This is a genomic window from Acinetobacter sp. CIP 102129, from assembly GCF_000368305.1.
Lineage (GTDB): Bacteria > Pseudomonadota > Gammaproteobacteria > Pseudomonadales > Moraxellaceae > Acinetobacter > Acinetobacter parvus.
Window position 1 is genome coordinate 72,666 of sequence record NZ_KB849339.1, and the last position, 57,671, is coordinate 130,336.

The 57,671-nt window shown below is 41.4% G+C and carries 55 protein-coding genes, 2 tRNA genes and 5 pseudogenes (2 of these 62 cut by a window edge); 34 read left to right on the plus strand and 28 right to left on the minus strand.

Annotated elements, in window-relative coordinates; translation table 11 throughout:
• On the plus strand, nt 1-326 hold the end of the coding sequence (locus F973_RS01805; protein WP_004759648.1) for a DUF817 domain-containing protein. 469 nt of this gene lie to the left of the window's left edge; 326 of the gene's 795 nt are visible here — the last part of the coding sequence; its start codon lies beyond the left edge, outside the window; its stop codon occupies nt 324-326.
• A gap of 113 nt (nt 327-439) precedes the next feature.
• On the opposite strand, the gene F973_RS01810 is transcribed toward F973_RS01805, so the two are convergent.
• From F973_RS01810 to F973_RS01820, 3 genes are all read right to left on the minus strand, one after another.
• Nucleotides 440-802: a cupin domain-containing protein gene (locus tag F973_RS01810; RefSeq protein WP_004759650.1), complete on the minus strand. Its 363-nt coding sequence runs from the start codon at nt 800-802 to the stop codon at nt 440-442.
• 14 nt (nt 803-816) lie between these two features.
• Nucleotides 817-1,365: a GTP cyclohydrolase I FolE gene (gene folE, locus F973_RS01815; RefSeq protein ID WP_171055691.1), complete on the minus strand. Its 549-nt coding sequence runs from the start codon at nt 1,363-1,365 to the stop codon at nt 817-819.
• A gap of 90 nt (nt 1,366-1,455) precedes the next feature.
• A complete protein-coding gene (locus F973_RS01820) occupies nt 1,456-2,142 on the minus strand; it encodes a Smr/MutS family protein (RefSeq protein WP_034431054.1) in 687 nt (228 codons plus the stop codon).
• Between the two features lie 109 nt (nt 2,143-2,251).
• Between F973_RS01820 and F973_RS01825 the strand changes: the two genes are divergently transcribed.
• A complete protein-coding gene (locus F973_RS01825) occupies nt 2,252-3,763 on the plus strand; it encodes an HNH endonuclease domain-containing protein (protein WP_004759653.1) in 1,512 nt (503 codons plus the stop codon).
• A gap of 57 nt (nt 3,764-3,820) precedes the next feature.
• On the opposite strand, the gene trpC is transcribed toward F973_RS01825, so the two are convergent.
• Genes trpC through F973_RS01840 form a run of 3 tightly spaced genes read right to left on the minus strand, consistent with a single transcriptional unit; the run spans nt 3,821 to nt 6,271 of the window.
• Nucleotides 3,821-4,627, minus strand: coding sequence for an indole-3-glycerol phosphate synthase TrpC (trpC, locus tag F973_RS01830; protein ID WP_004759654.1), 807 nt, complete (start codon nt 4,625-4,627; stop codon nt 3,821-3,823).
• Between the two features lie 9 nt (nt 4,628-4,636).
• Nucleotides 4,637-5,686 (minus strand): anthranilate phosphoribosyltransferase, encoded by a 1,050-nt coding sequence (trpD, locus tag F973_RS01835; RefSeq protein ID WP_004759655.1) that lies wholly within the window; start codon nt 5,684-5,686, stop codon nt 4,637-4,639.
• Entirely contained in the window at nt 5,687-6,271 is a 585-nt protein-coding gene (locus F973_RS01840; protein WP_004759656.1) for an anthranilate synthase component II, read from the minus strand. It abuts the gene before it with no gap.
• A gap of 620 nt (nt 6,272-6,891) precedes the next feature.
• On the opposite strand from F973_RS01840, the gene glnA reads away from it, so the two are divergent.
• The 4 genes from glnA (at nt 6,892) to F973_RS01860 (ending at nt 10,187) form a co-directional block, all read left to right on the plus strand.
• A complete protein-coding gene (gene glnA / locus F973_RS01845) occupies nt 6,892-8,307 on the plus strand; it encodes a type I glutamate--ammonia ligase (protein ID WP_171062288.1) in 1,416 nt (471 codons plus the stop codon).
• 125 nt (nt 8,308-8,432) lie between these two features.
• On the plus strand, nt 8,433-8,924 hold the full coding sequence (locus F973_RS01850) for a chorismate--pyruvate lyase family protein (RefSeq protein ID WP_004678044.1): 492 nt from the start codon (nt 8,433-8,435) through the stop codon (nt 8,922-8,924).
• Between the two features lie 15 nt (nt 8,925-8,939).
• Nucleotides 8,940-9,821, plus strand: coding sequence for a 4-hydroxybenzoate octaprenyltransferase (gene ubiA, locus F973_RS01855; protein WP_004759658.1), 882 nt, complete (start codon nt 8,940-8,942; stop codon nt 9,819-9,821).
• A gap of 156 nt (nt 9,822-9,977) precedes the next feature.
• A complete protein-coding gene (locus F973_RS01860; RefSeq protein ID WP_004759659.1) occupies nt 9,978-10,187 on the plus strand; it encodes a hypothetical protein in 210 nt (69 codons plus the stop codon).
• Nucleotides 10,188-10,204: 17 nt separating this feature from the next.
• Here F973_RS01860 and F973_RS01865 read toward each other — a convergent pair whose 3' ends face one another.
• The 3 genes from F973_RS01865 to F973_RS01875 form a co-directional block, all read right to left on the minus strand.
• Complete coding sequence (locus F973_RS01865) at nt 10,205-10,645, minus strand: DUF2726 domain-containing protein (RefSeq protein ID WP_004759660.1); 441 nt, start codon at nt 10,643-10,645, stop codon at nt 10,205-10,207.
• Nucleotides 10,646-10,705: 60 nt separating this feature from the next.
• A tRNA-Asn gene (locus F973_RS01870) sits at nt 10,706-10,781 on the minus strand.
• A 525-nt stretch (nt 10,782-11,306) separates the two neighbouring features.
• A complete protein-coding gene (locus F973_RS01875; RefSeq protein WP_004759661.1) occupies nt 11,307-12,542 on the minus strand; it encodes a pyridoxal phosphate-dependent aminotransferase in 1,236 nt (411 codons plus the stop codon).
• Nucleotides 12,543-12,755: 213 nt separating this feature from the next.
• On the opposite strand from F973_RS01875, the gene F973_RS01880 reads away from it, so the two are divergent.
• Nucleotides 12,756-12,935: a hypothetical protein gene (locus F973_RS01880; protein ID WP_004678032.1), complete on the plus strand. Its 180-nt coding sequence runs from the start codon at nt 12,756-12,758 to the stop codon at nt 12,933-12,935.
• A gap of 35 nt (nt 12,936-12,970) precedes the next feature.
• Here the strand turns inward: F973_RS01880 and F973_RS01885 are convergent, their stop codons facing one another.
• Nucleotides 12,971-13,771: an A1S_2505 family phage non-structural protein gene (locus F973_RS01885; protein ID WP_004759662.1), complete on the minus strand. Its 801-nt coding sequence runs from the start codon at nt 13,769-13,771 to the stop codon at nt 12,971-12,973.
• Nucleotides 13,772-13,887: 116 nt separating this feature from the next.
• Between F973_RS01885 and F973_RS01890 the strand changes: the two genes are divergently transcribed.
• From F973_RS01890 to proB, 7 genes and pseudogenes are all read left to right on the plus strand, one after another.
• The gene (locus F973_RS01890) at nt 13,888-14,895 is read left to right on the plus strand and encodes a tetratricopeptide repeat protein (RefSeq protein WP_004759663.1); all 1,008 of its coding nucleotides are present in this window, start codon (nt 13,888-13,890) and stop codon (nt 14,893-14,895) included.
• 56 nt (nt 14,896-14,951) lie between these two features.
• On the plus strand, nt 14,952-16,976 hold the full coding sequence (uvrB, locus tag F973_RS01895) for an excinuclease ABC subunit UvrB (RefSeq protein ID WP_004759664.1): 2,025 nt from the start codon (nt 14,952-14,954) through the stop codon (nt 16,974-16,976).
• A 115-nt stretch (nt 16,977-17,091) separates the two neighbouring features.
• Nucleotides 17,092-17,676, plus strand: a complete 585-nt coding sequence (locus F973_RS01900; protein ID WP_004759665.1) for a lipocalin family protein — start codon at nt 17,092-17,094, stop codon at nt 17,674-17,676.
• 246 nt (nt 17,677-17,922) lie between these two features.
• Entirely contained in the window at nt 17,923-19,380 is a 1,458-nt protein-coding gene (locus F973_RS01905; RefSeq protein ID WP_004759667.1) for a glyceraldehyde-3-phosphate dehydrogenase, read from the plus strand.
• A 177-nt stretch (nt 19,381-19,557) separates the two neighbouring features.
• Nucleotides 19,558-19,641, plus strand: a pseudogene (locus F973_RS14950) (MFS transporter); the annotation flags it as partial.
• Nucleotides 19,642-19,765: 124 nt separating this feature from the next.
• Nucleotides 19,766-20,986: an Obg family GTPase CgtA gene (gene cgtA, locus F973_RS01910; RefSeq protein WP_004759669.1), complete on the plus strand. Its 1,221-nt coding sequence runs from the start codon at nt 19,766-19,768 to the stop codon at nt 20,984-20,986.
• Between the two features lie 15 nt (nt 20,987-21,001).
• Nucleotides 21,002-22,135 (plus strand): glutamate 5-kinase, encoded by a 1,134-nt coding sequence (proB, locus tag F973_RS01915; protein ID WP_004759670.1) that lies wholly within the window; start codon nt 21,002-21,004, stop codon nt 22,133-22,135.
• A gap of 37 nt (nt 22,136-22,172) precedes the next feature.
• Here the strand turns inward: proB and F973_RS01920 are convergent, their stop codons facing one another.
• Both F973_RS01920 and F973_RS01925 read right to left on the minus strand, forming a co-directional pair.
• Entirely contained in the window at nt 22,173-22,847 is a 675-nt protein-coding gene (locus F973_RS01920; RefSeq protein ID WP_004759672.1) for an HAD-IB family hydrolase, read from the minus strand.
• Nucleotides 22,814-24,022 (minus strand): DUF1615 domain-containing protein, encoded by a 1,209-nt coding sequence (locus F973_RS01925; protein ID WP_004759674.1) that lies wholly within the window; start codon nt 24,020-24,022, stop codon nt 22,814-22,816. The genes F973_RS01920 and F973_RS01925 overlap by 34 nt, the downstream gene beginning before the upstream one ends.
• Before the next feature lie 82 nt (nt 24,023-24,104).
• Between F973_RS01925 and dusB the strand changes: the two genes are divergently transcribed.
• Nucleotides 24,105-25,130 (plus strand): tRNA dihydrouridine synthase DusB, encoded by a 1,026-nt coding sequence (dusB, locus tag F973_RS01930; RefSeq protein WP_004759675.1) that lies wholly within the window; start codon nt 24,105-24,107, stop codon nt 25,128-25,130.
• A gap of 29 nt (nt 25,131-25,159) precedes the next feature.
• On the opposite strand, the gene oxyR is transcribed toward dusB, so the two are convergent.
• The 4 genes from oxyR to rubA all read right to left on the minus strand — a co-directional run bounded on the left by oxyR (nt 25,160) and on the right by rubA (nt 28,537).
• Nucleotides 25,160-26,065, minus strand: coding sequence for a LysR family transcriptional regulator OxyR (gene oxyR, locus F973_RS01935; protein WP_004759676.1), 906 nt, complete (start codon nt 26,063-26,065; stop codon nt 25,160-25,162).
• Nucleotides 26,066-26,071: 6 nt separating this feature from the next.
• Nucleotides 26,072-27,019, minus strand: a complete 948-nt coding sequence (locus tag F973_RS01940) for an alpha/beta fold hydrolase (protein ID WP_004681149.1) — start codon at nt 27,017-27,019, stop codon at nt 26,072-26,074.
• An 89-nt stretch (nt 27,020-27,108) separates the two neighbouring features.
• The gene (rubB, locus tag F973_RS01945; RefSeq protein WP_004759678.1) at nt 27,109-28,290 is read right to left on the minus strand and encodes a rubredoxin reductase RubB; all 1,182 of its coding nucleotides are present in this window, start codon (nt 28,288-28,290) and stop codon (nt 27,109-27,111) included.
• An 82-nt stretch (nt 28,291-28,372) separates the two neighbouring features.
• Nucleotides 28,373-28,537 (minus strand): rubredoxin RubA, encoded by a 165-nt coding sequence (rubA, locus tag F973_RS01950; RefSeq protein WP_004678010.1) that lies wholly within the window; start codon nt 28,535-28,537, stop codon nt 28,373-28,375.
• A 255-nt stretch (nt 28,538-28,792) separates the two neighbouring features.
• Here rubA and F973_RS15325 point away from each other — a divergent pair.
• The 7 genes and pseudogenes from F973_RS15325 to F973_RS01975 form a co-directional block, all read left to right on the plus strand.
• A pseudogene (locus tag F973_RS15325) lies at nt 28,793-28,870 on the plus strand (SRPBCC domain-containing protein); the annotation flags it as partial.
• A 157-nt stretch (nt 28,871-29,027) separates the two neighbouring features.
• Complete coding sequence (gene lysS / locus F973_RS01955) at nt 29,028-30,554, plus strand: lysine--tRNA ligase (RefSeq protein WP_004681145.1); 1,527 nt, start codon at nt 29,028-29,030, stop codon at nt 30,552-30,554.
• Nucleotides 30,555-30,709: 155 nt separating this feature from the next.
• On the plus strand, nt 30,710-32,152 hold the full coding sequence (locus F973_RS01960) for a capsule assembly Wzi family protein (protein ID WP_004759679.1): 1,443 nt from the start codon (nt 30,710-30,712) through the stop codon (nt 32,150-32,152).
• A gap of 230 nt (nt 32,153-32,382) precedes the next feature.
• A complete protein-coding gene (locus tag F973_RS14955) occupies nt 32,383-32,481 on the plus strand; it encodes a hypothetical protein (RefSeq protein ID WP_004677999.1) in 99 nt (32 codons plus the stop codon).
• Nucleotides 32,474-33,382 (plus strand): sulfate adenylyltransferase subunit CysD, encoded by a 909-nt coding sequence (gene cysD / locus F973_RS01965; RefSeq protein WP_004759681.1) that lies wholly within the window; start codon nt 32,474-32,476, stop codon nt 33,380-33,382. Before F973_RS14955 ends, cysD begins: the two co-directional genes overlap by 8 nt.
• Before the next feature lie 83 nt (nt 33,383-33,465).
• Nucleotides 33,466-35,079, plus strand: coding sequence for a sulfate adenylyltransferase subunit CysN (gene cysN / locus F973_RS01970; protein ID WP_004759683.1), 1,614 nt, complete (start codon nt 33,466-33,468; stop codon nt 35,077-35,079).
• A 199-nt stretch (nt 35,080-35,278) separates the two neighbouring features.
• Nucleotides 35,279-35,794, plus strand: coding sequence for a hypothetical protein (locus tag F973_RS01975; protein ID WP_004759684.1), 516 nt, complete (start codon nt 35,279-35,281; stop codon nt 35,792-35,794).
• A 114-nt stretch (nt 35,795-35,908) separates the two neighbouring features.
• Here the strand turns inward: F973_RS01975 and F973_RS01980 are convergent, their stop codons facing one another.
• Together F973_RS01980 and F973_RS01985 are read right to left on the minus strand one after the other, a co-directional pair.
• Nucleotides 35,909-37,234, minus strand: coding sequence for a polyamine export protein PaeA (locus tag F973_RS01980; RefSeq protein WP_004759685.1), 1,326 nt, complete (start codon nt 37,232-37,234; stop codon nt 35,909-35,911).
• A gap of 140 nt (nt 37,235-37,374) precedes the next feature.
• Nucleotides 37,375-38,364 carry a LysR family transcriptional regulator gene (locus F973_RS01985; RefSeq protein WP_004677989.1) on the minus strand — a complete coding sequence of 330 codons (990 nt, stop codon included), beginning with the start codon at nt 38,362-38,364 and terminating at the stop codon, nt 37,375-37,377.
• A 503-nt stretch (nt 38,365-38,867) separates the two neighbouring features.
• Here F973_RS01985 and F973_RS01990 point away from each other — a divergent pair.
• Nucleotides 38,868-40,472: an isocitrate lyase gene (locus F973_RS01990; RefSeq protein ID WP_004759687.1), complete on the plus strand. Its 1,605-nt coding sequence runs from the start codon at nt 38,868-38,870 to the stop codon at nt 40,470-40,472.
• An 81-nt stretch (nt 40,473-40,553) separates the two neighbouring features.
• On the opposite strand, the gene F973_RS01995 is transcribed toward F973_RS01990, so the two are convergent.
• The 4 genes from F973_RS01995 to cysS all read right to left on the minus strand — a co-directional run bounded on the left by F973_RS01995 (nt 40,554) and on the right by cysS (nt 43,189).
• Entirely contained in the window at nt 40,554-41,027 is a 474-nt protein-coding gene (locus F973_RS01995) for a copper resistance protein NlpE (RefSeq protein WP_004759688.1), read from the minus strand.
• 109 nt (nt 41,028-41,136) lie between these two features.
• Nucleotides 41,137-41,262, minus strand: a complete 126-nt coding sequence (gene ykgO / locus F973_RS14350; protein ID WP_081399890.1) for a type B 50S ribosomal protein L36 — start codon at nt 41,260-41,262, stop codon at nt 41,137-41,139.
• Nucleotides 41,263-41,629: 367 nt separating this feature from the next.
• A tRNA-Gly gene (locus F973_RS02000) sits at nt 41,630-41,705 on the minus strand.
• 62 nt (nt 41,706-41,767) lie between these two features.
• Entirely contained in the window at nt 41,768-43,189 is a 1,422-nt protein-coding gene (cysS, locus tag F973_RS02005; RefSeq protein ID WP_004759689.1) for a cysteine--tRNA ligase, read from the minus strand.
• 337 nt (nt 43,190-43,526) lie between these two features.
• Between cysS and F973_RS02010 the strand changes: the two genes are divergently transcribed.
• The 8 genes from F973_RS02010 (at nt 43,527) to F973_RS02045 (ending at nt 49,234) form a co-directional block, all read left to right on the plus strand.
• Entirely contained in the window at nt 43,527-44,504 is a 978-nt protein-coding gene (locus tag F973_RS02010) for a KpsF/GutQ family sugar-phosphate isomerase (RefSeq protein ID WP_004759690.1), read from the plus strand.
• 3 nt (nt 44,505-44,507) lie between these two features.
• Entirely contained in the window at nt 44,508-45,047 is a 540-nt protein-coding gene (locus F973_RS02015; RefSeq protein WP_004759691.1) for a KdsC family phosphatase, read from the plus strand.
• Nucleotides 45,048-45,087: 40 nt separating this feature from the next.
• Entirely contained in the window at nt 45,088-45,636 is a 549-nt protein-coding gene (lptC, locus tag F973_RS02020; RefSeq protein ID WP_004759692.1) for an LPS export ABC transporter periplasmic protein LptC, read from the plus strand.
• On the plus strand, nt 45,620-46,168 hold the full coding sequence (lptA, locus tag F973_RS02025) for a lipopolysaccharide transport periplasmic protein LptA (protein ID WP_004759693.1): 549 nt from the start codon (nt 45,620-45,622) through the stop codon (nt 46,166-46,168). Before lptC ends, lptA begins: the two co-directional genes overlap by 17 nt.
• The gene (gene lptB / locus F973_RS02030) at nt 46,168-46,914 is read left to right on the plus strand and encodes an LPS export ABC transporter ATP-binding protein (RefSeq protein WP_004759694.1); all 747 of its coding nucleotides are present in this window, start codon (nt 46,168-46,170) and stop codon (nt 46,912-46,914) included. The genes lptA and lptB overlap by 1 nt, the downstream gene beginning before the upstream one ends.
• Nucleotides 46,915-47,067: 153 nt before the next feature.
• Nucleotides 47,068-47,667, plus strand: a complete 600-nt coding sequence (locus tag F973_RS02035) for an IMPACT family protein (protein WP_004759695.1) — start codon at nt 47,068-47,070, stop codon at nt 47,665-47,667.
• The gene (locus tag F973_RS02040; protein WP_004759696.1) at nt 47,660-48,271 is read left to right on the plus strand and encodes an acyltransferase; all 612 of its coding nucleotides are present in this window, start codon (nt 47,660-47,662) and stop codon (nt 48,269-48,271) included. The genes F973_RS02035 and F973_RS02040 overlap by 8 nt, the downstream gene beginning before the upstream one ends.
• 120 nt (nt 48,272-48,391) lie before the next feature.
• Nucleotides 48,392-49,234, plus strand: a complete 843-nt coding sequence (locus F973_RS02045) for a universal stress protein (protein ID WP_004759697.1) — start codon at nt 48,392-48,394, stop codon at nt 49,232-49,234.
• Nucleotides 49,235-49,622: 388 nt separating this feature from the next.
• Here the strand turns inward: F973_RS02045 and F973_RS02050 are convergent, their stop codons facing one another.
• From F973_RS02050 to mutS, 5 genes and pseudogenes are all read right to left on the minus strand, one after another.
• Entirely contained in the window at nt 49,623-50,291 is a 669-nt protein-coding gene (locus tag F973_RS02050) for an O-methyltransferase (RefSeq protein WP_004681058.1), read from the minus strand.
• A gap of 268 nt (nt 50,292-50,559) precedes the next feature.
• Nucleotides 50,560-51,279 (minus strand): M15 family metallopeptidase domain-containing protein, encoded by a 720-nt coding sequence (locus F973_RS02055; RefSeq protein ID WP_004759698.1) that lies wholly within the window; start codon nt 51,277-51,279, stop codon nt 50,560-50,562.
• Nucleotides 51,280-51,409: 130 nt separating this feature from the next.
• Nucleotides 51,410-51,739, minus strand: coding sequence for a ferredoxin FdxA (fdxA, locus tag F973_RS02060; protein WP_004639922.1), 330 nt, complete (start codon nt 51,737-51,739; stop codon nt 51,410-51,412).
• Between the two features lie 168 nt (nt 51,740-51,907).
• Nucleotides 51,908-52,072: pseudogene (locus F973_RS15645) on the minus strand (hypothetical protein).
• 9 nt (nt 52,073-52,081) lie between these two features.
• The gene (mutS, locus tag F973_RS02065) at nt 52,082-54,754 is read right to left on the minus strand and encodes a DNA mismatch repair protein MutS (protein WP_004759700.1); all 2,673 of its coding nucleotides are present in this window, start codon (nt 54,752-54,754) and stop codon (nt 52,082-52,084) included.
• A gap of 224 nt (nt 54,755-54,978) precedes the next feature.
• On the opposite strand from mutS, the gene F973_RS02070 reads away from it, so the two are divergent.
• From F973_RS02070 to F973_RS02075, 3 genes and pseudogenes are all read left to right on the plus strand, one after another.
• On the plus strand, nt 54,979-56,346 hold the full coding sequence (locus tag F973_RS02070; RefSeq protein WP_004759701.1) for a tyrosine-type recombinase/integrase: 1,368 nt from the start codon (nt 54,979-54,981) through the stop codon (nt 56,344-56,346).
• A gap of 26 nt (nt 56,347-56,372) precedes the next feature.
• Nucleotides 56,373-56,444, plus strand: a pseudogene (locus F973_RS14960) (IS1595 family transposase); the annotation flags it as partial.
• A gap of 123 nt (nt 56,445-56,567) precedes the next feature.
• Nucleotides 56,568-56,937 (plus strand): annotated as a pseudogene (locus tag F973_RS02075) (IS30 family transposase); the annotation flags it as partial.
• A gap of 36 nt (nt 56,938-56,973) precedes the next feature.
• On the opposite strand, the gene F973_RS02080 reads toward F973_RS02075, so the two are convergent.
• A protein-coding gene (locus F973_RS02080) for a M48 family metallopeptidase (protein ID WP_004759706.1) crosses the window boundary here: on the minus strand, nt 56,974-57,671 show its 3' portion. It continues 79 nt past the right edge of the window; the window shows 698 of its 777 coding nt (coding positions 80-777); its start codon lies off the right edge, out of view; its stop codon occupies nt 56,974-56,976.

The following is a 57,671-nucleotide window of genomic DNA, read 5'->3' on the forward strand; positions in this document are numbered from 1 at the left end:
AATTCTTTATTCCTGATATTCGTATGGGATTATTTATCTGGAGTGTGGTGATTTTCTGGAAAACAAAACTGTATTTTCAACTCGCCCAACATCGTTTCAAGGTTCCGATGCTGCCGATTTTGCTGATACTCGCATTCCTGATCTGGATTGCTGAAAATATCAGTACTTTCTATAAAATCTGGCTTTATCCAAGTCAGGTTGATGCATGGCATATGGTGGGCTGGGGGAAACTGGGTTCCTGGTATTTACTGTTATTACTGAGTCTGGTTCTGGTGCTCAAGATATTGGGGAAACGTGATCAAGATGGGACTTGGCGATTGCATTAGTCAACAATGCTTTATGTATTCTTGAGGATTTTGAAACTATCGCACCTCATGTTTGAATTCGCCCTGGTTTTTCTAAGACTTGAAAAGCATTTGATCAAGGCATGCAGAATTGATCAAACATCCACAATCACATAATACTTTTTAACCGCTTCAACCACTTCAAATGTGCCAATAAATGCAGGTGGAATAATCCCTGCATTTCCAGCAGCCACTTCAATAAACGTATTGGTCTGTGCATCATGGATACGTACAACACCTTCAATCACCTGAAAAAATTCCTGTTTATTGTCAGCAAACACAATATTCCATGCACCCACTTCACATTGCCAAATTCCACAACTCATATGAGGATGTTCATATAAGCTATAGGTCAGGCGTTCTGGGTTGCCTTTAACCAAGCGATCAGGACGAGGGTGGTCAATACTGGCTTCACCCTGAGTAAGCTGTCCCTGACCAGCGAGATAAATGGATGACATGGTAAATACTCAGATCAATAACTTTCAGGAACCGCACTTAAAAACTCACGGCGAGTTTCCTTGTCCGTCTTAAAATCACCAATAAACGAAACAGTACGGGTGGTGGATTCCTGCTTGCCAACACCACGCATCATCATGCACATATGCGCTGAATCAATCACCACAGCAACACCACGTGCCTGAGTCACTTCAGCAACCGCTTCTGCGATTTGCTGGGTCAAGTTTTCCTGAATCTGTAAACGACGGGCAAACATTTCTGTAATGCGGGCAAACTTGGATAAACCGAGCACCTGACCTTCAGGTAAATACGCAATGTGCACACGGCCATAGAAAGGCAGCAGATGGTGTTCACACAATGAATAAAACTCGATATTTTTGACCAATACCATTTCATGGTTATCGGATGGGAAAACCGCACTATTGGTCACTTCCTCAAGCGTTTTGCTATAGCCAGAAGTTAAAAAAGAAAAAGCTTTAGCCGCACGCATGGGTGTATCTTTTAGGCCTGGGCGATTTAAATCTTCACCAACGGCAGTTAAGATATTTGCGTACGATTGCTGCATAGACATAACAATGTTCACTTAGGTGGATTGAACAAAACGGCAATTGTATCAGAAAACGATTAAAAAACTTAGTTTTGATGCAATTGCCGATTACTGATTGTACTTTGGATTTTTTTCAGCACGTTTCAGCAGCACCAAAACTGCACCTGTACCACCCTGATTTTCAGGTGCGCTGACAAAAGCCAGCACGTCACGGTGTTGTCTCAGCCAACCATTGACATAGGTTTTTAAAATCGCTTCTGGACCTTTGCCATGTACAATTTTAATGACATTCTGATTTTCATCTTTTGCAATCTGGATAATTTGCAAAACGGCTGACCGTGCCTGCTCAACGGTACAGCCATGCAAATCGACTGCCTCAAACCAGCGCATTTTGCCTGCTTTTAAATCCTCAAAAACTTTATGCTGCAAGGTTGCAATCCGATAGCTTAAAGAAGCTTGGCTTGAAACAGGATTCAGGATGGCCTGGGTATCTGAAATCTCAGTATGTTCCTGTTCGGCAGAACCCTCAGCCGCGGCCCGTTTTGCCAATGTCTGGGCATCCACTTTTTTGCTGCGGGTGGTTTTGGTATTGGCAATATTATCATTGGCGATAGGTTTTACACCGACCAGTGCTTTTTTAAAAAGCTCGGTATCTTCCAGCTCTTCAACAGCAACCTGAGTTTTTTTTGACTCAGCCTGTTTGGCAACCGCGCTGGATTGAGGGTTGGAAATTTGCTTTTTAAATTGTTTTAACAATTGTTGCTGTGACTTGGAGAGGGAAGAATCGTTACTCATAGGTCTCGAAAAATCTAAATTTGTCTGCGTCATTATATTGCATTCAATGTAATTTTACTTGTAATTATAGTAACATACGAACAAAAGATGAGTTTTAAATAGGTCAATGATGAAAAGACAATTATCAGATTCTGAAAAATTACAAGTTCAAAAGCAACAAAGTGATCAAAATGGAATATTAAGATGTTTTATCTCGGGTGAAATTATTACATTAAATATTGATGATATTGAATATGATCATATATTACCCTATGCAAAACAAGGCGAAACTGATTTATCAAACATTCGAATTGTGAAAAAATATTATAATCGGAGGAAATCTGATCAAACATTGTATGAAGTTCGAGATAACTTAAAACTTGAGCAATTGTTTAATGCCAAGAAAAATAAAATTAAGTTACAAGATATATTTGAACTTAAAGATATTTCACACAAAAATATTTGCTTTTCTAAAAAAGACAATCAGATTGTAGTAGATGATGGAACTGATGAAAGGACATTTACTTTACTTTTTGATGAAATTTTAAAAGTTGGGTATTTTTATGGGCGCATTCCAATAAAATGGCTCGAAAATGATGATCAAGAAGGGTTGCAACCTAGGGTAATTGATTATAAAAGATTAATTTCTTTACGTAATCATTTGAAAGATCATCCACAGTTAGCTCCTTCTATTGCAAGGTTAATTGATCATAAGTTTAAGTTATTTGATGGACAGCATAAGCTTGCAGGACAAGTATTAAATAATATGAGTGAAGTTGATATTAAAGTTTATGTATCACCAGATGATCCTTTAAAAGCAAAAAAACTTTTTGATGACCTGATGATGACTAATCTTGAGGCTCATTCTAAACATAAGCAAATACCATTCTATACTTCAACTTTATTAGATCGTTTATCTGTCATTTATAAAGAAATGTTAGATGAATTTACAGAGATGAAAGCAGTAGGGCAGCATTCTGAGGAAAATTTCATTAAGTTTCTGGTTGCCGAAAAACAACAGAGTAAAACTGATGCTAAACAAATGCTAAAAAGTGCTATTATGGATAATGCTATTGAACTTTCCGCATTAAAGCCATTTATTGCTGAAGCATCAAAAGATGCTGCATATGCCTTGTCAATTGATCTACTTAAAAAAACAATTTTTTCAAATACATTATTTTTAGAACCATCTTCAGCAAACTTTAAATCTATTACTGATTATCGTGATTCAGAACTTGAAAACTTTAAGGAGCTAGCTTCTTTATTAGTAGATTGTGGTTATCTAAATCATTGGGTGCATAATATTCGTGGAAAAGATTTAACAAATGTAGAATTAAAGGCTCGTAGAATTTGGCATAAAGGTTCTGTATCAACTTGGTCTCCTTATTTGGAAAGTATTCTAGGTATGGCTTTTAACTTTATAACACATGATGAACGTAAGAAATTACTATATCGGGAAGTTATGAGTAATGATCAAAAAGAAAGGATTAAGGGATGTTTAGATAGATTATTTAATCATCCATTATGGGATGAACCTAAAGGCGATATTGATAATCTATTAGTATCATCAACAAAGCAAACAGATTTATTTGATAGAAAGGGTTTAACTGAATTTTATGTTTTAACTGGTCAGAGTAAATAATAAAAGAACTGAGTTAATATTAGTTATATTAACTCAGTTTTCTCAATATATAGTGATTTAAATCTGCTCAGGTTTTCCAAACAATTCACCAAACGCTAAATCAGGACGAGGCTGTTTCATAAAACTTTCACCAACAAGGAAAGTGTGAATATCATTGGCCTGCATCATTTCCACATCAGCAGGTGTGGCAATACCGCTTTCAGTGACCAACACACGAGAAGCTGGTAGCAATTTCTTTAAACGCAATGAAGTATTTAAATCCACATCAAAGGTTTTTAAATTACGGTTATTTACACCCAAAATGCATTGTTCAGACAGCCTTAAGGCACGTTCCAGTTCATCTTCGTCATGCACCTCAACTAATACATCCAGTTGATGTTCAAATGCTGTTTTAGACATTTCTTCTAGCTGTTGATCAGACAAACACGCCACGATCAATAAAATACAATCTGCATGTAAGGCTCGTGCCTCAACCACATTATAAGGATCAATCAAAAAATCCTTGCGTAAAGCGGGCAGGGCACAATGGTTACGGGCGATCACAATATTTTCATCGGCACCCTGAAAGAAATCCACATCAGTTAAAACAGATAAACATGCTGCTTCAGCTTGTTCATACTGCTGTGCAATTTCAGCAGGATTAAAGTCTGCACGAATCACACCTTTGGATGGTGACGCTTTCTTAATTTCAGCAATCACAGCAGGACGCTTATGCTGTAATGCATTGGCAAAACCACGAACTGGTGTTGCTTCTTTCGCCCACTGTTCAACATCTTGCAAGCTACGTTGTTTTAAGCGTGCTGCCAGTTCCTCATGTTTGCGGTCAACAATTTTACCTAAAATGGTATTTTGAATATTGATCATGAGAAATCCTTAGTCTGCCTGATATTGTTTCAATGTTTTGGTAAATTCACCCAGAATACTCATTTTTTCCAGGGCCTGTCCGCCATAGAGAATATCCTGCGCCAGCGCAACGGCTTGTTTATAGGTCTTGGTCATGCCTGCCACATAAATACCTGCACCTGCATTCAGTGCAATCATGTTGGCTGCTTTTTCACCGATTTCTGATTTGTTACGGCCCAAAGCATCCTTAATCAACTGCAAGCTTTCTTGTGAACTGTTCACAACCAAACCCGTCAGTGTCTGTGATGGAATCCCAACTTCATCAGGCGTCAGTGTCCATTCAGTAATTTCACCATCTTTGAGTTCAGCGACTGTGGTAGGTGCAGCCAGACTGATTTCATCCAGACCGTCTCTGGAATGCACCACCATGACGTGTACCGCACCCAACTGTTTTAAGACCTCAGCGATTGGAAGACACAGTTCATCTGAAAACACGCCAATGACAAAACGATTGACACCAGCAGGATTGGTTAAAGGACCCAATAAATTAAAGATACTACGAATACCCAGTTCACGACGTGGTGCAACTGCATAACGCATGGCTTTGTGATGATTTGGAGCAAACAGAAAACCCACACCCATTTCGCGAATGCAGCGTTCAGTCTGTTGCATATCCAGATCAAGTTGAATACCCATCTGTTCAAGTACATCCGATGAACCCGATTTACTGGACACACCTCGATTGCCGTGTTTGGCGATGGTCGCACCAGCCGCCGCAATCACGAAACTTGAGGCAGTGGAGACATTAAACAGGTTTTGGCCATCACCACCTGTTCCCACAATATCAACCAAATGGGGAATATCGCTGACATCAATCTTGATGGCAAACTCACGCATAATCCGTGCCGCCGCCGTGATTTCATCAATACTTTCGCCTTTCATGCGCAAACCCATCATCAACGCGCCAATCTGGGCGTCGGTGGCTTCACCCTGCATAATGCTACGCATGACATCTTCCATTTGCGGCTGGGTCAAATGAATGTTTTTGGTAATATGATTCAATGCCTGTTGAATGTTCATTTATGCATAAATCTCTAAAAAATTCTTAAAAATCTGGTGTCCATGCTGGCTCAGGATCGATTCAGGATGAAACTGAACTCCCTCAACAGCAAGCGTTTTATGTTTTACCCCCATAATTTCTTCAATCGTGCCATCTGGTTGATTGGTCCAGCAGGTCACTTCAAGACAATCTGGCAGTGTTTCCTGTTCAATCACTAATGAATGGTAACGTGTCGCAGCAAAAGGCGAGGGTAAATTGCTAAAAATACCCTTATTGCTATGGTGCATATCTGATAAACGACCATGCATCACGGTTTTGGCACGGATAATATTGCCACCAAAAGCCTGACCAATCGCCTGATGTCCTAGACAAACGCCCAGCAAGGGAATTTTTCCTGCAAAATGATTGATGGCTGGAATGGAAATTCCTGCTTCAGTTGGGGAGCATGGGCCAGGACCAATCACCAGATATTTAGGCTGCCATCGTTCGATATCCTCTAATGTGACTTGATCATTACGAACAACTTTTACTTCCTGTTTCAACTCGCCAAAATACTGAACGATGTTGTAGGTAAAAGAATCGTAGTTGTCGATCATCAGAAGCATGACTTTAACCTTTTGAAAAATGTACACTTTATTGTGTTGTGATCTTAAATAAATCTATCAGCTTGTCTTATTTTTTAATCGCTATAACGAATAAAAATATTCACTCATGATAGAGGAAAATAATCATAGCAAAAAACAAATGGGCAATGCTGAATATTTCGAGTAATGATGATTTGGATGAGGATAAAAACGTGTAAACAAAAGACAGAAAAATGCAGAATAAACTTTTTTAATTTAAGGGTTTAGTAAAAAATGGGATACCTAAATTGAAAGTCGAATTGAATTGATTGGAATCAAACTGAAAAGAATGATATAAAAAGCCAATTTATACCATCCAAAGATGGCGTAATTGGCACTACATTGGTTCTTTGTTATATGTTTTGCGCTGTTTTGGTTCATTGTGTCTGTTTTGGAGACGAGCTGAGGTGGAAATGTATAAATATGGTGCATTTGTGAAAGCAAACATTATAGTAGACATGGGACATGGAGCTTAAAGCATTTTTTCTGCAAAGAATTTCAATGTTTTAGGTATGCTTTAAAATTGTTGGTATGGTAATTGCTAATTATATATCAACAACTAACACGCACTTAACAGGTGCACAAAAATTTCATTGGAGCAAATGAGCATGGCGAACAAGGTCCTTCAACTCATCAAAGAAAGTGGCGCAAAATGGGTCGATTTTCGCTTTACTGATACTAAGGGTAAAGAGCAGCATGTAACTTACCCAGCTGACACCATTGATGAAGATACCTTTGAAGACGGTAAAATGTTTGATGGTTCTTCAATCGCTGGTTGGAAAGGCATTGAAGCGTCTGACATGATCTTACGTCCAGATGCTGAAACAGGTTTTCTTGACCCGTTCTTTGCTGAGCCAACAGTTGTTGTAACTTGTGACGTAATCGAGCCATCTACTGGCCAAGGTTACGAGCGTGATCCACGTTCGATTGCTCGTCGTGCTGAAGAATATTTAAAATCTACTGGTATCGGTGATACTGCATTCTTTGGTCCAGAACCAGAATTCTTCGTTTTTGACGAAGTGAAGTGGGATATCGACATGTCTGGCGCTCGCCACACATTGATCGCTGAAGAAGCTGCATGGTCGACTGGTAAAGATTATGAAGCTGGTAACTCTGGTCACCGTCCACGTGTGAAAGGCGGTTACTTCCCAGTTCCTCCAGTTGATTCTCATCAAGACATGCGTGCTGAAATGTGTGCACGTATCGAAGACATCATGGGGCCAGGTCGTGTAGAAGTACATCACCACGAAGTTGCTTCTTGCCAATTAGAAATTGGTGTGAGCTTCAATACATTAGTTCGTAAAGCGGACGAAGTTCAACAATTCAAATATGCAGTTTGGAACGTTGCGCATCAATATGGTAAAACTGCTACATTCATGCCTAAGCCAATGGTAGGTGATAACGGTTCTGGTATGCACGTTCATATGTCTATCTCTAAAGATGGCAAGAACCTGTTTGCTGGTGATGAATATGCTGGTTTATCAGAAATGGCATTGTTCTTCATTGGTGGTATCATCAAACACGCGCGTGCATTGAATGCAATTACCAACCCTGGTACAAACTCGTACAAGCGTTTAGTTCCACATTACGAAGCTCCGATTATGCTTGCTTACTCAGCACGTAACCGTTCTGCTTCTATCCGTATTCCTTACGTTTCTAGCCCTAAAGGCAAGCGTATCGAAGCACGTTTCCCAGATCCATTAATGAACCCATACTTAGGTTTTGCGGCATTGTTGATGGCTGGTCTTGATGGTATCCAAAACAAGATCCATCCAGGTGAAGCTGCTGACAAGAACTTGTATGACCTTCCTCCTGAAGAAGAAGCAAAAATCCCAACAGTTGCTCACAACTTGGAAATGGCGATTGCTGCGCTTGAAGCGGATCATGAGTTCCTGTTAAAAGGTGGTGTGTTCACTAAAGAAATGTTAGATGCTTACATCGAACTTAAAACTGAAGATGTACGTCGTCTTAATACGACGACTCACCCAGTTGAATTTGATATGTACTACAGCCTGTAATACATCCAAAATCAGAAAAGTCCGCTTCGGCGGACTTTTTTTATGTTTCTGTTTCAATTTGAATTTCATACATTTTTAATAAAAAATTCAGGTAAACTAATCCCGATGTTTTTAGTGAGCCAAGCATGCGAAATTTACGACCAAACAGAACAAGGGAACAACAGCTTCCTGCTGAATTAAAAAAATGGTTGTATGCCTCAGGTTCACTCACTCAACAACTGACAGATTTGGCAGGTGGTGAGTTTCATGTTGAACGCATTAAAGAACAGTACCAACGTTTAACACTTGCGGATAGTCGATGGATGAAGATGCCATACCATCACCTTGCATGGGTACGAGAAACCAATTTATATGGTTGTGAAGAACAGGCATGGGTAAAAGCTAAAAGTATATTTCCAATTCTAAGTCTGCAAAAAAAAGCCCGTTTGTTTCAACATATTGGTAATAAGCCGATTGGCTGGTTTTTATTTCAAAGAACCAATCCAGCTTGTGAAAGACGTGTGATTCATCTGGAAGAGGGCTGGACACGACAAAGTTGCTATACTTGGCATGGCTGCAAATTTATTGTGCAGGAAACATTTCTGCCAGCGTTTGAACAGTTTATTCGTCAGCATTGACTCTAAGGAATCAGCATGGAAACAGTGCAACACACCACATGGCGACAACGTCTGCAAGCCTATTATTATCTCTGCCGTTTTGATAAGCCGATTGGTACGGAACTGGTATTTTGGCCCACCATGTGGGCGTTGTGGATTGCATCCAAAGGTATTCCTGATTTAAAAATCCTGCTGGTAATGACGCTGGGCGTGATTTTTATGCGTGCAGCAGGCTGTGCCATTAATGACTTTGCCGACCGTAAAGTCGATGCTCATGTAGAACGCACCAAAACCCGTCCTTTAGCCACAGGGATTATTCGTGCCCGTGAGGCAGTTTTTGTATTTTTGGGATTGGTTGTGGCCAGTGCCTGTCTGTTGTTGTTCTTGCCTTTAGAGACTTTTTATTGGTCATTTGGTGCATTGTTTTTGGCGTTTATGTATCCTTTTATGAAGCGCTATACCCATTTACCTCAGGTATTTCTGGGTGCTGCATTCTCATGGTCAATTCCCATGGCCTATACCGCAGTAGGGCAAACACCTGATTTAACCTGCTGGTTTTTATATTTTGGCAATTTGGCGTGGACAGTGGCTTATGATACACAATATGCGATGACTGATCGTGAATATGACCTGAAAATTGGGGTGAAATCGACGGCCATTCTGTTTGGCCGTCACGATATCCAGATTATTGCTTTGTTACAGGCAATTAGTCTTGGATTGATTGGTACGGCATTCTATCTGGAAAATATTCTAATTCCTTTTGGGCTGATTGCATTGCTTGTGGTTGCGGCAGATTTTATTTATCAGGCGTTCAAAACAAAAGATCGGAACCCTCAAATCTGTTTTTGGGCATTCCGTCACAATCGTTGGGTTGGAATGATTATTTTTATCGGAATTTTTTTAGAATTCATAAGCTGAAATAATGAATGAATAGAAAAGTGTCCTATGCAGGGCACTTTTTTATATGCCAGCTCAATAAGCCAATCAACTATAGAAAAAGAGTCTCTTTATAGAGGCTCTTTTTTGTTATATTGTTGCACTCCTTGAAGCTTGCAACTTAAGTTGGAATAATCCATGGGTCAAAAAACTGTTGAAAAAAAGTCGATACCTTGGTTGTTGATGGGTTTGGGTTTGGCAATTCCAATTTTTATTGTAGGTATGGCATTTCTTGCTGCAAAGAGTGATGCGGAAACAAAGAAAAAATATGACCAGCAACATGCTGAAATTGCCAAGAAATTCGAAGAGCAGAAAAAGGCCGAGCAAGCTGCAAAAACAGAGCAGTAATGTTACGCATCATTAAATCAGCGAATATCCATCTGTAACTGTTTAATGGATGGAATTTGCGTATAACGTTGTACCCGATAGCCTGCCTCTTTCAGCATACGGTCACGTTTTTGGTCTTCCAGTTCCTTTCCAATATGGCTTGGATCATCAAGTTCAACCACCGCAATAACCCGCATTTCCTGATCTAAAATAACGAAGTCTGTGACCTTGCGATTGAACTTGCTGCGGATATTGTAATGCTCGCTTGTAATCAACGCACTAAAGGCAACCTGAGCCAATACGTGGTAATGGGGAAATGCCTGTTTTAGCCGTAGGAACATTTGTGATTCAAATGCGGTAATGACAGGGCGGGGAAAGAATTGTCGTTTGGGTAAAAAAGAACGTATACAACTGATGAGAAGTAGTGCTGTGCTGATACAGCCAATCAGTACAAAAATGAATTGATTCGATGCAAACATATTCTGATTAAATTACTCGCAAGAAAAAACCCACTCAAAAAGAGTGGGTTTTTAAAATCTTGGCTCTCCCACCTGGGCTCGAACCAGGGACCTGCGGATTAACAGTCCGTCGCTCTACCGACTGAGCTATGGGAGAATCTGAGTGCCATTATAGGTGGCTTTTAAAATCGGTCAAGTTAAAAATGTCATGTTTCTTTCATTTTTATATCGTATGCTTTTTATTTGCACAATTAAGGTGAAATGGCATAAATAACTTGAACTTTAATCAAGTGATTGCTAGAGTCAAGATAGAAAGAATGTTTGGATATTGATCTAAACAGTGTGGATTTAACCCAACTTGCCAGCACTAAAATGGCTAAATCGGAGATCAAAATGACGACTCATTGTATTCAATCTATTTTTTCAAATTTTTTCTTTTATCAACAAAATTATCTCTAGATTATTCAGAATCCTGAAAAATATTACACAGTAGTTGAAATTGCTTAATTGTCTGTTTTCACACATTTACCTAAGACGGTCTAATTCTATAATATGGCCAGAATGAGATGATCTTTGATCAATATTTTATGGTTTTATAAGATGATGAACTTGCTAAATACACAGCAGGATAGACATAAAAAAGAAGCTTCATTAAGAAGCTTCTTTTTAATTTACAGTATGATTATTTCACTGCTTTTTCAGCTTCAATTGATGCGATCGCCGCATCTACACCATCAATTGAGTCAGCTGCTTTCTTGATACGTGCTAAAGCATCCACTAGAACTTCATCAGCAGTTGCGTAAGAGATACGCATAAAGCCACCTAAGCCAAATGCATCACCAGGAACAACTGCAACGCCAGTTTCTTCAAGTAACCACTCAGAGAATTCTGTGCAAGACTTCATGCCTTTTGCACGAATCAATGGACGGATGTTTGCATAGGCATAGAACGCGCCATCAGCAGGGAGACAAGAAATACCGTTGATTTCATTTAAGCCATTTACCACCAAGTCATGACGGCGTTTAAACGCTTCAATCATTGGTTGAAGAACGTCTTGTGGACCATTCAATGCTGCTTCTGCCGCAACCTGTGAAATTGAGGTTGGGTTAGATGTAGACTGAGACTGGATGTTCTTCATTGCGCCAATCAATTTTGCAGGACCAGCCGCATAGCCAATACGCCAGCCTGTCATTGCATACGCTTTTGACACACCGTTAAGCACAATGGTACGGTCATATAAGTCTGGAGCAATTGTTGCAATGTTGTAGAACTCATCTTCCCAACGGATTGGTTCGTACATGTCGTCAGAAGCAATCAATACTTGTGGATGGCGACGAAGCACATCAGCCAAAGCTTCTAGTTCAGCCTTGGTGTAGATCATGCCTGTTGGGTTTGATGGACTGTTAAGTACCAATAAACGTGTATTTGTTGTGATTGCAGCTTCCAATTGTTCAGGTGTGATTTTGAAGCGTTGTTCTTCACCACATTTTACGATGACTGGCGTACCCTCAGCAATGATCACCATGTCTGGATAGCTTACCCAGAATGGCGCAGGGATGATCACTTCATCACCTTTGTTTAACAAGGCTAGTGCCAGGTTAAAGAAGCTTTGCTTACCACCACAAGACACCAAAATCTGGTTTGCTTGATAATCTAAATTATTGTCACGTTTTAATTTTGCAATAATTGCTTTCTTTAAGCTCGGAGTACCGTCTACTGCTGTATATTTTGTAAAGCCTTTGTTAATCGCTTCAATTGCAGCATCTTTGATGTGTTGAGGGGTATCAAAGTCTGGTTCGCCTGCACCTAAACCAATCACGTTTTTACCAGCAGCTTTAAGCTCGGCGGCCTTGTTTGTTACTGCAAGTGTAGGGGACGGTTTGATGGCATTGACACGATCAGAGAGACGTACGTCCACGGCATTATTCCTTCTTATGGGATTGAAAAATAAAAAGCAGGTTATCTTAGCTTAAATCAAGGTTATTGTGGTCAAAACTTGCCTTAATCGCATAAAAAGTTACCAAAATATAAGTTGTATGAAAGCTTTGGTTTTTTACATATTTTATTTTTATAAAACTGACAAAAATCCATTACAATAGCGACTAGAAATTTAGATTTCGAGAGAATTTCAATGAGTACGCAACAACCAAAAGCCAAAAAAGCTTTGGTGAAATTACCATTCCCGATGCCATCTGCTCAAGATGATTCTGAGGACGTGGCGCATAATCAGGTTCGCCCAAAGCCTGAACAATATGCAGACCGAACCTGGATGCCACCACGCGGTACACGCCGTTCGATGGGGAAACGCTAAAAGAAAGCCAATCAGTTGATGATTGGCTTTTTATCTTAATGGCGTTTGCGGTTTACTGGATGCTGTATTTCCAGTTCACCACGCCAGAGTTTCATGAAATCATATTCATCAATATCATACAGTTCCATTAAGGCGATAATCACGCCAACAAAAATCATCGCACCTTCGGAATTACTTTGGAAATTAAAAATCTTCCCATTCAGTTTGCTTAAAATATCAGTGATTTCATGTTCACGGCCACGCCCATAGCGATCACGTGGATAAAGCTCTTCATTTAAAATAACGAGTGCAATTGCTTTTTCCGCAGCAGATAAATGGGTTTTATCTAAAGCCTCTTCAAAGGATTCATAGCCGTGATTGAAGTAAAAAATGACTTCGTCATTAATAAAGGCATGCACTGTTTCGGCTGTTAAATTGGGAAATTGAGAAACAGCATCTTCTTCAATATAAGGACGAAATGATTCAGGAAAAATCACATTGGAATGAATCCCTTTAAATAAAGGGGCAATTTCAGAGACTTTATAACCTGCAATACCACAACCCAATGCTGTTAAAAAGTATTTCATTTTTGGATGGTTTTTGGCATAGATTTTAAAATCATCTACGTAATGCTCAATTTGTGATAGTGGCATTTGCTGTAAATGTTCATTGAGTGTTGGAATCGCAAAACTTTGTCCAGCCCAGCCACGTCCCACACCTTTGACTGCGGCAAAATGTTGTGCTGCCACACGAGCTGCACCACTGTCGTGTGTGCCAGCTAAGTTACTGCCAAATACAAAAACAGTATCTTCGGGCAGTTCGGTGACAATGCTTTCATCATGGTATTGGTAAGACATATTGTTATCATTGAAATAGAGTATACATTCATGTTGCAGTTGATTAGGCTGATGGTCAAGTGCTAAATGTAAAAGTTTTATGTTATTGTTGAAAGATAACAAAAACAGTGTGATAGATGAAAATGAATCAATCCAAAGCAGGGAATCTACTTTATACCAATGGGCGTATTGTACAAAAAGGGGATTTTGCCTTAATGAGTTGTCGAGGTTTGGATGCCTATTCACCTTTACATTTTAAATATGGTTTTATTCCTATTCAAATTGCTAATTTGGAATATGATAAAACAGGTAAAAAAATAAAAAGAATCCCTTTTATTTCTGAACAAGGTGAAGAAAGGTCTTATGGATATGCCATAGATGATTTCAAGGCAAAAGGAACAAAGACTTTACATTATATTGACCATAGCACAAACAATATGCAGGATTATGTGGTTTATTATCTTGCTGAATTGGAAAAATGGCTGAAAAATGATAGGGATATGGACGCTGCATTGGCTCTGGCAATGTATTATTCAAACCATGAACCAAAAGATCAGGATGAACAATATGTTTTAAAGATCAGAAAGAAAGCAAGACAATATTTTGAATTGGCTAGCCAAAATGGTCATGCCATTGCCAGTGAATATCTAGCTCGTGAACATGGTTACTATATTCTCTTTCAGCCGAGAGATCGTGTTGAAAATAAGGTGTATTTAGAATCTGAAAAAAATTTATTTTTTGATTATCTGATTAAAAGTGGGGAACAAGGATTTGCTGAGGCACAATTTAAACTTGGCATTAATTATGAATATGGAAGAGAGGGTTTTCCTCAGGATTATAAGAAATCAGTCTACTGGTATCATGAGGCTGCTCGACAAGGCTACCCGAGGGCGACTAATAATTTAGCTGATAAATATGAGCATGGATTGGGTGTTGCACAGGATTATAAAAAAGCGATTGAACTTTATTTATACGCTGCACAATATAGGATTCCTGAAGCCATGTTTAGTTTGGGAAATCTTTATTTGCAAGGTAAAGGGGTATTGTGTGATGTCATTCAGGCTCAATTATATTTTCAACAATCAGCACGTTTGGGCTATGCCCCAGCAAAAAGAAGTCTTAAAGCACTAGATATTGAACGTTGAAAATTGTTAATTCGACCTTATTAATAAAAGTCAACTGATCAGAAAAGAGTAAGCCTGTGAGCGAAAACCAACCTTTTGAGTTAGTCACCAACTACCAGCCAGCAGGTGATCAACCTCAGGCGATTGAGAAGCTTGTAAGTGGGATTGAACAGGGTTTTCGTAATCAATTGCTACTTGGGGTTACAGGGTCGGGCAAGACCTATACTATGGCCAATGTGATTGCCCAAACCCAGCGTCCCACCATTGTGATGGCGCATAACAAAACGCTTGCGGCACAGCTTTATGGTGAGTTCAAGGCATTTTTCCCAAACAATGCGGTCGAGTATTTCGTCAGTTACTACGATTACTATCAGCCAGAAGCCTATGTGCCCTCATCAGATACCTTTATCGAAAAAGATTCCGCCATTAATGACCACATTGACCAGATGCGGCTCTCCGCAACCCGTGCTTTGCTGGAACGCCGTGATGCCATCATTGTGGCATCGGTGTCTGCCATTTATGGTTTGGGTGATCCAAATGCCTACATGCAAATGTTGTTGCACATTGTACAGGGCGATCGGATCAGCCGTGATGACATTATTCGTCGTTTGGTCGAAATGCAATATACTCGTAACGAACTTGAATTTTTACGTGGTACCTACCGTATTCGCGGTGAAATTATTGATATTTTCCCAGCTGAATCAGATCAGGATGCGATTCGGGTGGAGCTGTTCGATGATGAGGTGGATTCAATCCGCTGGTTTGATCCGCTGACTGGAAAACTGGTGCGTAAAGTGCCGCGTGTGACCATTTATCCAAAGAGCCACTATGTTACGCCGAAAGACCATTTAACCCGTGCCATTGATACCATTAAAGATGAGTTAAAAGACCAGCTTAAATTCTTCAAGGATCATGACAAGTTACTGGAGGCACAACGTATTGAACAGCGTACCCGTTATGATCTCGAGATGATGCAGCAGTTGGGCTATACCAATGGGATCGAAAACTATTCACGCCACCTTTCAGGTCGTACGGCAGGCGAAGCACCACCGACCTTGTTTGACTATATTCCTGAAGATGCCTTGCTGATCATTGATGAATCGCATGTGACTGTTCCACAAATTGGTGCGATGTATAAAGGCGACCGTTCCCGTAAAGAAAATCTGGTGAATTATGGTTTCCGTTTGCCAAGTGCTTTGGATAACCGCCCAATGAAATTTGAGGAATGGGAACGTATTGTACCGACTACTGTGTTTGTCAGCGCGACACCAGCACATTATGAACTGGAAAAATCAGAACAAATTGTCGAACAGGTAGTCCGTCCAACGGGATTGATTGATCCTGAGATCGAGGTTCGCCCTGTGTTGACACAGGTCGATGATGTATTGTCTGAAATCAATATTCGTAAACAGTTGAATGAGCGTGTGCTGGTCACAACACTGACCAAACGTATGGCAGAGGACCTAACTTCATATCTGAAGGAATATGGTATCAAGGTGGCTTACCTGCATTCAGATATTGATACCGTTGAACGGGTTAAGATTATCCATGAATTGCGGACAGGTGTGCATGATGTACTGGTCGGCATTAACCTGCTGCGTGAGGGGCTGGATATGCCAGAAGTGTCGTTGGTGGCAATTCTGGATGCGGACAAAGAGGGCTTTCTACGTTCTGAGCGTTCCCTGATCCAGACCATTGGACGTGCTGCCCGTAATGTGAAAGGTAAAGCAATTTTATATGCGGACCGCATCACTGACTCCATGCGTAAGGCAATGGATGAAACAGAACGCCGTCGTAATAAACAGATCGAGTTTAATGAATTACATGGAATTACCCCACGCAGTGCTGTTCGTCAGGTGATCAAGGAAATTGATACAGGTGAAGTTTTAAGTGATGATCAGATTGATGAAAAAATTGTTGATCAACACAAGGCCATCAGTGCTGATGAACAGCATCTTTTATCTGATCCAAAACTGTTTGCGAAGCACATTGGCAAACTGGAAAAGGAAATGTTAAAGGCATCCAAGGAGCTACAGTTTGAGCAGGCTGCAAGACTCCGTGATGAGATTGTTCGTTTAAAGGCACACATGCTGCAATCTTGATTTTTAAGAGAAATCCTCAAAGGCGATACATATCGCAACAGAATTTGTTTATAAATTGGGCTATGTTACAGGACAAATGACCATTTATAACAAATTTCTGTTTTGAGGATTTCTCATGCCATTTATTAAAAGTTTCCCAAAGGCAAGTTGGCGTTTAGCAAAGATAGCGATGGGCGGTGTGGTTTTAACGGGGTTGGCTGTAGGAACAATTGCCTATGCTCAGGCAAAACCTTTACCCACTGTTGAGAAAGTGGAACTCGATAAGTATTTGGGGGTTTGGTATGAGGTGGCCCGAAAGCCAATGTTTTTTGAGCGTAAATGCGCATTTAACGTCACGGCAACCTATACGCTGAATGAAAATGGCAACATCGTGGTTGACAATAAATGCGCTGACCAGGATGGTGATTTACAACGGTCCCTAGGTGAAGCCTTTGTGGTGAATGCGCCATTTAACAGTAAATTAAAAGTCAGTTTTTTACCTGAGGGTGTGCGCTGGATTCCTGTCGGTCGTGGGGATTACTGGATTTTAAAACTGGATGAGGATTATCAGACGGTATTGGTGGGTGAACCACGCCGTAAGTATTTATGGGTGCTTTCCCGTATTCCGAATCCGAAAAAAGAAATTATCCATGAATATTTAAATTATGCGAAATCATGGGGCTATGATATTCATGATGTGATTTACCCTGAACATCGCTAAATTAAGATATACTGATTTCGTTTAAACCATGCTTGCATGGTTTTTTTATTTTTATATATATGATGATTGAAAAAGAATTTTACCTAAAATCAAAAAAATAATTATAGGTATTTTATGAATTTATAGTCAATCAGGACAAAATCTTAGCTCAAATAGCAGCTTTTGATTCAATATTGATGATAATTCTATTACAATTATTGCGTTTTAAAATTCACGCCCAGTATATATAAATTAGAGGACGTCACTGTGAGCAAAGACACTATCGTTGCCCTACACGCAGAACACCAAGGTCGTTGGAAAAACCGTGAAGAAATCGCGGAACGTATGATTACTTTAATTGGTCAATTATACCGTGAGAAAAATATTGTTGTTTCTGTTTACGGCCGTTCTTTAATTAACCGCTCAGTGATTCAGATTTTAAAAACACACCGCCGTACACGTATGGTTGATGTTGAGCTTTCAGTTGTCAACACGTTCCCAATTCTCGAAGCATTGATGAAAGTTGAAAACATCGGTTCTGCCGAAGTTGATATCGGTAAGCTTGCTGTTGAATACCAAAATCAGGGCGGTGATGTAGACGCTTTTGTTGCCAATGCTGTTGCATCAATTCAGGGTAATGCAACTTCTGAACAGCCTAAAGATGTTGTTCTTTACGGTTTTGGCCGTATTGGTCGTATTCTGGCGCGTTTAATCATCAGTCAATCAGGCCTGGGTCGTGGTTTAAGCCTTAAGGCAATTGTCGTGCGTAAATCATCTGATGGTGACTTGGCCAAACGTGCCTCTTTGTTACGTCGTGACTCTATTCACGGTACGTTTGACGGTACGATCTCTGTTGATGAAGAAAATGAAGCCATCATTGCAAATGGTAACTTCATTAAAGTTATTTATGCTTCAAGCCCAAGCGAAGTGGATTACACCGCTTATGGTATTGAAAATGCGCTTCTTATCGACAATACAGGTAAATGGCGTGATGCAGAAGGTCTGAGCCAACACTTGAAATGTGCAGGTATTGCACGTGTAGTTTTGACTGCACCAAGTAAAGGCGAGATGAAGAACGTTGTATACGGCGTAAACAATACAGATATCTTAGATGAAGATAAAATCATCTCTGCTGCAAGCTGTACAACCAACGCAATTACACCTGTATTGAAAGTTTTAGATGACAAATACAAAGTATTAAATGGTCATGTTGAAACAGTTCACTCGTTCACAAACGACCAAAACCTGATTGATAACTACCACAAGGCTGACCGCCGTGGTCGTGCTGCAACATTGAACATGGTAATCACTGAAACTGGTGCTGCGAAAGCGGTTGCCAAGGCATTACCAGGCCTTAAAGGCAAGTTGACGGGTAACTCGGTACGTGTTCCTACACCAAACGTTTCACTTGCAATATTGAACTTAAACCTAGAGAAAGAAGTTGATCGTGAAGAAGTGAACGAATACATTCGTCAAATCTCAATCAACTCTAGCCTACAAGGTCAAATCGGTTATACCAACTCGACTGAGGTTGTATCAAGTGACTTTATCGGTTCGCGTACTGCTGGTGTGTTTGATGCACAGGCAACAATCACTTCTGGTACACGTTTAACTGCCTATGTTTGGTACGATAACGAAGTGGGTTATAGCTGTCAGGTATTGCGTATTGCTGAACAAATGTGCGGCGTAAGCTATGCAAAAATTCCTGCTCAAACAGATGCATAATATTCGTTAGCAAAGTTATACAATACAAGCCCAGTTTCGACTGGGCTTTTTTATAGACTGCACCGAACCTATGCTGATAGAAACATTAAAATAAAAGAAAATAGCGACAAGGGAAGATGATTGGTTAGGAATACTTCATTGTAGCAGTTCAGACGTTTATTCACGGTATTTGCCTTAATTGTGGTGGCCAACTTGTGTGGTGTATATGTTGCGATGTGGGTGCTTAAGCATTTTAATATTTATATTCCATTGAAGAATAGGCATCCATAACACAATGAAATAACACTTTTTTAAAGCTAGAAACGTATTTGCTGATTTTTCTATTCGAGAAATTTATTAAAATGTGGCAGAATAGTCCGCTTTTAAGATTTTAGAGGATTGGCACATGCGCTTTGTTGATGAAGCAGTCATAACCGTAGAGGCTGGCGACGGTGGCAATGGCGTAGCCAGTTTTCGCCGTGAAAAATTTGTCCCTTTTGGTGGTCCTGATGGCGGTGATGGGGGGCGTGGTGGAAGTATCTATATCCAGGCCGATGATGATACTGGTACGCTGGTTGATTACCGTTATACCCGTCGATTCCGTGCGGAACGTGGTAAGAATGGCGCTGGTGCGAACTGTTCAGGTCGTGGCGGTGAGGACGTTATCCTAAAAGTACCTGTGGGTACAACCATCGTGGATACTGAATCTGGCGACATTATTGGTGACTTGGTCAAGGATGGTCAGCGTGTCAAAGTGGCACATGGCGGTGATGGTGGTTTAGGTAACACACACTTTAAATCATCGACCAACCGTTCACCACGTAAATGCACACATGGTATCAAGGGCGAATATCGTGAAGTACGTTTGGAATTAAAAGTGCTTGCAGATGTTGGCCTGCTGGGCATGCCAAATGCTGGTAAATCCACGTTTATCCGCGCAGTCAGTGCGGCCAAGCCAAAAGTGGCAGACTATCCATTTACCACCATGGTGCCGAACCTGGGTGTGGTGGATGCGGATCGTCACCGTTCTTTCGTGATGGCGGATATTCCAGGGTTGATCGAAGGAGCGGCAGAGGGCGCGGGTCTAGGGATTCGCTTCCTTAAACACTTGGCGCGTACCCGTATCCTGTTGCATATTGTGGATGTCCAGCCGATTGATGGTTCGGACCCTGCACATAATGCCAGAGCAATTCTGGGCGAGTTGAAAAAATTCTCTCCAACCTTGGCAAAACTTCCACTGGTTCTGGTGTTGAACAAGCTTGACCAGATTGCTGAAGAATCAAGGGATGAATGGTGCCAGCACATTCTGGATGAATTGCAGTGGACAGGTCCAGTATTCAAGACATCTGGCCTTATGTCAGAAGGCACCAAAGAAGTTGTGTATTACCTTATGGATCAAATTGAGCAACAGCGTGAACGTGAAGTTGAAGATCCTGAGTATGCAGCAGAAATTAAAGCATTCCGTGAGCAGCTTGAGGCTGAAACACGTGAACAAACCATCGCGGCAAAAGAAGCTTATCGTGCCATGCGTAAGGCTCAGCGTGAAGCGGGTCTGGAAGACGATGAAGATGACTTTGATGACGATGAGGATGAAGGCGGCGTAGAAAGTATTTACGTACGCGACTAGTGAATCGAGGAAAAAATGATAGAAGTGGTCGATGGGCAACGTCAGCTCAATGCGTGTAAACGAATCGTTGTTAAAATCGGATCATCTTTACTTACTGCAAATGGGCAAGGTCTAGATTTAAATGCAATTTCGCACTGGGCGAAACAGATTGCAGATCTACACAATGCTGGACATGAAATCATACTTGTGTCCTCAGGTGCAGTAGCAGAAGGGATGGTACGCATGAAGCTTGCGACTCGACCCACCGATCTACCCAGTTTGCAGGCCTGTGCCGCCATTGGTCAAATGGGTTTGATTCATACATGGTCAAGCGTACTGGATCAGCATGGTATTCAAACCGCACAGGTTCTACTCACGCATGATGATCTTGCAGATCGCCGCCGTTATCTCAACTCCTGTGATGCTTTACAAAACCTGATTGACTGGCGTGTGATTCCTGTCATCAATGAAAATGATACAGTCTCAACCGATGAAATCCGTTTTGGTGACAATGACACTCTAGCTGCAATGGTCGCAGGGCAGGTACATGCCGATTTATTAATTATTTTGACCGATCAGCAAGGCATGTTTGACTCCGATCCACGTTCTAATCCAAATGCGAAACTGTTCCATACTGTACGTGCTTTGGATGAAAGTCTGTTTGATATGGCGGGCGGTAGTGGCAAGTTCGGGCGTGGCGGCATGCTGACTAAAGTCCGTGCAGCGCGTTTAGCGGCTAAATCGGGTTGTCCAACATTAATTGCCAGTGGTGAAAGTGATAACGTATTGGCGCGTTTAATGGCGGGCGAAATGTTGGGTACGCTGTTCATTAGCGACAATGACCGTATCGCGGCGCATCAACAGTGGTTGGCTGCACATTTACAAACAGCAGGGCGTTTGGTGATTGATGATGGCGCAGTTAAAGCCATTAAAGAAAACCACCGTAGTTTATTGCCTGTGGGTGTTAAAGCTGTAGAAGGGCATTTTGAACGTGGTGATGTGGTGGAGTGTGTAGATACACAAGGTCATCGTGTGGCAGTGGGACGTGTTAATTTTAGTTCGCGTTCTGCAGATTTGGTTAAAGGCTTGGCTTCTGACAAAGTGCATCAGGTGTTAGGTGAGGCACGTTCGTTAGAGATGATTCACCGTAACCATATGGCGATTTACTAAATACAAATAGAAAAACAGCTCGCTTAGGCGAGTTTTTTTATGTTCGTTCTATATTGGGACTAATTCTTAGTGCATCAAATTTTAATTCTGGAAGTGATTTATTTTCTCCCATCATGTACGGGTGGTCAGCCAATGACAACATATCCAGATCTTCTTCGCTATTTCCATAAACATAGATATATTGATAGTCCTCTAAATTGTATTGTTGCAAAATCCGTAATTTTTTCTGTTCACAGCTACAGTCTTCGGAACTGTAATGACCTGTCAGCAGGCCGTTCTTAATTTCTGTTGCTGTACAGATTAATTCGATATTTAGAAACTCACAGATTGGCACAAGATAAAGATCAATCGAAGCCGAAACCAGCACAATGTGATCACCCTGTTGTTGATGCAGGCGAAGTTGTTGCAATAGGTTCTGATCTAAATTCTGAGTAAGCTGTAGGGCATATTCCTGTGCCAAATTTTGTACAAAATCTGCTGCAATGCCCTTAAACATGCTCTGAAACAAGCGTGCTCGCATCGCATGGGCAGGGTACAGCTTTAAATAATAGGCATGAATCCACGGTAGGATTTTCAAGCCTTTTTTTACGATATGTTTTTTTGAGAGCGTATAAAAAATAAATCCAGTAAAACTGTCCTTGGGATAAAGTGTCCCATCAAAATCAAATAAGGCAAGGTTTAAAGTTTTATGCGTTTCGCTTTTTGCATGCATGTTTCATATCGTCCATTTACACGGCTTGCAAACCAATTGGTATTGTAATCACGGCTCAGTTTTGGCCCTGAAATAACGACTTGAGGCATGGTTGCATAAATTGGTTCTTTTTGGGTTTCATTTTGATAGAGCTTTTGCACTGCTAAATAAGTTTGCGTGTCTTCAAAACTTTTTTCTTTTTCTTTTTTTAAGTCACTACGAATCTGGCGTGGTGTTACCAGAATGTTGTTTTGTGCAAAAATTGCAATCAGCTCTTTCTCTGTCTGGCTCTGGGTTGCCCTAATATCACCATTCTTGGTGTAGAGCAGTAGGTCGCCATCCAGACTGATTTCAGTTTTGGTCATTGCATTCAGCATACTCTGAAAAGCCGCATTTCGACTGGAATACATGCCTGAGTTATAGTCTGCGAAACGGTAGATGGCCTTGTCATAATCGGCAGGGTATTCCATTAAACGGTGAATACCATAATATAGACCACCATATTGGGTATAAAGATCATTGCGTAGTTCAGCGATGCTGCCGCTTTGGCGTTTATGTTCTTTGGCATAGTTGATATGGACCTGCATGGAACCCAGTGTGGTAATCGGGTTCATCTTTTCGCCAATATCCTGACCTACCAGTTTTGCCGCACCAGTTAAGGCACTAACATGGTAGTGCTTGGACATATAGTCAAAAATTTCACGATAGAGTAAATCCAGCTCGCGTTCAGTTTTGACCTTACGCATTTGGCTCATGTAATTATTTTCTGGAGAGGGCTGGTTTTTCAACACATCTTCAAAATACTCCGCCACCGTTCCACCAATGGTTTCACCCAGTTTGGCCTCAAACTTCTCTTTTAGGCGGCTGTTAATTTCCTGTACCGCTTTTTCACCCAGTCCAGGCACGGCAGGGTCGGCAACAAAGTTTGATTCCTGATCTACCACAGCAACCACACTACATACGTTCTGCTTGGTTTTTGGAATGCTGAGTTCCTGCATAATGTCAAAAATATCCTGTGCCCAGGATTGTCGGTCATTCACACGTGCTGGAATGACTTTCTTAATCTGCTCTGCTTCCATTTCAGGTTCTTTACCATTTGACCACCATGCGTTGTCACCGCAGGCACTGAGACTGATGCAGGCTGCAATGATGCTAAAGGTTTTAAATAAAGGACGAGCTGGGAACGATTTATTCATAATCAGGACAACACCGCATAAAAAGATGAGTCAAATGGGCGAATGAAGTATACTATGTTGATCAGAATTTGTAAGAAAATATATGTATATTGGTTCATACCAACTGTCAAATAATTTGATCATTGCCCCGATGGCGGGTGTCACTGACAGACCATTCCGTTCATTATGCAAGTACTTTGGGGCAGGGCATGCGGTCAGTGAAATGATGACGGCTGATAAAACCCTACGCATGAGCAAAAAGAGTTTATATCGGGCCAATTTTGATGGTGAGCTTGCACCCATCTCCGCACAAATCGCAGGTTCTGACCCGTTTGAATTAGCCGAGGCAGCACGTTATCAAGTTGCCAATGGTGCACAAATTGTTGATATCAATATGGGCTGCCCAGCCAAAAAGGTCTGTAACAAGCTCGCTGGTTCAGCCTTGCTTCAGGATGAAGATCTAGTCGCCCGTATTTTGGATACCGTGGTGGCCGCTGTAGATGTTCCTGTCACCTTAAAAACTCGTCTGGGCTTTCTGAATGGTCAGGAAAATATCCTGCGTGTGGCAAAACGGGCTGAACAGGCAGGGATTGCGGCCTTGGCCCTGCACGGTCGTACCCGTGAGGATATGTATTTAAATACAGCCCGTTATGAGTTGATTAAGCAAGTTAAGCAAATGATCAATATTCCCTTAATTGCCAATGGTGATATTGATAGTCCTGAAAAAGCCAAATATGTGCTGGACTATACAGGTGCGGATGCGATTATGATTGGACGGGCCGCACAGGGAAGACCGTGGATTTTTCGGGAAATCGCGCATTATTTAAAAACAGGCGAACATTTGGCTGCACCTGATATTGCCGAAGTAAAAGCGGTCCTGCTTGGTCATTTGGCTGAACTTTATCAGTTCTATGGTGAGTATTCTGGTTGCCGTATCGCGCGTAAGCATATCGCCTGGTACACCAAGGGCTTACGTTCAAGTAATGAATTTCGCCAGAATATGTATAAGGTTGAGAATACCGCTGATCAGGCGAAAGTGGTGGAAGCCTATTTTGATCAGTTACTTGATCAGGGGCAGCGTATGAGTGATGTTCAGGTTGAGCAGGTAAATTTATTAGAGATCAAGTAGGGGCGAAGTGAATTCGCCCAAAGTATTGATTATTGCAAATGTGCAGTGATTTTCTGTAGGATTTGCATAATCACATCAAACTCACTTTGCAGTGGTGTGCTTTTACGCGTCACCAAGGCAAGGATGCGGCTTGGAGCATCTTCAATTGATTTCACTTCAATAGCTTCATTGAAATGAATCATGCTGTTCTTTAATGCAATTTCAGGCAATAAAGTAAAGCCTAGGTCTGAAGAGACCATTTCCACCAAGGTGGGTAGAGAACTTGCCTTTAAACGCTGGTCATTCTTGCGTTCACCCACAGGACAGGCACTGAGGGCATGGTCACGCAAACAATGGCCTTCTTCCAGTAGCATAAGGCGAGACAAATCCAGATCATCCAGGGAATTTGCATTGGCCGCATTTTTATCTTTCTTGTTGTAGACAAGGAATAAATGCTCTTTGGCAATTTCGACAACCTTTAAGCTACGTGTATCAAAAGGCAGGGCAAGTACAATCATGTCCAGATTGCCATGTTCCAGTTTCTCTACAATCTTCTCGCTTTGGGCTTCATGCAGATGGAGTTGAATTTTTGGCAACTGCTGGTGCACTTCATCCAGAAGCTGGGTCAGGATAAAGGGTGCAATGGTTGGGATGATGCCAAGATGAAGGTCACCTGTTAAAGGTTCGCTCATTTCACGGCTTAAACGCATTAGGTCCTGCGCATCGGCCAATAACACGCGGGCCCGTGCAACAACCTGTTCACCTAAAGGGGTTAAACGGACGTTTTGACGATCACGCTCAACTAAGACGCCACCTAATAAGCGCTCCAGTTCCATAATGCCGCCCGACAGTGTTGACTGGGTGACAAATGAACGGCGTGCTGCTTCGGTAAAATGTAAAGTTTCTGACAACGTAACTAAATATGATAGCTGTCTTAATGAGGGTAATGCAGCCATAGTGTCCTAGTGTGATGATCTAAAATGATGAGCAAACAAACCGCTAAGTTGTGGAATGAAATGTGCTGGAATATCATGCCCCATTCCTTGAATTAATTCAAACTTAGCACCAGAAATCGCTTTTGCTACAGCTTTTCCGTGACTTGGGGGCAGCAAACGGTCTCTTGAACCATGAACCACCAAGGTCGGTTGGGTAATGTTCCTGTTTAATGGCAACAGGGAACCCGTACATAATATTGCTAAAAACTGTTGAAGTACACCCGCTGGGTAAAAACTACGACGATATAGCTTGCGAATGGTTTGAATTGCCTCAACCTGGTTCACATAACCTGGTGATCCAATGATGTGAAATACTTTCAGGCTGTGATTGACAATGGTTTCCTCGTCATGCGTTGCTGGTTTGCCCAGTAGGCTTAAAATCTGTTTTGGATAAGGCGGTGGCAGAAAAGGCTGGTTGTTACTGGTAAACAGTAAGCCCACTTTTTCAACTTTTTCTGGATATTTTGCCGCAACAATCTGTGAAATCATGCCACCCATGGATGCACCAAGAATATAGGTTTTCTCTATACCCAACTGGTCAATCAGCATGGCAACATCATCTGCCATGTCATACAAGGTATAGGGTGCTCCCTCATTGCCTAGACCGACCATAAAACGACTCATCAGCTTCATGGTGTTGAGACGTTGGCGTTCTTTGTTGCGGACCTTGGAAGATAGCCCAATATCACGGTTGTCAAAACGGATGACACGGAAGCCCTGATCAATCAGCGATTTGCAAAAGAAGTCAGGCCAGAACAGCATTTGTGCACCTAAACCCATGATCAGTAGAATGGTTGGGTGCTCAGGATTGCCGCCCATCTCTACATGCAATTCAATGCCATTGCCCAAAGTGACTTTGGTTTCCTGCATAAAAGGTGCATAAGGCGACATATTAAATTGTAAAGCACTGTTCATGGCATTCGTTCCGTGTTGAATTTTTTTTATAAATACAGGGTCAGAGTTTGGGGGATATTCATTTCACAACAAACTCTGGTATTTAAACCCTAAACCTGTGCAGGAATCAAGTCTGGAACGAGTTTGCTTAAGGCTAAACGCTGTTTACTTGCGGTTGCCCCCAACAGCACAAAACCTCTTAAGGTGCCTTGACTGTCTACTGCTTTGGCAAGCATACCGTCATCAAACTCTTCAGTTTCCCAGTTCACCTCAACATCCAGTGGTGCAGGTAAAACAGTCAGCGGTGCGGCAGGTGTTTTTACCGCAACTGGCATTGCAGGGTAATGGACATTGGTATTTTGACCACTCAGTGTTTTTGCCAAGGCACGGGCCTGTTGCATGATTGGCATGACGAATGGCAGTAATGTTCCATTCACCTCAGCACAGTCACCCACTGCATAGATGTCAGGCTGGCTGGTTTCCAATAGGGTATTGGTAATGATGCCACGACTGGTCTGGATATTTGCTTCTTTTGCCAGTGCAATATTTGGCTGTAAACCAATTGCTGAAAGAACGATGTCAGCGACCAAGGTCTGACCATTGGCCAATGTGACCGCATAGTCTTCGCCATCATTGATCTTGGTCACTTTTTCAACAGTGGTTGAAAGGGCGAATTTAATGCCCGCCTGCTCTAAATTGGTTTTAAAGGCTTCCGCAACATGGTTTGGTAATAAACGGCCCAGTGGTTGTGGGGCAAGGTCAATCACGGTGACATCGTAGTTACTGTGAAGTAAGTCATTGGCAAATTCACAGCCAATCAAGCCCGCACCCAAAATAACCACACGCTTGTCTTTACGTTTTGACAGGTTCTCACGGAATATACGGTAATCAGTCAGCGAGTTCACCACATGAATATCATCACTACCATCACCTGCAATGGCTAAACGGATTGGATTGGCACCCACAGCCAAAACGAGTTTTGAATAGGGTTGAGTAATGGTTTCACCATTTTTTTCCAACGTGATTTCATGCCTTTCAGCATTAATTTCCTTGACCCAGGTTTCGGCCTCAATACGCATGTTCAACTGGGTTGCCATTTTTGTGGCATCGCCCAAAGCAATTTGTTCAGGTGCCTTATTGCCCGCAAAGGCATTTGATAATGTTGGTTTTGCATAATTCACCGCATCATCCGCACAGATCATAACCAGTTCTTGTTCAGGACTGAGTTTACGAAACTCACGTGCAACGGTGTAACCCGCCATACCTGATCCAATGATGATGATAGGATGCATTATATTCTCCAATATTTTTTCACTTAAAACACATTACAGGAAAAAAAAGACCATGCTCATGTCATGGTCTTTTTTAATTCATTTAGATTTCAACCATCTCAAAATCAGCTTTTGAAACGCCGCAATCTGGGCAAGTCCAGTCATCTGGGATATCTTCCCATTTGGTACCTGCGGCAATGCCGTCTTGTGGCCAGCCTTCAGCTTCGTCGTAAATCCATCCACAGACGATACATTGATATTTTTTCATGTGACTCTCCAAACTGATAGGTATGCTCAAGTTGCCTTTCAGTAAAACTATTCCATAATGTCGCTACGATCGCTGCAATGAACTAACTTGTGTTGATCGGGAGTTAGATTTTTACGCACAACAACATTTAAGTAAAGTAAATGCAAGAGTTTAATGATTTATACAAAAAGTGGAATGGCAAACTTATCTGAAAGTTTTGTTGTTTGAGCAATTACTCTAATTTTTTGAAAAATATAATGGCTTGTGTAATAAAAAAAGCCCGAATATATCGAGTTTATGAATAAACGCTTTGATCAAGGACTTGCAATGGCTAAACATCTGGCGGAAAAATAACTAAAAAGTTGCGTAATAGATAGGGCTTAATCAAACGGCGATTCTATTTAAAATTGATAAATATTCATTTTTTTGAATTGTTCAGTTGAAATAATACGAAAACGTTTCATGATCTGCTATTCTATGCTACTTCATTTTTACTTAGCCCGAGGCAGAGATGACGCAGCAAAACGCTCAATCGACTTCTGAACAAACACTTTCTGAAAACGATTTAATCGCACAGCGTCATGCCAAATTAAAACAAATTCAGGATACGGCAAAGGAAACAGGCAAAAGTCCTTGGCCGAATACATTTAAGCGTGAGCATTATACTGCTGACCTGCAAGAACAGTTTAAGGAACAGGACAAGGCACAGATTGAAAGTGCTGAAAAAGTCTATGTAAAGGTTGCGGGTCGTGTCATGCTGAACCGTGGATCATTCATTGTGATTCAGGACATGACGGGTCGTATCCAGCTTTATGTTGACCGTAAAGGTTTAGCAGCTGAAACTTTGGAAACAATCAAAAGTCTGGACCTCGGTGATATTATCGCGGCTGAAGGCTATATAGGCCGTTCTGGTAAAGGTGATTTATATGTACACCTTGAACAGTTTGAATTGTTGACCAAGTCACTTCGTCCACTACCAGATAAATTTCACGGTTTAACCGATACCGAAGCGAAATATCGTAAACGTTATTTAGACCTGATCGTCAACGAAGAAACCCGTAAGACATTTGAAATCCGTGCCAAGGTTGTGGCGGGGATTCGTGCGTTCTTAAGTAATGAACGTTTCATGGAAGTTGAAACCCCAATGATGCATGTGATTCCAGGCGGTGCATCAGCTCGTCCATTTGAAACGCATCATAATGCTTTGGATATGCCGTTATTCCTGCGTATTGCACCAGAGCTTTACTTAAAGCGTTTGGTGGTGGGTGGTTTCGAGCGTGTGTTTGAAATTAACCGTAACTTCCGTAATGAGGGAGTTTCAACACGCCATAACCCTGAATTCACCATGATTGAGTTCTATCAGGCTTATGCTGACTATAAAGACCTGATGGCATTGACTGAAAATATGCTTGAAAAGCTGGCCCTTGATATTCTGGGTACGACTGATGTGCCATATCAAGGCGAAGTATTTAGCTTTAAAGGTCCATTCAGGAAAATCTCAATGTTTGATGCGATTCTTGAGCATAATCCTGATTTTACCCCTGAAAATGTCAATGATCGTGAGTTCCTGGCAAAGTTCACGCAGGAAGTGCTTAAGGAACAAGTGAAACCAGGATTTGGTTTAGGTAAATTGCAGACTATTGTGTTTGAAGAAACAGTGGAAACCAAACTACGTCAGCCAACGTTCATTACTGAATATCCAGCGGAAACATCACCACTTGCACGCCGTAATGATGATAATCCACACATTACTGACCGTTTTGAGTTCTTTATTGGTGGTCGTGAGTTGGCAAATGGTTTCTCAGAGCTAAATGACCCGATTGATCAGGCTGAACGTTTTCAGGCACAGGTGGCTGAAAAAGACGCGGGTGATGATGAAGCCATGCATTATGATGCCGATTTTGTGGAAGCACTTGAATATGGTCTGCCTCCTACCGCAGGTGAGGGAATTGGTATTGACCGTTTGGTTATGCTTTTTGCTGATGCGCCGAGTATCCGTGACGTGATTTTATTCCCACATATGCGCCGTAAAGATTAATTTTTTAATCCTATAAATACTTGAAAAGGCCGCTTTTAAAAAGTGGCCTTTTTGTTTGGATGTAAAGAAAATGTAATTGTTTTCTTTAATGATTGAAAAGTGTAGATAAAAAAACGATGATGTCCTGCATAAATATATCTGAGAATATTTCTGGCATGTTTTTAAAAAAATCACTATCTATGGCGGTATTTGCCTGCTTTTCTTCTATTACCCTTGCTCAAGGTTTAGTGCTGAATGATGAAAATTTACGTACCGATTTAAACTGGTTAAACCAGCAAGGTGTCATCCAGATCAGTACTTCGACCTGGCCATTAAGTGGTGATGAAATTCAACGTGCATTGGCGCAGGCGAAAGTCAGTAATAACACCCAGCAAAAAGTGGTTAATTCAGTCATTCATGCGCTAAAGGCAGATAATGGGCCAGCCAAGGTTGGTTTATATGCTGGTACTGACTTAAAAACAATTCCCCAAACATTTGGCGATAATCAAAAATCACAATATCAGGTTGCGGCTGAGTTTAATGCTGGCGGTGAGAACTGGGATGCCAAGTTGCGTATCAATGGCGAAAAAGATCCATTGATTGATAATGGACATGATGCCAATGTCGAGGGTTCCTATCTTGCGGGCAAACTCTGGAATCAATGGTTGATTGCTGGGCAAGTCCCAACTTACTGGGGGCCAGGACATGATGGAAGCCTGATTCGGGGTGATGCCAGCCGTCCTGTTTACGGGATAATCGCTCAGCGTGCGGTACAGAATGCCTTTGAAACAAAGTGGCTATCATGGATTGGTCCTTGGCAATATCAGGCCTTTGCAGGGCAACTGGACGATTACAAAGCCATTCCAGGTGCGAAACTTCTTAGTCTACGCTTGACTGTACAACCTTTGTCTTATCTGGAGCTTGGTGGTTCACGTATATTGCAATGGGGTGGTGAGGGACGCCCAGAAAGTCTGGATTCTTTATGGAACGCAATTAAAGGAAACGACAACTTTGATTCTGCAAATGATGATAAGTCAAATCAGATTGCAGGTCTGGATTTTCGTCTAAATATGCATCCATTATTGCAAATACCTGTGGGTATTTATGGACAATATGTTGGTGAAGATGAAGCAGGATTCTTGCCAGCCAAAAAAATGTATCTAGCAGGTGCAGATTTCTCTTCAATCTATAAGAATATGCCATATCAGCTTTATGCAGAATGGGCAGATACACGTACCAATGGTCAAGTGGATGGCGTGTCATATAACCATTATGTCTATACGGATGGTTATTATCAGCATGGTTTCCCATTAGGACATGCAGTTGGTGGTGATGGGCAGATGTACTCTGTTGGTGGTGACATTCGCTTTGATGTGATGAACCGCCTAAGTGGGCGTGCCTTATATGCCAAAGTAAACCAGTCCAATTTAGCCATTAATGCGGCATTTCCAAAAGAAGATAGCATTAAGGGGCTGGACCTCACCTGGACACACTATATAAAACCGACACTTCCACTGAAAGTGAATGGCTGGGTCAGCGACTCTGATTTAAATGGCCGTGATGGCGGTGTTTCGGTAGGCGTTGAAATTCCATTGGAACGCAATATGTTCGGTTTCTAAATTAACCAACTCAGAAAGAAGCCTGTATGGGCTTCTTTTTTTTGTTTAAATTCATGTGAAATAGGTTGCATCTATATTTCTGAATATAATTTTCATATCATAATTTTGCATATTTATATGAAAAAACAAGCTAAAGAACTCGATCTAAATTATTATAATGGATAACCTTTGTTAGCGTGATCATTTATCCGCTAGGCAGAATATTAATATCACGAAAAATTGGAGTTGTTATGGCACTCGTTCCTCCACACGGTCTTCCAAGTGGTGGTTTAATACCACTTATAGATTTTATGGGTAACATGGATAAGGAGGGATGTGTTCATGACTGATAATAGACTTACTCACCTTAAGCAGCTTGAGGCTGAGAGTATTCATATTATTCGTGAAGTGGCTGCTGAATTTGAAAATCCAGTCATGCTCTATTCGATTGGTAAAGACTCGGCAGTAATGCTGCACTTGGCATTAAAGGCATTCTATCCAGCTAAGCTTCCATTCCCACTACTGCATGTAGATACGGGCTGGAAATTTAAGGACATGATTGCATTTCGTGACAACATGGCAAAAACCCATGGTTTTGATCTGATCGTGCATCAAAATACGGAAGGGCGTGATGCAGGAATTAACCCATTTGACCACGGCAGCTCAAAATATACCGACATCATGAAAACTCAGGGTTTAAAACAGGCGCTAGACAAGTACCAGTTTGATGCTGCTTTTGGTGGCGCACGTCGTGATGAAGAAAAATCACGTGCCAAAGAGCGTGTTTATTCGTTCCGTGACACCAAGCACCGCTGGGACCCGAAAAACCAGCGTCCAGAACTTTGGAATCTTTACAATGGTAAAGTGAACAAAGGCGAAAGTATTCGTGTATTCCCATTGTCCAACTGGACTGAGTTGGATATTTGGCAATATATCTATCTGGAAAATATTCAAATCGTTCCTCTTTATTTCTCTGCGGTTCGTCCAGTGGTTGAGCGCAGTGGCACGTTGATCATGGTGGATGATGAACGTATGCGTTTAAAAGAGGGCGAAGTTCCACAAATGAAATCGGTACGTTTCCGTACGCTGGGCTGCTATCCATTAACGGGTGCGGTTGAGTCTGAAGCGGATACCTTGCCAGAAATTATCCAGGAAATGCTTTTAGCCACCAGTTCAGAGCGTCAGGGTCGTATGATTGACCATGATGAAGCTGGCTCAATGGAAAAGAAAAAGCAGGAAGGTTATTTCTAATTTCCTTAAGCAAGTCCCTCTGTTAAAAGAGGGATGTAGGGAAATTACAAAATTAGATTTCAAATTTTGTGGAGTTTTGAGCAATGTCTCATCAATCAGATCTTATTAGCCAAGATATTTTGGCATATTTAAAACAGCATGAACAAAAAGACCTGTTGCGTTTCTTAACCTGCGGTAATGTCGATGATGGTAAAAGTACCTTAATTGGGCGTTTGCTTTACGATTCAAAATTGATTTATGAAGATCAATTGCAGGCAGTGACCCGTGACAGTAAGAAAGTGGGTACCACAGGCGATGCACCTGACCTTGCCTTGCTTGTCGATGGTTTACAGGCAGAACGTGAGCAGGGCATTACCATTGATGTCGCTTATCGTTACTTCTCTACTGAAAAGCGTAAGTTTATCATTGCGGACACCCCAGGACATGAGCAATATACCCGTAACATGGCAACAGGTGCTTCAACGGCTGATCTTGCGATTATTTTGATTGATGCGCGTTATGGTGTGCAAACGCAAACTCGCCGTCATACTTTTATTGCAAGTTTACTTGGTATTAAAAATATCGTTGTTGCGATCAATAAAATGGACTTGGTTGAGTTCTCTGAAGCACGTTTCAACGAAATTCAAGTTGAATATGATGCATTCTTAAGCCAGCTTGGTGAGCGTCGTCCAGAGAATATTTTATTCGTTCCGATTTCAGCATTGAATGGCGACAACGTTGTTAATCCATCTGCAAGTACGCCATGGTACAAGGGTCAAACCTTGATGAGCATTCTTGAATCAGTGGAAATTAAGCGTGATTCAAATAAAAAAGAATTCCGTTTCCCTGTTCAGTATGTAAACCGTCCAAACCTTGATTTCCGTGGTTTTGCGGGTACGATTGCGCTGGGCGAAATCAATGTGGGTGATGAGATTGTTGCATTGCCATCAGGTAAAAAATCAACGGTCAAAGAGATTGTGACCTTTGATGGCAACATTGAGCAAGCCATCGCAGGTCAGGCGGTGACCTTAACGCTGAATGATGAAATTGATATTTCCCGTGGTAACGTTTTAGTCCGTGCTGGCGAGCAACCCTTGATTTCACGTTCTGTACGCGCATCAGTGGTGTGGATGACTGAACATCCTTTGGTTAAAGGCAAACTGTACAATGTGAAGATTGGTACACAGACTGTTCCTGCCAAAGTGACTGAAATTAACTTCCGTGTGAATGTCAATACACTTGAACATACTCAGGTTGAAGAGCTTGAACTGAACGCGATTGCAGATGTAGTGATTGAATTTGATGCGCCAGTGGTGTTTGATCAGTATCAGGACAGCCGTTATACAGGTTCATTTATCTTTATTGACCGTTTAAGCAACGTTACTGTTGGTGCAGGAATGGTTGAAGCGGCAGTTGAATGGACGGCGCATAGCAATCCCGTCACTGCGGAAGATCGTGCGGCACGTTTGGGTCAAAAACCTGCGGTGATTGGTGTTTCAGCGCAATTGATTGAACAGGCTCAGACTTTGGAAAGTTTATTGATTCAACAGGGTGTGGTGGCAATTGCCAAAGCAAATTTGACTGCTGAGCAAATTAGTTTGTTACGCGAAACGGGTGTGGTGGTGATCACGACAACTGTAGAGGGTACAGATACTGATGTGACAGCGGATAGTGTTGAAGAGGCTGCTGGAAAAGTAGTGGAATTGGTTCGTCTTTAATAGCTTGGACTGACTTGTAAAAGTCTGCTTATGCAGGCTTTTTTATTTTATAAATTCGAGATTTATATCTTTGAAGGTTCTTGATTCTTCAATTTAATTTAAAATAGCGATAAATATATCGGGCTGATATTTTTTTTATTCTGTTTTGAAATGTCTTTTATGAGACAATAGTTCTTTGAATTATTGTCTAAGGACTCCCATGACTGAGCAAACTCCTGAATATTTAAGCGATATCGAAATTTTAGACATTTTACAGTCGATGAAAAAAGATAAGCTTGATGCAGAAGCGAACGAAATCATCCGTAATGGGGGGAAGGCTGGGCGTCAAGAAGCACACAAGCAAGCTTTGGTTGCACTGAATACAAGTTTTGAAGATAAATTTGTAGAAGCAGTAACACTTGCATTAGGTTTAAATTCTGGACAAGCTAAAAAAATTCGTTATAAAAAAGACCGTATCCGTATTTTAAAAGCGCGTGGGATTGATTATCTGGCGATTGATGGCGCAGAAACAGCCCAGGTTTTGGCTCAGGTCGCACAGGCAATTGCCCGTGAAGACGCGATGGTCACGCATGATTTGCACAATATTTTTCCATTCTGGAAAGAGGGCTGGCCGATGGTTCAGTTTGACAATGCCTACAAAGTTCTGGCGGAAGATATTTCCATTCATTATCAGGCAATGCTCGATGAATTAATTTCACTGTATGGTGCAAATTAAAATATAGTGGTGGAATCACATTCTTTGTATTGCTCTTTACCATTATCGCTTTGTTATTTGGATTTATTGCAAAGTGAAAAAAGCCCATCTAAATGGGCTTTCTGTTTATTAGGATTAATTTTCCTGTGTGGGTGACTCTGTTTCTAAATTCGGCATGATTTGAGTCACAAGCAGTTGGTCGATTTTATAATGATCAATATCGACTACTTCAAACTTAAAACCCGCATATTCTACAGCATCGGCTGGACGCGGAATCTTGCGCAAGCGATACATGATAAAACCCGCAATGGTTTCGTAGTTTTCATTTTCTGGAAACTCTTCAATGGCCAGCGCATGTTTCACATCTTCTATTGGCGTGCTGCCATCAATAAACCATGAATGGTTGTCCCGTTTGATGATCTGCTGTTCCTCTTCCATTGGTGTCACCCAGTCACCCATCACAGTAATCATGATGTCACTGAGGGTAATTACACCCACCACCAACGCATATTCATTGATGACGACTGCAAATTTTTCTTTGGTTGAACGAAAACGGTCCAGCAGTTCAGACAGGGTGAGGGTGTCAGGAATAATCAGGACGGTACGGATGGTTGATTCATTCAGTTGAAGCAATGACTGGTTGTTTAGAATCCGAACCAGAATATCTTTGGCATCCACATAGCCAATCACCTGATCAATGTGTTCATTACAGACAAGGAATTTTGAATAAGGATATTCCGCCAGTTTTTGCCGAATACTGTTTTCATTTTCTTTCAGGGTAAAATACACCACATTTTCACGTGTGGTCATACTGGATGGAACTGTGCGTTCCTCAAGCTCAAACACATTCTCAATAAAATGGTGTTCCTGTTTTTGTAGAATGCCTGCCTGTGCACCTGCATCCATAACTGCTGAAATATCATCAAAGGTGATATTGTCATCACGTATGGTATTTACCTTAAATAGGCGGAACAACAGGTTGGCAATCGCATTGATTCCCCAAGCCAGAGGTTTACAGATTTTGATGAAAATCTGAATTGGCTCAATCACCCTAATCGAAATCTTTTCGGGTGCATTCATCGCCAGACGTTTTGGCATTAGGTCGGCAAACAGGATAAACAGCGAAGTGACCAAGGTAAAGGAGAGGGCGAAACCAATCGTTTCCAGCCAGGGTCCTGTATAGAACCGTGCAACAAACTCCACAAAATAGGGGCGAAACGCCCCTTCACCTAAAATACCACCTAAAATGGCAATCGCATTTAAACCAATTTGTGAGGCGGCAAAGAAGTCGGCAGACTGTTCCTGCAAGTCCAGAACTTTCTGTGCACGGATTTCACCTGATTCCGCTAAAATCTTTAGTTTAACCTTTCGCGCACCTGCAAGCGCAATTTCAGTAAGTGATAGAAAACCCGCCGCAAAAATAAGCAGAATAATGACAATAATATTTTGGAAGAGACTCACACATCACCTGTGGTTTATCATTATTGTGAATATGTTTTAACACAAAAAAGTTGTGAGGTAATTAGAACATTACCTCAGTGTAACAATAGCGTTCAACAAGCATACTCGTAGAAAGCTAACCATTATAATAAAACAAGATGTTAATATTGTGAAAACTGCGTATTATTTAAAAGAAATTCACGATTTTCTTCTTCAATCATTTGCCGTGCTACAAACAGGATTAACTGCCTTAACCAGCGATGCGCTGGATGATGATGCAATAAAGGACACCAGGCCATCTTTAATTCAAATTCAGGAATATAAAATGGAGGATCCTTTATAATCAGTTTTGGATTCTGTGCCTGTAGACGTGCCATACGGGTTGGAAGTGTGGCAATTAAATCAACATTCTGTGCCAGAAGAGCAGGCATTTGATAATGACGGGTAAATACCGAAATTTTACGGCGTTGACCAATCCGTTCCAAAGCCTGATCAATCCAGCCTAAACCAGCCTGTTTGTCTGGGTTGACACCAAAGCCAACACCCATACCTGTCTTGGATACCCAGATATGCTGGGCGTCTAAATAACTTTTTAAATTAAGATGGGTTACGGCAGGGTGCTTGTCATTTAAAATACAGCTAAAGCTGTCACGCCAAACCAATACCTGATGAAAGCTTTGTGGAATTTCATTAAAACGGTTAATTGCCAGATCAACCTTACCTTGTTCCATATCGCGGTAGGACACGTCACTTGGAGTCAGGAAGTCCAAAACAACATTTGGCGCTTCAGAACGCAAGGCTTTTACAAGGCGGGGAACCAAAGTGGCTTCAGCATAATCGGAGGTCATGATGCGGAACACGCGATTGCTGGTATAAGGTCTGAACTCGGTACGAGGTTCCAGAATCATGGACAGGTCTGATAGTGCGTCACGAATACGGGGTTGCAGTTCCAGTGCCCGTTCAGTCGGTGTCATCCCTTCGGAAGATCGGATCAGGAGAGGGTCATTAAATAAGTTACGCAAACGGCGTAAAATATTACTCATTGCAGGTTGGGTAACACCTAATTGTTCCGCTGCGCGTGTGACATTTTTTTCACGAAGAAGTACATCAAGATAAATTAATAAATTGAGATCAACCCGCTCCAGATTCATAAAAAAAATACCGAAAATAAAATCCTTAAATTATGTTGAATTATGCCATATTTAAAGATGTTTGTGTAACTTAATCCTACAAAAAGCCTTGGCTATCAGTCCAATCAGGAAGTCACTTTCCCATGAGAAAATTTCACTTTCATAAGGGGAAAATTTATCTGACTGTGCTACAAATGGCAAAAAATGTCAGTTTTGGGGAGTATGGCAAGTCCTAAAATTGTATTTAAATAAGTCAAATATAAGAAAAAAGAGAATTTCATAAAAAATTTAATCATTAAAAAATTATGAATAACAATGGTTTAAATTGGTTTTTTAATCTAAATAAAATGACCTTTATTCCTATATTTCATAAGAAAATACCGAAAATTACCCAATAATATTGGATAAATTGATTGCCACAGACTAAGCTGTGCAAAATATTGAAGAAGTGCTTGAAATCTCGCCTATAAAAAAGCATGATTTTCAGCGTCCATTCGATGCCAATCCCTCTAAAGGAATATATCATGTCTACATATTTAACAGCGATTGATGCAATCCGCGAATTAAAAGCAAAATTCGGCGACACTTGGCGCGATATTAGCCCAGAAGATGCTGCACGTATGCAAATGCAAAACCAATTCAAAACTGGTTTAGATATCGCTAAATACACAGCTGCTATCATGCGTAAAGATATGGCTGAATACGACGCTGACTCTAGCAAATACACTCAATCATTAGGTTGCTGGCACGGTTTTATCGCGCAACAAAAAATGATTGCGAACAAAAAATACTTCGGTACAACTTCTAAGCGTTACATCTACCTTTCTGGTTGGATGGTTGCTGCGCTTCGTTCAGAATTTGGTCCACTTCCTGACCAATCTATGCACGAAAAAACTTCAGTACCTGCTTTGATCGAAGAAATCTATACTTTCTTACGTCAAGCTGACGCGAAAGAATTAAACGATTTGTTCCGTGCATTGAAAAAAGCGCAAGAAGCTGGTGACACTGCTAAAGCTGCTGAAATCACTGCTCAAATCGATGGTTTCCAAACTCACGTTGTGCCAATTATTGCTGACATCGACGCTGGTTTCGGTAACGAAGAAGCGACTTACTTACTTGCTAAGAAAATGATCGAAGCTGGTGCTTGTGCGCTTCAAATCGAAAACCAAGTATCTGATGCGAAACAATGTGGTCACCAAGCTGGTAAAGTAACTGTTCCGCACGAAGACTTCATCGCTAAAATCCATGCATTACGTTATGCATTCTTGGAAATGGGTCTTGATGACGGTATCATCGTTGCGCGTACTGACTCTGAAGGCGCTGACTTGACTCAAAAAATCCCAGTGGTTAAAGAGCCAGGCGACATCGCTTCTCAATACATCAGCTACTTAGACACTCAAGAAATTGACATCTCTGAAGCGAAAGAAGACGAAATCCTAATCAAGCGTGATGGTAAATTACATCGTCCTAAGCGTTTAGCTTCTGGCTTGTACCAGTTCCGCGAAGGCACTCAAATTGACCGCGTTGTACTTGACTGTGTAACTAGCTTACAAAACGGTGCTGACCTTCTTTGGATCGAAACTGCGACTCCAAACGTTGAAGAAATCGCGCACATGGTTAACCGTGTACGTGAAACAGTTCCAAATGCGAAGCTTGTTTATAACAACTCTCCATCTTTCAACTGGACGTTAAACTTCCGTCAACAAGCTTACGACCGTTGGGTTGCTGAAGGTAAAGACGTTTCTGCTTACGACCGTGCTAAATTAATGAGCGCTGAGTACGATGCTACTGAATTAGCTGCTGATGCTGATGCTAAGATTCGTACATTCCAAGCAGATGCTTCTCGTGAAGCGGGTGTGTTCCATCACTTGATCACACTTCCGACTTACCACACAGCTGCTCTTTCTACACATGAGCTTGCGCAAGGTTACTTCGGTTCTGAAGGTATGTTGGCTTATGTTGCTGGCGTACAACGTAAAGAAATCCGTGGTGGTATCGCTTGTGTTAAACACCAAGCAATGGCGGGTTCTGACATCGGTGATGATCACAAAGAAATTTTCTCTGGTGACAACGCTCTTAAAGCGCACGATGATGCTAAAAACACAATGAACCAATTCGCTGCTCACTAAGCTTTGAATTGATTTAAAAAAACCCTGCGTAAGCAGGGTTTTTTATTGGTGAGATAATTGTTTTTAGAAGTCTACTTGATATTATTCAGCCTCTTTTTTTAGTTGATATCTGTCTGCCAAGGCACCTGTAATTTCATTGCCCTCAAGGTCTAGGGCTTTAAGATAACCCTCAGCAACAAAATATTTACGGCTATCACCCGCCTTGTCTAACTCAATAACAGAGCGATTGTTACTGTCAAACTGGAAGCTACCTTTCGTTTCAAATGCCTTGCCATCACCTTTGCCAAGGTAGGTTTCTTTAAGCTCGTAAGTTTTATCCTGGTTTAGCTCAAGCTTGGTTTCAATGCCCTCACAGTCAGCACAAGGAAGCACACCTTTATATGTGCCATCCCAGTCCAGTGAGTTTTCTGCTGTATGTTCACTATCCACTACAGGTTCAGTAATAGCTTCTGTTGTTGCAGGAGGGGTATGTTCTTCAGTTTTTGGTTTTTCTGCTTTGTTACACGCTACTAGAAAAATAGATGCAAGAGAAATGGCAATAATAGATTTCTGCATACCTGATACAACCTTATGAAAATGTTGTTATCCAAATTATGAAATTTTATAAAGAAAGTGTAGTAGGGGAATGTAAGGGTTATTTAACCTTTGGTAAAGAAAGCAAGGGCTAGCCTTGTCTTGGCTTAAAGCGAGGATTGGATTTGCAGATCACGTACAGTTTGCCATGACGTTTAACAATTTGGCAGTCGCTACAACGTTGTTTCGCACTTTTGAGGGATGAACAAACTTTCATTTTAAAGCCTATCCATTTAATGTAATGTTATAATATTGCATTTGGATAGCCTTGTACAGAAAGCATAACAATATAGTTGAAGTGTGATGGTAGAAGAAAACCTTTTAGACGTATTAAAATACTCATCGTAAATTATAGCTTACGAAGTTAAATGCTTGATTCGGTATTTAGCTTTATTTATTTTGGGGCTATAGTAAATAGACCTCTTGCGAAAGTATAGTTTTATCTAATTTTTGAATTGGCTAAAACCTCATCAAATATAGCTTTCAGCTGCTTAAAATTTGACTAACGCAAGAAGTTTAGCATAGATAAAGTTATTAAATAATATAAAAAAAGCCCCAATCTTTCGATCAGGGCTTTTTGAATCTGGAGCGGGAAACGAGACTCGAACTCGCGACCCCAACCTTGGCAAGGTTATGCTCTACCAACTGAGCTATTCCCGCAATAGGTCGCATTATAGAGAGTTTCATCAAACTGTCAACTCTCTATGTTGCTAAGTGTTGATTTAATCAGCACGTCGCCAAATAGTTCCCTGACGGGTATCCTCAAGCACAACACCCTGATCCAATAAAGACTGGCGAATGGCATCTGCCTGAGCAAAGTCTTTGGCTTTTTTAGCATCAACACGTTGCTGAATAAAGTTTTCAATTTCTTTGTCAGAAAGGGAAAGTGCTTCGTGACCAATATCCGATTTTAAAAACTCATCTACATCATGCTGAACCAAGCCAAGAATATTGGTTAAGTAACGTAAGGTTGAGTAGAGAATGCTGGCCTGTTCAGCGGTTTCTTCCTTAACCGCGCGGTTTAAATCTTTATTCAGCTCAAATAAAACCGCCATTGTTTCCGCAGTATTAAAGTCATCATACATGGCAGCGTTAAAGCGTTCCACAAAACTTTGCTCTAAAGTCTCAACTATTTTTTGCCCATACACCTGCTGGTAGGCTTTAAATGAATGATAAAAACGGCTGAGCGCGGTTTTTGCTTCTTTTAATGCAAAGTCAGAGAAGTTGACTGGACTACGGTAGTGGGATGACACAATAAAGTAACGGATCACTTCTGGATGGAATTTTTCCATTACATCACGAATGGTAAAGAAGTTGCCTAAAGATTTAGACATTTTCTCGCCATCAACATTGATAAAACCAACATGCATCCAATAATTGACATATTGTTCACCTGTTGAGGCCTCACTTTGTGCGATTTCATTTTCATGGTGTGGGAACATCAGGTCCGAACCACCACCATGAATATCGAAATGATTACCCAGACAGCAGGTGGACATCGCTGAACATTCAATATGCCAGCCTGGACGGCCATTGCCCCACGGTGAAGCCCAGGCAGGTTCATTTTCTTTGGCATGTTTCCAAAGTACAAAGTCAAAGGGGTGTTTCTTGTCTACTTCGACATCGACACGTTCAGATGCACCCGCCTGCATATCCTCAAGCTTACGACCTGACAATCGACCATATTTGTCAAACTTGGTCACTTCAAAATAAACATCACCGTTGGCAGCAGGGTAGGCTGTGCCATTATCCACCAGCGTAGCAATCATGCTTTGCATCTGGTCAATATATTCGGTCGCTTTGGGTGCTTCATCGGGTAGCACACAGCCAAGGTTGGCTGCATCCTCATTCATTGCATTAATAAAGCGTGCAGTGAGTTGCTGGATGGTTTCGCCATTTTGATTGGCACGGGCAATGATCTTGTCATCAATATCAGTAATGTTGCGGATATAGCGAACTTTCCAGCCCTGACTACGCAAAAAGCGGATGATGTAGTCAAATGCAACCATAACCCGAGCGTGTCCAATATGACAATAATCGTAAACCGTCATACCACAGACATACATATCGATTTGTCCCTCTTTGCGTGGCACAAATTCAACTTTTTTACGTTGCTCAGAATTATATAGAACAAAAGGTTGCATAAGGGTTTTCAAACACTCTACAAAAATCGTTATTCATCATAACGTATGCATTGTATTTCATAAAGTTATCGGGCAAAAAATAATGGACCAGATCAATTTTAATGATTATGTTGTTTGGGATGGGGTGTTATCCCTGTTCTTGAAACATGGGTTGTAGTGTGTAGCGATCAGCATCTGGAGTTTGCGGTTCATTGATCTTTATTTTTCTCCATTTTCCCAAAAATCTTACACATTTTAGAAACGTGCATAACTTCTAGTTATGCTAGAATCTCGATCATTCTTTTGATTACAATCATCTACCTCCAGTAGATCGCATATTATTTTGAGTCAAACCTGCATGTCACAAACGATAAATTTCCAAAAAAGCGCATTGGAAACTTTGCGCATTGAACAACAAGCGATAGAAGTGCTTGCAACACAAATTGATGAACGATTTGACCGCGCCTGTGAAGTCATTTTGCAATGCAAGGGGCGTGTGGTTGTTACAGGAATGGGTAAATCTGGTCATATTGGCCGCAAAATGGCGGCAACCTTTGCCTCCACAGGTACACCCTCATTCTTTATGCATCCTGGTGAGGCAGGGCATGGTGATCTGGGCATGCTGGTGCGCGGTGATGTACTGATTGCAATTTCAAACTCAGGCAAGAGTGATGAAATTATGATGCTGATGCCACTGATTAAACACTTGGAAGTACCTTTAATCACCATTAGCCGTGATGACAAGGGGCCAATGCCACAGAATGCTGATATTGCCCTGACGCTGGGTGCGGCAGATGAAGCATGCCCACTGGGATTGGCGCCTACATCAAGTACTACCGCAACACTGGTTCTAGGTGATGCTCTAGCGGTTGCGTTGCTGGAAGCACGAGGCTTTACCGCAGATGATTTTGCACGTTCCCATCCAGCAGGGGCGTTAGGTAAACGTTTACTCCTTTATGTTAAACATTTGATGCATACTGGTGCAGAGTTACCTAAAGTGAGCCCAGACACCCCAATGAACAAAGTGTTATATGAGATTTCTGGTAAAAGGCTTGGGTTAACTACAATTGTTGATGAAAATGATACCTTGTTAGGTGTTTTCACGGATGGTGATTTACGTCGTATGATTGATCAGCAACAAGGTTTTGATGTGAGTTTAGCTGTATCCGAAGTTATGATTAAAAATCCTCTAACGATTTCTCAGGATACTCGTGCGGTGAAAGCCTTAGAAAAAATGCATGACAAAAAAGTCAATCAATTTGTGGTCGTAGATAATGCCAACAAGGTGATTGGTGTAATCACTATGCACGATCTGATTGAAGCAGGAGTGAATTAAGCCATGGCATCCTATGCACTTTTAGAGCAAGCGCGTCATTTACAGGCATTGGTGCTGGATGTGGATGGCATTCTAAGTGATGGTTTTGTGACTTTGACCAACTCTGGTGATGAAATCAAGTCATTCGATATCCGTGATGGCCTGGGCATGAAGCTGGTGCAGCAGGCAGGCATGAAAGTGATTATCATCACTGGACGTAAAAGCCAGATTGTTGAAAAGCGCATGTCTGACTTGGGTGTGGATCTGGTGTTTCAGGGACGTGAGGATAAGGGTGTGGCATTGCGTGAAGCCTGTGCACAGCTCAATATTCTGCCTGAGGACTGTGTCTATATGGGCGATGACTGGCCTGACCTGTCTGCGTTTGCAATTGCAGGTATGAGCATTACCGTGCCCAATGGCCATGAGGAAGTGCGTCGCCGTGCAAATCTGGTCACCCAGGCGATGGGTGGACGTGGGGCAGTACGTGAGGCCTGTGATATGTTGCTGATGGCAAAAGGTGTTTACCAAGAGCTACTTGCAAAATACCTGGCTGTACCACATTAATATCAGTATTAAACTCCCTCAAGGTTAGGGCACCCTGTTTATGGATACCAAGGTTTTATATGTTGTTGCTGTAATTGTTGCTGCGCTCAGTGGCGGCTATTACTATTACAGCGGCAAGGCAAAAAAGCTGGAAGTTGATTCAGCTAAAAATATGACATATTCAGCACAGGGCGTTCATCTTACACAAACAGATGAGCAGGGGAATTTATATATTCGTGCGGAAATCAAGCAGTTGCAACAGGATATGCAACAGAAAACATCACAGCTTGATCAGCTCAATGCGGTGATGTACAAACAGGGCAAGCCTGATGCGACCTTTTTTGCCAAACAGGCAAATGGTTACGATGACAATAGCAAAGTAGTCCTGACTGGAGACGTGGTTGCGACACAATTATCTGAACAGGGTAAAATGGAGTTTCATACGGATGAACTCACAGGCTATCCGAAAACCAGACAACTGGAAACGCAGCATCAGGTCATTGTGCAGTCACCAACGGCTGAGTTTGTGAGTCTGGGACTAAAAGCAGACCTCAATCAGGGTCAATATGAATTTTTCAAAGTTCGAGGAAAGTATGCGCCAAAACCTTAATACCCAGTATCGTTCATCTTTCCTGAAACAGGTGGCTTGTGTTGCGGTGGTTGCACTCTCTTCTGCCTCAGGTTTTGCTTTACCGTCAGACCGTAACCAACAGCTTTCTCTGGCGGCTGAAAACGCGACTTATAATAGTAAAACGGGTATTACTACTTATACGGGCAATGTGGTGATCGAACAGGGCACCATGAAGCTTCAGGCGGACTCACTGGTTGCCACACTGAACAGTAAAAACGAGATTCAGACCATTACCGCCAAAGGCAAACCTGCCAAGTTCCAGCAGCAAATAGAAGCCAACAAGGGGTTGGCACGCGGTGAGGCGCAGAATATTGTCTACAACGCAGACACAGGGATTATCACGTTGACTGGCAATGCCTATCTCTATCAGGATGGTTCCAGTATTCGCGGCAACAGGTTGAAATACAGTATGAACAAGGGCGATGTTGAGGCGCAGGGTTCATCATCTAATCGTATTCAGATTATCATTCCACCATCAAGTTCAAAAAGCTTTCCAGGGGCACGTGATTAATGGAACAGTCAGGTCAGCAACCACAGACATTGTGCATTAAGCATTTGGCGAAAAATTATAGCAAGCGCTGGGTTGTGAAAGATGTTTCTTTTACCATGCAAAGTGGTCAGATTGTCGGACTGCTTGGGCCGAATGGTGCGGGAAAAACCACCAGTTTCTATATGGTTGTTGGTCTGGTGCGTATGGACAAGGGCGAGATTCACCTCGATGACCTTGACCTGTCCGATCTGGCCATGCATGAGCGGGCGCGTAAGGGAATTGGCTATTTACCTCAGGAAGCGTCTATCTTTAGAAAGTTGACTATTGCTGAAAATATTATGGCAATTCTGGAGACACGTAAGGACCTGAATAAGCAGCAGCGCCAGCAACGCCTGATTGAGCTTTTGAATGATTTCAAGATCAATCATATTAAGGATTCACTGGGTATGAGTGTTTCTGGTGGTGAACGCCGTCGGGCTGAAATTGCACGTGCATTGGCTGCCGATCCAAAATTTATGCTGCTGGATGAACCATTTGCAGGAGTTGACCCGATTTCCGTAGGTGATATTAAGGATATTATCCAGACCCTAAAAGAACGGGGTATTGGGGTGTTGATTACCGACCATAACGTGCGTGAGACTTTGGCCATTTGTGAAAAGGCTTATATCGTGAGTGAGGGATCGGTGATTGCTGAAGGCACGCCTCAGGAAATTCTGGATAATGAGCAGGTGCGTAAAGTGTATTTGGGTGACGATTTTGTGGTTTAAATTTAAACAGTTGTTTATATGCTAAAGAACCTGCGGGTTCTTTTTTATAAGTTATCATTAAAAAGTAAACATGTATTCTTTTCCGAATTGGAGATACCTCTCTCATCTACAAAAATTGATATAATTTCTTTTTTACTTTTATCTAGATTTTTTATGCCATTCACCATTGCCCATACGGTTACTTTTGAAGAAGAAATTAAAAAAAGTCGTTTTCAGGCGATTGCTGCGGTTGTTGAAAATGAACAACAGGTCAAGGCCTTTTTAGAGCAGACCAAAGATAGCTCAACCACTCATCAATGCTGGGCATGGAAGATTGGACACCATGTACGCTTTAATGATGATGGTGAACCCTCAGGAACAGCGGGACGACCTATTCTGGCAAACATAGAGGGCAATGATTTAACCAATGTGATTGTCATGGTCAACCGTTGGTATGGCGGAATCAAGCTGGGCACAGGTGGACTGGTACGGGCTTATGGTGGCTGTGCTGGACAATGTTTGCTATTGGCTGAGAAAATTGAGCTAATTGAGAAAAAAGCAATACAGTTTGCCTGCCTGTTTAATGAATGGGCGATTATCCAGTATGAGTTGATGCAGCAACAGATTGAATATCAGGAAAGCTATACTGAAAATGGGGTGATGATTGAGGCGCGTGTACAAGTTCAGCAAATTGAACCACTCAGGCATAAACTTCAGGACCTGACGAGAGGACGTGAGCAGGTTAAGATTGTTGAGGAACCTGTAGATGACTGATCCATTATTGAAGTATCGGGAGCAGCATAAACATCGTTTAAATTATATGCCCTGGCTATATTGGTCATTGAAACCCAAACATCGGGAATGGGCGGAACAATGGCAGGCGGAATATCAAGCCTACCTGATGGAAATGGAAACGGTTGAGATTGGAAAGAACTGTTTTATTTCTCCTTTAGCGCATATTTTTGCAGAGCGTGGTCGCAAGATTAGCATTGGTGACAACACCTTTATTGCGGCGGATTGTACTTTGCATGGACCGTTGCAGATTGGCAATGAGGTAGCAATTAACCACCACTGTATTTTAGATGGTGGACGTGCAGGCATTAAGCTGCATGATCAGGTGCGTATCGCAGCCTATAGCCATTTATATGCTTTCGATCATGGTATGGATTTAGAACGTCCGATTTACCAACAGGCAGTGACTTCAAAAGGCATCGAGATTGGACAGGATGTTTGGCTGGGGGCGCATGTTGGGATTAAAGATGGTGTAAAAATAGGAGATCATGCCGTCATTGGAATGAACAGTATGGTGACTAAAGACATTGAAAAGCATGCCATTGTTGCAGGTAATCCAGCTCGCTTGATCCGTTATCGAAAATAAGAAAATAGCATGAAAAAGTTCAGAAGATTCGATACATAAATTTAACCTATCCTGGTTTTATCTGTGTTAAGTTAAAAACAAGTACAAGACCTAAGGTGTTAGACCTAAAGAGAGGCGAACATGAACCGTGTCATTGCATGTATTGATTCTTCACCTTGTATCGAGGCGGTCGCTGAAGCAGCCGCATGGGTGGCGAAGCAAACGCAAAGAGAATTAGTACTGTTGCAAATCCTGGATTATTATCCGGCAAGCTATCATTTAGGTGAAATCAGCGGTGTCATTGGTTTTGAAAGTAATGCGATGCTGCTCAAGGAGCTGGCTGAGCTTGAGCAAAAGCAAAGTGAACTCGCGCTCGACTACAGCAATAATTTACTGAAACACATTTCTGAACTGATTGAAAAACGATATGGTTTAACCAGTACCAAGATTCAGGAAAAAGGCGATTTCCTTGAACAGAGCTTTAATATTCTAAAAGAGAATGATGTTGTCATTATTGGGCGTGTGGGTGAACGGGCGGCCGAAAAGAATAAGCCGATTGGCAGTAACGTAGAAAACTTTATTCGTGGTGCAAACTGTACAGTGATTACGGTAGGCGAGCATTTTGAAGCACCAAGACGTTTTATCTTTGCCTATGAATATTCACCGACCTGTCAAAAAATGCTGCAACGCATTGCCCAAAGTGATTTATTGAAAACACTGCAATGTCACTTACTTTATGTTGGTGATCATCCTGAAATGCTGACCGAACCTGAAAAGTATTTAAAGGATGCTGGTATAGAGGTTGTACCTGTCTACCGTTATGGAGATGTGGCACAAAATATTCTTGAATATCAGGCAGAGCATAAGATTCAGTTGATTGTGCTGGGGGCTTTCAGCCACAGTAAAATCCATCAATTCTTTCTGGGTAGCATCACCACCACAATTTTCCGTAATGCCAATGTGCCTTTGCTCGTGGCTAAGTGATTCATTTTTATAAGAGGGTCTATTACACTTCAGCCATGCATTGCGTTATAGGCTAAAATGACTCAAACAAGGCATGAAACGCAGGCAATGGCGTGACCCTTGTCAAGTTTCATAACGAATTTTGTGGATATTTTAGCCATAACCCTACGGGACAGGAGCATTTTTTGTCGTTACTGCGTTATGTCTTGTTCATTTAGAATGACTAAATTTCACAATACATGCCTTGTTCCGCCTAAAAAATGATCGCTGTCGCAAGCATCTGTGAAGTGTTAATAGACCCTCTACTAGTTATCCGCAAATACTGTGGATAACTATATGGAAAAACATTGTGTATAAATATAAGTAATTGATATTAAATAATTAAAAATTTCAGGTTGTTTTTTAATCTCTATTTCACAATCGCAATTGCAAAACCATCATGGCCTTTTGACCCAACAGTTTGTAGGGCTGTGCAGGATAAAAGCTTTGGATGATCTTTTAATGCCGTAAAAGCATCCCGAATACCTTCAATGCTTGGTTTTTTATTGTTTTCATCCAGAATTGCACCTGCACGAATGACATTATCCAGTACGATAATGGTGCCCGAATGGGACAGTTGTAAACTTAACTCCAGATATTCAGGATAACTTTGTTTGTCGGCATCAATAAAAATAAAATCAAAAGCTTCGCTGCCATCAGCAATAAGCTGTTTCATCACATCTGCACCACGACCTTTTTTCAGTTCGATCGTGGTGGGCATATTGGCATAATCAATGTTTTCCTGCGCCAAGATGACGTGGGTATCACGTCCTTCAACGGTCAGTAGATAACCATCTTCGGGTAAGGCCTTTGCCAGCCAAATGGTGCTATAAGCCGCAAAAGTTCCCAGTTCCAACACACGCTTGCACTGATTCATCTGAATCAGCATTTGTAAAAACATACCTTGATTGGGTGCAACAGCCAGATGATTAGAAAAACCCTGCTGATCGGTATTGTCTAATGCATGTAGAAGTTTTGGGTCAGTGGGAATTAAATGTGAATTGATATATTCATCAATGTCTGTCCACATCTGTTGCATAATCAGGTTTACCTATAAATCTGTTAGCTGCATTTTAAACATTTATATCTAGAGTGCAATTTGATTAGGGTAAATGAGAAATCAAAGTTTATTTATGTTTAATGATTGAATATATTATATGCGGTGAAACTCACCATGATGATCCATAAAATGATTTTTGCATGTATCAATAAAATTAGATGAAATAAAATGCTTGACCGAGGTAAGTTACAATTACAAACCATCAATTAAATAAAAATGCTTCTTTAAAGAAAGCATTTTTCTGACGCTAAAAATTACACATTGAACTGTTGCGGGTTAGGTCAGGCCCCCATGTTCGATAACCCTGTGTGTCAATATGGATTTGCCCTGAGCTATATAGACCAATACCCAGATTGAGACCTTGACCATGCTGTGCCCAGAACTGGCAAAGCTTGAATTTGCTTTGCTCAATAAAAGCATAATCCTGTGGTTGAGGAAATTCAGGACCAATACGGAAATCAATGGCTGAGTTGAATAAATGTCTGGACGAGCTGGCTCCGCCAGCGCATTGATTCAGGGGAAGATCACGGTAAACCGAAGTCACTTCAAAATCTGTCAAAATTTTGGCTGCAATCAGGTACTTAAACACACGCAAGGTTGAAAGTGAGTTGTTCCATAACTCACGGTTAGGCACCATATATTCAGAGCGCCCACATTTTTGCCAGTCCCGTGCGGTACGCAGTAATTCAAAACTTGGAATAATATGCGCCAGATTGTTGCGTGTTAAAAACTGCTCATATTCACGAACGCGTGCATAGTTCTCGCCCTGATTGAGCCAGATGCGATAAGAGGCAGGTTCAATCTTATTGGGAATAGGGCGGGTAATGGTGACCTGTTCCTGAGGAATATAAATTCTTTTTCCGATGTTGTTATTTTGGGGCACTTTGGTGGTTGAGCTGACACAACCGACCATCATCACAGGGATGATAAAAAATGAAAAAAGACCCTGTAATTTATTTTGAATCATAAAAAAGAAATTTCACAAACGATATGTGTATCATTTTAATGCAAAATAGCGCATGAATAATGATGCAATTGCAAAGAAATGTGTGATTCGAGTATAAAAAAAGACCAGTTAATACTGGTCTTTTCTATGATTATTTTTCTAAATATTGCAATTTATTTGGCTTGCCATTCCATTCTTCACGATCGGCAGGTTGTTCACCAATTTGAGTGATGTTATTACCTGCCCATTTTTCAGATAGTTCAGCATTCAGCTCAATAAACACTTCCTGACCTTCTGGTAGTTCATCTTCCGAGAAAATCGCATTTGCTGGACATTCAGGTTCACACAATGCACAGTCAATACATTCATCTGGATTGATCACAAGGAAGTTTGGCCCCTCATAGAAGCAGTCTACAGGACAAACTTCAACACAATCTTGATACTTACATTTAATACAATTTTCGGTGACAACAAAGGTCATGGCGGCAGCTACCTAAAAAATATGGTTTTCATTTTGAATAGCGTATTTTAGGCAAAAAAGACCGATAGAAACAATTCCTTTTATTGATATTTATTATTCGTATCAATGAAATGGACTTATTTATATGACTTTTGTTGATAATAAGTCTCAACAACAAGGTTAATCGACTTATTTATGCTTTTTCTTTAGCCCACCATCACCATCTTGTTTATTGACCGTTGCCCAGGCTATACGTTCAGCATCTTAGCGCCCTTGATCCAGTTCGTTTTCCTCAATATGCTTCGCCTATCTTTTCTGTTTTGCTGTGTAGGCAGATTTATCTCCACGTGACATTTTGATGGATTAGCTCTCAACTGTTTGAGCTGTCTTAGATAATGCCTTTAATTGATAAAGCTGTTCAAGTGCCTGACGTGGGGTTAATTCATCGACATCAATGTTTTGTAACAACTCCAGTGCAGGTGAATGGGCTTGCACTTCAATGATGCGCTCAACAAAGTGAGTTTCGATTTTATTGTCAATTGCACTGAATAAATCAGTCTGTACAGTATTTTGCAAATGCTGGTGCTGTTGTTTTTCCAGAATCTTTAAACGTTTTTGTGCTTCTTTAATCACATTGGCTGGAATACCCGCCAGTTTTGCCACCTGCAAACCATGACTCTGACTCGCTGGGCCATGCTGAACCTTATGCAGCAAGATTAGATTGCCGTTTAATTCCTGCGCCGTAACATGATAGTTATCAATACCTGCTTCACCACCCAGTTCAGTTAATTCAAAATAATGTGTTGCAAACAGGCACAGGCATTTCACACGTTTGGTCAAGTCAAGCACACATGCCCAAGCTAAAGAGAGACCATCATAAGTACTCGTACCACGACCCACTTCATCCATCAGCACCAAAGATTGACTGGTTGCATGATGTAAAATTTGTGAGGTTTCAGTCATTTCCACCATAAAAGTAGATTTGCCTGTAGAAAGGTCATCAGCAGAACCAATACGGGTAAAGATACGGTCAATCGAACCTAATTTTGCTGATTTGGCAGGAACAAAACTGCCGCAGTAGGCAAGTAGACTAATCAGTGCTGTTTGACGCATGAACGTTGATTTACCACCCATGTTTGGCCCCGTGATAATGGCCATACGATGCTGGGAATCAAGGAATGTATCATTTGGTGTAAAGGGTGTCTTATTTAAGGCTTCAACCACAGGATGGCGACCACCCTGAATTTTGATACTGGTTTCTGGGGTAAATTCAGGTCGAGCCCAGTTATTGAGACGTGCCTGATGGGCAAAATTGGCGAGAACATCAATATGGGCAATTGCTGCACTCATCATTTGTAGATGGGCAATGTTTTGGCGCAACTCATCCAGCAATGATTCAAATAGGAGTTTTTCACGCGCTAATGCACGGGATTCGCTCGAAAGTACCTTGTCCTCAAAGCTCTTGAGCTCTGGAGTGATATAACGCTCGGCATTTTTTAAGGTTTGACGCCGAATATAATCGGCAGGTGCCTGCTCGGCCTGAACGCGTGTCAACTCAATATAATAACCACTGACACGGTTATAGCCGATTTTTAGGGTATTGATGCCTGTCCGTTGACGTTCCTTAATCTCAAGGTCAATCAGGAACTGCCCAGCATGATCACGAATTTTGCGTAACTCATCCAGCTCATCATCATAACCTTCAGCAATGACATTACCATCACGCAACAGCACAGGTGGGTTCTCAACAATCGCCGCCATTAAATGTTGGTGTAGGCTCTTAAAATCGCCAAGTTCCTGATCAAGTTGAGTCAATAATCTGGATTGCTGTGTTTTTAAAACAGGTGTTAAAGCGTGACGTAAAAATGGAATCTGCGCACATGCTTGACGAAGCTGGACTAAATCACGCGGACGCGCACTGCCAAGCGCAACACGGCTTAACACACGCTCAATATCCCCAATCTCTTTCAGTACTAGCCGCACAGGTGATTCATGATAGCCTTTTAATAGTTGTTCAGTGGCATCAAGACGGGCATCTAAAGCTGCTGTGTCACGAATCGGCTGCATCAGCGTTCGGCTCAGTAATCGTCCGCCCATTGCTGTTTGACAGTCATTAATCAATTGAAACAGTGATGTGCCATGATCAAACAAAGGCTCAATAATTTCCAGATTTCGGCGTGTAATTGGGTCAAGTGCAATAAAGTCGGTACTTTGCTCAATCTGAATGGAGCGAATATGCGGCAAGGCTGTTTTTTGGGTTTCTTTGGCATAATGGATTAATGCCGCCGCCGCTGCTTTTGCCAGTGGAATTGGGTCCAATCCAAAACCTGACAAGGTCGAAACTGCAAACTGGTCACATAAGGTCTTTTGTGCATTATTTAAGTTAAAATCAACGTTTGGACGTTTGGTAATTGGACATTCCAGATTTTTCTTAATCTGTTCAATAATGTTTTGATCAATCAGGTCTTCGTCAATCAGGATTTCACTCGGCATTAAACGGGCCAGTTCAATGGGAAGCTGTTCAGGCTTGTAGTCCTGTTGTTGAACTTTAAAAATACCTGCACTTAAATCGAGTAGGGCAAAACCAATCTTGTTTTGCTGAATACAGAGCGCCACAAGGTTTGACGACTGGTAACTGGTGAGTAGGGCATCATCAGTCAATGTGCCTGGAGTGAGAATGCGAACAACCTTACGTTCCATAGGTGCTTTACCGCGAGAACCTGCGTTCTCGCCTTCACCAACTTGCTCACAAATTGCAACTGTACGGCCAGCTTTAACCAAACGGGCAAGATAACCCTCAGCAGCATGATAGGGCACACCTGCCATTGGGATTGGTTCGCCATTGGCTTTGCCACGATGGGTGAGGGTAATACCTAAAAGTTTAGCTGCTTGATGGGCATCATCAAAAAATAATTCGTAAAAGTCCCCCATACGGTAGAACAATAGCGCATGTGGATAGTCTGTTTTGACTTTGAGGTATTGCTGCATCATTGGTGTGTGGTTGGAAAAGTCTGCTATGCTATTATTATCTTTCATTGGTATTAAATCCTTTGTTTTCAATGTGTTTAATAGTGTATAACATAAACAGAGTATCCGAGGGTTTTGGATGAAATCTAAGCAAATACAGCCTAAGCCAAAACATTAGTGTAGGTTTTAGTGTGGGTTGTTTTAGTTTAAACTAGCCATCATTCCTTATCAATATTGGAAAATGGACAGCTTGAAAGGATAACAAATAATTCAATCTTCTTGTGAGGTTTAAAGTGGTTCGCTCAATAGATCAACAAACGACAATAAAAAAAGCACTTTCAGCGAAAGCCATTGAGAAGATGAAAGTGGGTGATCCTGACAAGGCTGATGTCGGTGAGTACACAGGATTACGAGTACATTGTGGCAGAACGGGAATGAAGACTTTTTTCTACCGTTATCGTAGTCCTGTGGATGATTCCATCAAACAATACAAGATCGGAAATTTCCCCCAAGTTACACTGGCAGAGGCAAGGATAGAACTCACTCGTTTAAAAGCTGAACGAAATCAGGGGATTTGTCCAAAATATAAAAAAGAACAAGAAAAGCTTCAGCAACAGATTGAACACGAGCTTGCACAAAAAGATATGTCTCAACTCACTGTACACCAAATGATAGAGATGTATTTAACTGAGGTGATTGAAGACCACTGGATTACTGATCCTCGAACGGGGGAAAGGAAAAAGGTTTTCGGCGTGCGAAAACCTAAAGGTCAATCTGAAACACGACGAACCCTGTATGGAGATGCTGTACGGGTTTTGGGTAATCGTATTGCTTTGGAAGTGACCCGAAAAGATGTGGTGGCTTTAACCAAGGAAATTATTGATCGTGGTTCTAATGTGCAGGCTGGACGAGTATTGTCCGAGTTGACGTTGGCGTATGAATATGCCATTGGCTTGGAGCGATTTCCAGCCAATTTTGCTAATCCTGCTCTATTAGCCAAAATGAGTATCAAGCAGTCAAGACTGAAAGTAACCTGTAAAAAGGGCACACGGGTTTTAAATGATCAGGAATTAAAACGTGTATTGGCTTGGTTGCCCACATCAGGATTTACTACCCATCAAAAACATATCCTTTATTTAACGCTATGGACAGGTTGCCGTACTGGAGAATTGTGTGATGCTCAATGGAGAGATTTTGATTTAGATCAAGGAACATGGCATCTGAAAGCATCAAAAAATAGCACTGAGCGTTATGTTCAATTATCACGGCAATGTGTCAATTTTTTACGGAATTTATATCAACCAAATCAGGAATATTTATTTGCTTCGTCTCGAACAGGGCTGCCTATTCAGCAAAAGTCTTTGACAGAAATAAAGTGGCAAATGAAAAATCCAGATAAAGTTCAGGCTAATTTTCGTCCTGAACAGCTTTGGCTAACAGATATTGATGACTGGAATCCGCATGATTTACGCCGAACAGTGAGAACAGGTTTATCCAGATTAGGCTGTTCTACAGATATTGCAGAAGCAGTTTTGGGACATTCCAAAAAGGGAATTGAGGGAACATACAACCTACATAATTATGAAGCCGAATGTGCGGAGTGGTTGCAAAAGTGGGCGGATTATCTGGATGAAATTATAAATAATAAGGCTCTAGACTAGCAGAATAGAGATGTTAGTCTAGAATCATGATAGAAAACAGTAAATTAAGTTACTACAAGATTAAAAAAATTATTCAATGCTTTTGTATTGATATTCCTGGGTTTATGGAGTATATAAAATTGTCATACCATCATCTTAGCTTTGAAGATCGTACTGCATTAATGCTTGAGTCAAGAAAAAGAAAGCTTTTCAGCCAGAAAATTTGCTGAACTCATTAAACAGAACTGCGTAAAACGTTGACCTATGGCCGTGGACGTGAGATGGCAGAACATAAAATACTCGAAGAAGATTTAGGCATAGATGTATATTTCTGTGACCGACATTCACCATGGCAAAAAGGCACATGCGAAAATATGAATGGTTTAATTAGGCAATATTTACCTAAAGGGATTGATTTAAATCAGGCGGATCAGCATTATTTAAATCAAGTTGCCAGGTCACTGAATACTCGTCCTAGAAAAGCGTTAGATTGGCTCACACCATTAGAGTAATTTGCTCAGCTTGTTGATTATCATAAGGCTTTTGAAACGGTCGCACCTCATGTTAGAATTCGCCAACTGTCCAGAAAATAGAACAATTATAGTATCTTGAAATAGGCCTTTCTTGTAAGAAAGGCCATAATGCTTATTAACGGCGTTTGTTATACAGCGCCATCGCAGCTGGCAGGTTTTTACGCATATCACTAATACGCTGTGTATTCGATGGGTGTGTGGATAAGAAAGAAGCACCTCCCGCACCATCTAAACGATTCATTTTTTCCCAGAGACTAATGGCTGCATTTGGGTTATAGCCCGCTTTTGCCATCAGCATTAAACCGCCATAATCGGCACGGCTTTCAAGGTTGCGTGAATAAGGCAGGCCAATCCCAATTTGACTGCCCAGATTAATTGCGGCATTGCCCAGATCACCGATATTGGCACCCGCATAAGACGTACCAATGCCAATCGCCAGATTAGTCAGTGCCTGTGCACCAATCTTGCTCTTGGCATGTTCTTCAAGCGCATGGGTCATTTCGTGTCCCATAATTGCTGCGATTTCATCATTGGTCAGATTCAGCTTGTTGACAATGCCTGTATAGAACACCACTTTACCGCCTGGTGCCACATAGGCATTGACGCTATCAGACTTTAATACCGCCAGTTGCCAGTCAAAACGTTGACCTGTTTGATTGAGTTGATCAGCATAAGGTTTCAAGCGCAGGAACACACTATTAATACGTTGATAGGTACTTGAACTGGTATCCAGTTGGTTCTTGGCACGTGCTTCCTGAGTCATTTTTGCAAAACTTTGTGCAGATTGCGCATTCAGGGTTGCGCTGTCTGCAC

Excerpts from the sequence above, each read along its gene's own strand:
- F973_RS01810 (WP_004759650.1), bottom strand. The coding sequence starts at position 802 with ATGTCATCCATTTATCTCGCTGGTCAGGGACAGCTTACTCAGGGTGAA.
- folE (WP_171055691.1), bottom strand. The coding sequence starts at position 1,365 with ATGCAGCAATCGTACGCAAATATCTTAACTGCCGTTGGTGAAGATTTA.
- F973_RS01820 (WP_034431054.1), bottom strand. The coding sequence starts at position 2,142 with ATGAGTAACGATTCTTCCCTCTCCAAGTCACAGCAACAATTGTTAAAA.
- F973_RS01825 (WP_004759653.1), top strand. The coding sequence starts at position 2,252 with ATGAAAAGACAATTATCAGATTCTGAAAAATTACAAGTTCAAAAGCAA.
- trpC (WP_004759654.1), bottom strand. The coding sequence starts at position 4,627 with ATGATCAATATTCAAAATACCATTTTAGGTAAAATTGTTGACCGCAAA.
- trpD (WP_004759655.1), bottom strand. The coding sequence starts at position 5,686 with ATGAACATTCAACAGGCATTGAATCATATTACCAAAAACATTCATTTG.
- F973_RS01840 (WP_004759656.1), bottom strand. The coding sequence starts at position 6,271 with ATGCTTCTGATGATCGACAACTACGATTCTTTTACCTACAACATCGTT.
- glnA (WP_171062288.1), top strand. The coding sequence starts at position 6,892 with ATGAGCATGGCGAACAAGGTCCTTCAACTCATCAAAGAAAGTGGCGCA.
- F973_RS01850 (WP_004678044.1), top strand. The coding sequence starts at position 8,433 with ATGCGAAATTTACGACCAAACAGAACAAGGGAACAACAGCTTCCTGCT.
- ubiA (WP_004759658.1), top strand. The coding sequence starts at position 8,940 with ATGGAAACAGTGCAACACACCACATGGCGACAACGTCTGCAAGCCTAT.
- F973_RS01860 (WP_004759659.1), top strand. The coding sequence starts at position 9,978 with ATGGGTCAAAAAACTGTTGAAAAAAAGTCGATACCTTGGTTGTTGATG.
- F973_RS01865 (WP_004759660.1), bottom strand. The coding sequence starts at position 10,645 with ATGTTTGCATCGAATCAATTCATTTTTGTACTGATTGGCTGTATCAGC.
- F973_RS01880 (WP_004678032.1), top strand. The coding sequence starts at position 12,756 with ATGAGTACGCAACAACCAAAAGCCAAAAAAGCTTTGGTGAAATTACCA.
- F973_RS01885 (WP_004759662.1), bottom strand. The coding sequence starts at position 13,771 with ATGTCTTACCAATACCATGATGAAAGCATTGTCACCGAACTGCCCGAA.
- F973_RS01890 (WP_004759663.1), top strand. The coding sequence starts at position 13,888 with ATGAAAATGAATCAATCCAAAGCAGGGAATCTACTTTATACCAATGGG.
- F973_RS01900 (WP_004759665.1), top strand. The coding sequence starts at position 17,092 with ATGCCATTTATTAAAAGTTTCCCAAAGGCAAGTTGGCGTTTAGCAAAG.
- cgtA (WP_004759669.1), top strand. The coding sequence starts at position 19,766 with ATGCGCTTTGTTGATGAAGCAGTCATAACCGTAGAGGCTGGCGACGGT.
- proB (WP_004759670.1), top strand. The coding sequence starts at position 21,002 with ATGATAGAAGTGGTCGATGGGCAACGTCAGCTCAATGCGTGTAAACGA.
- F973_RS01920 (WP_004759672.1), bottom strand. The coding sequence starts at position 22,847 with ATGCATGCAAAAAGCGAAACGCATAAAACTTTAAACCTTGCCTTATTT.
- F973_RS01925 (WP_004759674.1), bottom strand. The coding sequence starts at position 24,022 with ATGAATAAATCGTTCCCAGCTCGTCCTTTATTTAAAACCTTTAGCATC.
- dusB (WP_004759675.1), top strand. The coding sequence starts at position 24,105 with ATGTATATTGGTTCATACCAACTGTCAAATAATTTGATCATTGCCCCG.
- oxyR (WP_004759676.1), bottom strand. The coding sequence starts at position 26,065 with ATGGCTGCATTACCCTCATTAAGACAGCTATCATATTTAGTTACGTTG.
- F973_RS01940 (WP_004681149.1), bottom strand. The coding sequence starts at position 27,019 with ATGAACAGTGCTTTACAATTTAATATGTCGCCTTATGCACCTTTTATG.
- rubB (WP_004759678.1), bottom strand. The coding sequence starts at position 28,290 with ATGCATCCTATCATCATCATTGGATCAGGTATGGCGGGTTACACCGTT.
- rubA (WP_004678010.1), bottom strand. The coding sequence starts at position 28,537 with ATGAAAAAATATCAATGTATCGTCTGTGGATGGATTTACGACGAAGCT.
- lysS (WP_004681145.1), top strand. The coding sequence starts at position 29,028 with ATGACGCAGCAAAACGCTCAATCGACTTCTGAACAAACACTTTCTGAA.
- F973_RS01960 (WP_004759679.1), top strand. The coding sequence starts at position 30,710 with ATGTTTTTAAAAAAATCACTATCTATGGCGGTATTTGCCTGCTTTTCT.
- F973_RS14955 (WP_004677999.1), top strand. The coding sequence starts at position 32,383 with ATGGCACTCGTTCCTCCACACGGTCTTCCAAGTGGTGGTTTAATACCA.
- cysD (WP_004759681.1), top strand. The coding sequence starts at position 32,474 with ATGACTGATAATAGACTTACTCACCTTAAGCAGCTTGAGGCTGAGAGT.
- cysN (WP_004759683.1), top strand. The coding sequence starts at position 33,466 with ATGTCTCATCAATCAGATCTTATTAGCCAAGATATTTTGGCATATTTA.
- F973_RS01975 (WP_004759684.1), top strand. The coding sequence starts at position 35,279 with ATGACTGAGCAAACTCCTGAATATTTAAGCGATATCGAAATTTTAGAC.
- F973_RS01985 (WP_004677989.1), bottom strand. The coding sequence starts at position 38,364 with ATGAATCTGGAGCGGGTTGATCTCAATTTATTAATTTATCTTGATGTA.
- F973_RS01990 (WP_004759687.1), top strand. The coding sequence starts at position 38,868 with ATGTCTACATATTTAACAGCGATTGATGCAATCCGCGAATTAAAAGCA.
- F973_RS01995 (WP_004759688.1), bottom strand. The coding sequence starts at position 41,027 with ATGCAGAAATCTATTATTGCCATTTCTCTTGCATCTATTTTTCTAGTA.
- ykgO (WP_081399890.1), bottom strand. The coding sequence starts at position 41,262 with ATGAAAGTTTGTTCATCCCTCAAAAGTGCGAAACAACGTTGTAGCGAC.
- cysS (WP_004759689.1), bottom strand. The coding sequence starts at position 43,189 with ATGCAACCTTTTGTTCTATATAATTCTGAGCAACGTAAAAAAGTTGAA.
- F973_RS02010 (WP_004759690.1), top strand. The coding sequence starts at position 43,527 with ATGTCACAAACGATAAATTTCCAAAAAAGCGCATTGGAAACTTTGCGC.
- F973_RS02015 (WP_004759691.1), top strand. The coding sequence starts at position 44,508 with ATGGCATCCTATGCACTTTTAGAGCAAGCGCGTCATTTACAGGCATTG.
- lptC (WP_004759692.1), top strand. The coding sequence starts at position 45,088 with ATGGATACCAAGGTTTTATATGTTGTTGCTGTAATTGTTGCTGCGCTC.
- lptA (WP_004759693.1), top strand. The coding sequence starts at position 45,620 with ATGCGCCAAAACCTTAATACCCAGTATCGTTCATCTTTCCTGAAACAG.
- lptB (WP_004759694.1), top strand. The coding sequence starts at position 46,168 with ATGGAACAGTCAGGTCAGCAACCACAGACATTGTGCATTAAGCATTTG.
- F973_RS02035 (WP_004759695.1), top strand. The coding sequence starts at position 47,068 with ATGCCATTCACCATTGCCCATACGGTTACTTTTGAAGAAGAAATTAAA.
- F973_RS02040 (WP_004759696.1), top strand. The coding sequence starts at position 47,660 with ATGACTGATCCATTATTGAAGTATCGGGAGCAGCATAAACATCGTTTA.
- F973_RS02045 (WP_004759697.1), top strand. The coding sequence starts at position 48,392 with ATGAACCGTGTCATTGCATGTATTGATTCTTCACCTTGTATCGAGGCG.
- F973_RS02050 (WP_004681058.1), bottom strand. The coding sequence starts at position 50,291 with ATGCAACAGATGTGGACAGACATTGATGAATATATCAATTCACATTTA.
- F973_RS02055 (WP_004759698.1), bottom strand. The coding sequence starts at position 51,279 with ATGATTCAAAATAAATTACAGGGTCTTTTTTCATTTTTTATCATCCCT.
- fdxA (WP_004639922.1), bottom strand. The coding sequence starts at position 51,739 with ATGACCTTTGTTGTCACCGAAAATTGTATTAAATGTAAGTATCAAGAT.
- mutS (WP_004759700.1), bottom strand. The coding sequence starts at position 54,754 with ATGAAAGATAATAATAGCATAGCAGACTTTTCCAACCACACACCAATG.